Source organism: Bradyrhizobium sp. GCM10028915 (genome assembly GCF_042666195.1).
Lineage (GTDB): Bacteria > Pseudomonadota > Alphaproteobacteria > Rhizobiales > Xanthobacteraceae > Bradyrhizobium > Bradyrhizobium canariense_D.
On the sequence record NZ_JBHTFN010000006.1, the window covers coordinates 1 to 55,097 of the forward strand.

General features: G+C 59.0%; 48 protein-coding genes and 1 pseudogene. 19 read left to right on the plus strand and 30 right to left on the minus strand.

Annotation, left to right across the window (positions count from 1 at the left end):
- Positions 1-1,059: 1,059 nt before the first annotated feature.
- From ACFQX9_RS05065 to ACFQX9_RS05085, 5 genes are all read right to left on the minus strand, one after another.
- Positions 1,060-2,775, minus strand: coding sequence for an arylsulfatase (locus tag ACFQX9_RS05065; protein ID WP_377786904.1), 1,716 nt, complete (start codon positions 2,773-2,775; stop codon positions 1,060-1,062).
- Positions 2,776-3,232: 457 nt separating this feature from the next.
- Entirely contained in the window at positions 3,233-4,210 is a 978-nt protein-coding gene (locus ACFQX9_RS05070; RefSeq protein ID WP_377786908.1) for a formylglycine-generating enzyme family protein, read from the minus strand.
- Positions 4,211-4,317: 107 nt separating this feature from the next.
- Positions 4,318-4,851, minus strand: coding sequence for an HdeD family acid-resistance protein (locus tag ACFQX9_RS05075; protein ID WP_377786911.1), 534 nt, complete (start codon positions 4,849-4,851; stop codon positions 4,318-4,320).
- A 252-nt stretch (positions 4,852-5,103) separates the two neighbouring features.
- Positions 5,104-6,825: an arylsulfatase gene (locus tag ACFQX9_RS05080; protein WP_377786914.1), complete on the minus strand. Its 1,722-nt coding sequence runs from the start codon at positions 6,823-6,825 to the stop codon at positions 5,104-5,106.
- Positions 6,826-6,995: 170 nt separating this feature from the next.
- Complete coding sequence (locus ACFQX9_RS05085) at positions 6,996-7,949, minus strand: helix-turn-helix domain-containing protein (protein WP_377786918.1); 954 nt, start codon at positions 7,947-7,949, stop codon at positions 6,996-6,998.
- Between the two features lie 274 nt (positions 7,950-8,223).
- On the opposite strand from ACFQX9_RS05085, the gene ACFQX9_RS05090 reads away from it, so the two are divergent.
- Positions 8,224-9,279: a transporter gene (locus ACFQX9_RS05090; protein ID WP_377786922.1), complete on the plus strand. Its 1,056-nt coding sequence runs from the start codon at positions 8,224-8,226 to the stop codon at positions 9,277-9,279.
- Positions 9,280-9,945: 666 nt separating this feature from the next.
- Here ACFQX9_RS05090 and ACFQX9_RS05095 read toward each other — a convergent pair.
- Positions 9,946-10,173 (minus strand): hypothetical protein, encoded by a 228-nt coding sequence (locus tag ACFQX9_RS05095; RefSeq protein ID WP_377786925.1) that lies wholly within the window; start codon positions 10,171-10,173, stop codon positions 9,946-9,948.
- A 357-nt stretch (positions 10,174-10,530) separates the two neighbouring features.
- On the opposite strand from ACFQX9_RS05095, the gene ACFQX9_RS05100 reads away from it, so the two are divergent.
- The 6 genes from ACFQX9_RS05100 to ACFQX9_RS05125 all read left to right on the plus strand — a co-directional run bounded on the left by ACFQX9_RS05100 (position 10,531) and on the right by ACFQX9_RS05125 (position 17,349).
- A complete protein-coding gene (locus ACFQX9_RS05100; protein WP_377786929.1) occupies positions 10,531-11,541 on the plus strand; it encodes an HAD family hydrolase in 1,011 nt (336 codons plus the stop codon).
- Between the two features lie 296 nt (positions 11,542-11,837).
- The gene (locus ACFQX9_RS05105; RefSeq protein ID WP_377786932.1) at positions 11,838-12,527 is read left to right on the plus strand and encodes a hypothetical protein; all 690 of its coding nucleotides are present in this window, start codon (positions 11,838-11,840) and stop codon (positions 12,525-12,527) included.
- A 261-nt stretch (positions 12,528-12,788) separates the two neighbouring features.
- On the plus strand, positions 12,789-13,400 hold the full coding sequence (locus ACFQX9_RS05110; protein WP_377786935.1) for an outer membrane protein: 612 nt from the start codon (positions 12,789-12,791) through the stop codon (positions 13,398-13,400).
- 56 nt (positions 13,401-13,456) lie between these two features.
- On the plus strand, positions 13,457-13,942 hold the full coding sequence (locus ACFQX9_RS05115) for a DUF992 domain-containing protein (protein WP_377786938.1): 486 nt from the start codon (positions 13,457-13,459) through the stop codon (positions 13,940-13,942).
- A gap of 94 nt (positions 13,943-14,036) precedes the next feature.
- Positions 14,037-14,369, plus strand: coding sequence for a cysteine rich repeat-containing protein (locus ACFQX9_RS05120; protein ID WP_377786941.1), 333 nt, complete (start codon positions 14,037-14,039; stop codon positions 14,367-14,369).
- Positions 14,370-15,561: 1,192 nt separating this feature from the next.
- Positions 15,562-17,349 carry an adenylate/guanylate cyclase domain-containing protein gene (locus ACFQX9_RS05125; protein WP_377786944.1) on the plus strand — a complete coding sequence of 596 codons (1,788 nt, stop codon included), beginning with the start codon at positions 15,562-15,564 and terminating at the stop codon, positions 17,347-17,349.
- 211 nt (positions 17,350-17,560) lie between these two features.
- On the opposite strand, the gene ACFQX9_RS05130 is transcribed toward ACFQX9_RS05125, so the two are convergent.
- Both ACFQX9_RS05130 and ACFQX9_RS05135 read right to left on the minus strand, forming a co-directional pair.
- Complete coding sequence (locus tag ACFQX9_RS05130) at positions 17,561-19,198, minus strand: arylsulfatase (protein WP_377787003.1); 1,638 nt, start codon at positions 19,196-19,198, stop codon at positions 17,561-17,563.
- Between the two features lie 106 nt (positions 19,199-19,304).
- Positions 19,305-20,219 (minus strand): formylglycine-generating enzyme family protein, encoded by a 915-nt coding sequence (locus ACFQX9_RS05135; protein WP_377787006.1) that lies wholly within the window; start codon positions 20,217-20,219, stop codon positions 19,305-19,307.
- Positions 20,220-20,559: 340 nt separating this feature from the next.
- Here ACFQX9_RS05135 and ACFQX9_RS05140 point away from each other — a divergent pair, with 340 nt between their 5' ends.
- On the plus strand, positions 20,560-20,733 hold the full coding sequence (locus ACFQX9_RS05140; RefSeq protein ID WP_377786947.1) for a hypothetical protein: 174 nt from the start codon (positions 20,560-20,562) through the stop codon (positions 20,731-20,733).
- Positions 20,734-21,824: 1,091 nt separating this feature from the next.
- On the opposite strand, the gene ACFQX9_RS05145 is transcribed toward ACFQX9_RS05140, so the two are convergent.
- Positions 21,825-22,934 carry an HlyD family secretion protein gene (locus ACFQX9_RS05145; RefSeq protein ID WP_377786950.1) on the minus strand — a complete coding sequence of 370 codons (1,110 nt, stop codon included), beginning with the start codon at positions 22,932-22,934 and terminating at the stop codon, positions 21,825-21,827.
- Between the two features lie 215 nt (positions 22,935-23,149).
- On the opposite strand from ACFQX9_RS05145, the gene ACFQX9_RS05150 reads away from it, so the two are divergent.
- Together ACFQX9_RS05150 and ACFQX9_RS05155 are read left to right on the plus strand one after the other, a co-directional pair.
- Entirely contained in the window at positions 23,150-23,698 is a 549-nt protein-coding gene (locus ACFQX9_RS05150) for a hypothetical protein (RefSeq protein WP_377786952.1), read from the plus strand.
- Positions 23,699-23,767: 69 nt separating this feature from the next.
- Positions 23,768-24,220: a hypothetical protein gene (locus tag ACFQX9_RS05155; protein ID WP_377786955.1), complete on the plus strand. Its 453-nt coding sequence runs from the start codon at positions 23,768-23,770 to the stop codon at positions 24,218-24,220.
- A gap of 166 nt (positions 24,221-24,386) precedes the next feature.
- Here ACFQX9_RS05155 and ACFQX9_RS05160 read toward each other — a convergent pair whose 3' ends face one another.
- Positions 24,387-25,562: a helix-turn-helix domain-containing protein gene (locus ACFQX9_RS05160; RefSeq protein WP_377786958.1), complete on the minus strand. Its 1,176-nt coding sequence runs from the start codon at positions 25,560-25,562 to the stop codon at positions 24,387-24,389.
- 1,434 nt (positions 25,563-26,996) lie between these two features.
- On the opposite strand from ACFQX9_RS05160, the gene ACFQX9_RS05165 reads away from it, so the two are divergent.
- On the plus strand, positions 26,997-27,515 hold the full coding sequence (locus ACFQX9_RS05165; protein WP_377786960.1) for a helix-turn-helix domain-containing protein: 519 nt from the start codon (positions 26,997-26,999) through the stop codon (positions 27,513-27,515).
- Between the two features lie 87 nt (positions 27,516-27,602).
- Here the strand turns inward: ACFQX9_RS05165 and urtA are convergent, their stop codons facing one another.
- The 7 genes and pseudogenes from urtA to ACFQX9_RS05200 form a co-directional block, all read right to left on the minus strand.
- Positions 27,603-28,844 carry an urea ABC transporter substrate-binding protein gene (urtA, locus tag ACFQX9_RS05170; protein ID WP_377787008.1) on the minus strand — a complete coding sequence of 414 codons (1,242 nt, stop codon included), beginning with the start codon at positions 28,842-28,844 and terminating at the stop codon, positions 27,603-27,605.
- A 35-nt stretch (positions 28,845-28,879) separates the two neighbouring features.
- Positions 28,880-30,778 (minus strand): cache domain-containing protein, encoded by a 1,899-nt coding sequence (locus ACFQX9_RS05175; protein ID WP_377786963.1) that lies wholly within the window; start codon positions 30,776-30,778, stop codon positions 28,880-28,882.
- Positions 30,779-31,778: 1,000 nt separating this feature from the next.
- Positions 31,779-32,389, minus strand: a pseudogene (locus tag ACFQX9_RS05180) (hypothetical protein); the annotation flags it as partial.
- Between the two features lie 543 nt (positions 32,390-32,932).
- The gene (locus ACFQX9_RS05185; RefSeq protein ID WP_377786966.1) at positions 32,933-33,310 is read right to left on the minus strand and encodes a response regulator transcription factor; all 378 of its coding nucleotides are present in this window, start codon (positions 33,308-33,310) and stop codon (positions 32,933-32,935) included.
- Between the two features lie 77 nt (positions 33,311-33,387).
- Positions 33,388-33,999, minus strand: a complete 612-nt coding sequence (locus ACFQX9_RS05190; protein WP_377786969.1) for a response regulator transcription factor — start codon at positions 33,997-33,999, stop codon at positions 33,388-33,390.
- Positions 34,000-36,210 (minus strand): ABC transporter substrate binding protein, encoded by a 2,211-nt coding sequence (locus ACFQX9_RS05195; RefSeq protein WP_377786972.1) that lies wholly within the window; start codon positions 36,208-36,210, stop codon positions 34,000-34,002.
- Between the two features lie 342 nt (positions 36,211-36,552).
- Positions 36,553-36,744 (minus strand): hypothetical protein, encoded by a 192-nt coding sequence (locus ACFQX9_RS05200; protein ID WP_377786975.1) that lies wholly within the window; start codon positions 36,742-36,744, stop codon positions 36,553-36,555.
- A 161-nt stretch (positions 36,745-36,905) separates the two neighbouring features.
- Here ACFQX9_RS05200 and ACFQX9_RS05205 point away from each other — a divergent pair, with 161 nt between their 5' ends.
- Positions 36,906-37,886: a helix-turn-helix domain-containing protein gene (locus ACFQX9_RS05205; protein ID WP_377786978.1), complete on the plus strand. Its 981-nt coding sequence runs from the start codon at positions 36,906-36,908 to the stop codon at positions 37,884-37,886.
- A gap of 502 nt (positions 37,887-38,388) precedes the next feature.
- On the opposite strand, the gene ACFQX9_RS05210 is transcribed toward ACFQX9_RS05205, so the two are convergent.
- From ACFQX9_RS05210 to ACFQX9_RS05245, 8 genes are all read right to left on the minus strand, one after another.
- Positions 38,389-38,664: a hypothetical protein gene (locus ACFQX9_RS05210; protein WP_377786982.1), complete on the minus strand. Its 276-nt coding sequence runs from the start codon at positions 38,662-38,664 to the stop codon at positions 38,389-38,391.
- A 404-nt stretch (positions 38,665-39,068) separates the two neighbouring features.
- Complete coding sequence (locus ACFQX9_RS05215; RefSeq protein WP_377786985.1) at positions 39,069-39,296, minus strand: DUF6894 family protein; 228 nt, start codon at positions 39,294-39,296, stop codon at positions 39,069-39,071.
- A 3-nt stretch (positions 39,297-39,299) separates the two neighbouring features.
- Positions 39,300-40,031 (minus strand): Crp/Fnr family transcriptional regulator, encoded by a 732-nt coding sequence (locus ACFQX9_RS05220; protein WP_018455399.1) that lies wholly within the window; start codon positions 40,029-40,031, stop codon positions 39,300-39,302.
- A 176-nt stretch (positions 40,032-40,207) separates the two neighbouring features.
- Positions 40,208-40,621 carry a GFA family protein gene (locus ACFQX9_RS05225; RefSeq protein WP_085384991.1) on the minus strand — a complete coding sequence of 138 codons (414 nt, stop codon included), beginning with the start codon at positions 40,619-40,621 and terminating at the stop codon, positions 40,208-40,210.
- Between the two features lie 75 nt (positions 40,622-40,696).
- Entirely contained in the window at positions 40,697-42,535 is a 1,839-nt protein-coding gene (locus ACFQX9_RS05230; RefSeq protein ID WP_085385060.1) for a PQQ-binding-like beta-propeller repeat protein, read from the minus strand.
- Positions 42,536-42,637: 102 nt separating this feature from the next.
- Positions 42,638-43,351, minus strand: coding sequence for a class I SAM-dependent methyltransferase (locus tag ACFQX9_RS05235; protein ID WP_085384992.1), 714 nt, complete (start codon positions 43,349-43,351; stop codon positions 42,638-42,640).
- Positions 43,352-43,418: 67 nt separating this feature from the next.
- Positions 43,419-44,138 (minus strand): bifunctional 2-polyprenyl-6-hydroxyphenol methylase/3-demethylubiquinol 3-O-methyltransferase UbiG, encoded by a 720-nt coding sequence (locus ACFQX9_RS05240; RefSeq protein ID WP_085351158.1) that lies wholly within the window; start codon positions 44,136-44,138, stop codon positions 43,419-43,421.
- 826 nt (positions 44,139-44,964) lie between these two features.
- Positions 44,965-45,129 (minus strand): hypothetical protein, encoded by a 165-nt coding sequence (locus ACFQX9_RS05245; RefSeq protein WP_007602663.1) that lies wholly within the window; start codon positions 45,127-45,129, stop codon positions 44,965-44,967.
- Between the two features lie 101 nt (positions 45,130-45,230).
- Here ACFQX9_RS05245 and ACFQX9_RS05250 point away from each other — a divergent pair, with 101 nt between their 5' ends.
- Positions 45,231-45,605, plus strand: coding sequence for a hypothetical protein (locus ACFQX9_RS05250; RefSeq protein ID WP_018455392.1), 375 nt, complete (start codon positions 45,231-45,233; stop codon positions 45,603-45,605).
- A 304-nt stretch (positions 45,606-45,909) separates the two neighbouring features.
- Positions 45,910-46,164 (plus strand): hypothetical protein, encoded by a 255-nt coding sequence (locus ACFQX9_RS05255; protein ID WP_018455390.1) that lies wholly within the window; start codon positions 45,910-45,912, stop codon positions 46,162-46,164.
- Positions 46,165-46,203: 39 nt separating this feature from the next.
- On the opposite strand, the gene ACFQX9_RS05260 is transcribed toward ACFQX9_RS05255, so the two are convergent.
- The 4 genes from ACFQX9_RS05260 to ACFQX9_RS05275 all read right to left on the minus strand — a co-directional run bounded on the left by ACFQX9_RS05260 (position 46,204) and on the right by ACFQX9_RS05275 (position 48,853).
- Positions 46,204-46,446 (minus strand): hypothetical protein, encoded by a 243-nt coding sequence (locus tag ACFQX9_RS05260; RefSeq protein ID WP_018455389.1) that lies wholly within the window; start codon positions 46,444-46,446, stop codon positions 46,204-46,206.
- Between the two features lie 253 nt (positions 46,447-46,699).
- Positions 46,700-47,407: an outer membrane protein gene (locus ACFQX9_RS05265; protein ID WP_085384994.1), complete on the minus strand. Its 708-nt coding sequence runs from the start codon at positions 47,405-47,407 to the stop codon at positions 46,700-46,702.
- Between the two features lie 286 nt (positions 47,408-47,693).
- Positions 47,694-48,089, minus strand: a complete 396-nt coding sequence (locus ACFQX9_RS05270; protein WP_018455387.1) for a hypothetical protein — start codon at positions 48,087-48,089, stop codon at positions 47,694-47,696.
- Positions 48,090-48,478: 389 nt separating this feature from the next.
- On the minus strand, positions 48,479-48,853 hold the full coding sequence (locus tag ACFQX9_RS05275; protein WP_368507697.1) for a His-rich protein BRANT: 375 nt from the start codon (positions 48,851-48,853) through the stop codon (positions 48,479-48,481).
- Positions 48,854-49,095: 242 nt separating this feature from the next.
- Between ACFQX9_RS05275 and ACFQX9_RS05280 the strand changes: the two genes are divergently transcribed.
- Together ACFQX9_RS05280 and ACFQX9_RS05285 are read left to right on the plus strand one after the other, a co-directional pair.
- Complete coding sequence (locus ACFQX9_RS05280) at positions 49,096-49,638, plus strand: tetratricopeptide repeat protein (RefSeq protein WP_377786993.1); 543 nt, start codon at positions 49,096-49,098, stop codon at positions 49,636-49,638.
- A gap of 115 nt (positions 49,639-49,753) precedes the next feature.
- Positions 49,754-51,142, plus strand: coding sequence for a serine hydrolase domain-containing protein (locus ACFQX9_RS05285; protein ID WP_377786996.1), 1,389 nt, complete (start codon positions 49,754-49,756; stop codon positions 51,140-51,142).
- On the opposite strand, the gene ACFQX9_RS05290 is transcribed toward ACFQX9_RS05285, so the two are convergent.
- Entirely contained in the window at positions 51,129-52,694 is a 1,566-nt protein-coding gene (locus ACFQX9_RS05290) for a S10 family peptidase (RefSeq protein ID WP_377786999.1), read from the minus strand. The genes ACFQX9_RS05285 and ACFQX9_RS05290 overlap by 14 nt on opposite strands.
- 255 nt (positions 52,695-52,949) lie before the next feature.
- Between ACFQX9_RS05290 and ACFQX9_RS05295 the strand changes: the two genes are divergently transcribed.
- The 3 genes from ACFQX9_RS05295 to ACFQX9_RS05305 all read left to right on the plus strand — a co-directional run bounded on the left by ACFQX9_RS05295 (position 52,950) and on the right by ACFQX9_RS05305 (position 54,972).
- Complete coding sequence (locus tag ACFQX9_RS05295; protein ID WP_085351151.1) at positions 52,950-53,729, plus strand: NAD kinase; 780 nt, start codon at positions 52,950-52,952, stop codon at positions 53,727-53,729.
- 87 nt (positions 53,730-53,816) lie between these two features.
- Complete coding sequence (locus ACFQX9_RS05300; protein ID WP_007611745.1) at positions 53,817-54,362, plus strand: response regulator; 546 nt, start codon at positions 53,817-53,819, stop codon at positions 54,360-54,362.
- Between the two features lie 31 nt (positions 54,363-54,393).
- Positions 54,394-54,972: an Hpt domain-containing protein gene (locus tag ACFQX9_RS05305; protein WP_018455380.1), complete on the plus strand. Its 579-nt coding sequence runs from the start codon at positions 54,394-54,396 to the stop codon at positions 54,970-54,972.
- The last annotated feature ends 125 nt before the right edge of the window (positions 54,973-55,097 follow it).

The following is a 55,097-nucleotide window of genomic DNA, read 5'->3' on the forward strand; positions in this document are numbered from 1 at the left end:
TTCACCGCTTAGTCGCTTCGCGCCTTCGGACACACCCGCTGAACGCGAGGGACTTAAGCGAACCACCTAAGACGGGACGACCTCGGGATGCCCCCCTCCGTCGCACTCACGATATGAGGCAAAGACCTCCGATCAATCAATGACAGAGTGCCTCGGATGAGGTCGGAATGGCGCGTTTTTGGACGAATGTTGCACAAATATCACTTTTTGCTGAACGAACGCCGGTGCTTAGGTGATTGATTTTGCACCAAAAATCTGTCTAGTTCTCGAAAAATCGCTTTGGAACCATTTCCTGCGGATCCGGTCGCCCACAGCCTTGGTTCTTCGCCGCGAGGGATCACGTGGCAGAATCACTCATCCCAAGGCGTCGTCCACGCGTCGTAGCTGAGCGAACGAGAGCTTCGGCTCGATGCCGCGAGCAGATGCAGTGCGCAGCTTATGGATTAGCGCTCTTGAGGGATCGCGCGGACGAAGCGCCTTACAGTGCTTTTCGTATCCCGCGGACTGCTCGCCGTTATTCGATCTAGGGTCAGCTGCCGGGTTTTTCCCTTGGAGTGGCTAGGTATCCAGAGGAACGGACAGACCAAACTCGGACCTGCCTAAGACTACTGGCCAGGAGCTTTGTTCAGAGCTCGTTCCATCCCCTTCCCCTCTCTGGCTGACGACTGAGACGAGCAGACATCCTGTCGGAAGGCGCGTGTGTAGATATTAGCACCCATGAGTCTGCGGAGCAGGGTCGCTTCTCGGTTGCGTGTGATGAAATCGCCAGCCTACATCGTGCGCCATAGGACGAAACGGCGAAAACAAGTCATCGCTCAGAACTCGATCGTAGGCTCACGATGAATGTCGATCCTGCTTAGGCCCGTTGGATCGTTGAGCAAGTCGTGCGATGCCCGGATCAACGTCGCAACCAGACCTCCGCTCGAAAGGCCGAATACGCATGCTGTGGACACAACCCGTTCGCTGCCACAGGACGCCCGCAGGTGATTAGCTTAATCAAAAAACGACGGGTGCCTCGCTATCAGGGGCACCCGTACAAGTTAGTTAACGAAGCTCAATTTACTTGGCGATCGCTGCTTGGGCTGCGGCGATCTTCGCTTTCACAGCCTCAAGATTAAAACTCGCGCCCTTCTGCATCGGCGGAAACTCGATCGCAGTCATCGCCAGCTTTTCAACCTGTTGTTGGACAAATACGAAGCGCCAGAATTCGTATTTGAACCAATCGAAATATTGCTGCGCGCCTTCCTTGGTTCCATTGTTCGGCCAGCCCGTGCGCTCAAAGGGATCGAGGCGAAGGTTGGTTATGTAGGGTACATCCGGCTTGCTTTTGTCACCCAGCCAACCGCCAGGCTGGTCGATGAAGCGAAACTTGTAGTCATCGATGCGCACCGCGCCGAGCTCGCTTTCGCCGAAGTACCAGATCTCGTGCCTTTTCGACGGCCCCAGGCCGGTGATCATATCCATCTGGTTGTAACCATCGAGATGGCACTTGAACGTGGTATCGCCGATCTGTTTGCCCTTCTTCAATTCTTCAGCAATGTTGGGATTGCCCGCGGCAGCAAGAAGTGTCGGGAACCAGTCGAGGCCGGAGATCATGCCATTTTCCACCTTGCCCGCCGGCACTTTGCCGGGCCAGCGGATCATTGCTGGCGCGCGGAAGCCGCCTTCCATCACGGTGCCTTTGCTCTGCGCGAACGGCGTCTGTCCGCCGTCAGGCCAGGTGAACACTTCGGTGCCGTTGTCAGTCGTGAAGATGACGATGGTGTTGTCGTCGACCCCCATGTCCTTGAGCTTCTTCATGACGATACCGACGTCATCGTCGAGTTGCGCCATGCCGGCTTCATGGATCGTCCAGCCGTTCTTGGAGTTGCGCAACGCCTGATATTTCGGCGACAGATGGGTGACGATGTGCATGCGGGTGGGGTTGAGCCACAGGAAGAACGGCTTGTTCTCGGCCTTCGCCTTATCGATGAATGCCAGCGAGAAGTCGCGAATCTCGTCGTCCACCGTTTCCATTCGCTTCGGATACAGCGTTCCGGCGTCCTCGATCTTCTGCTTGCCTACCCTGCCCCAGCGTGGATCTACCGTCGCGTCGTCAACGCTGGTGGCATATGAATGAATCATGTTCCGCGGACCGACGGTGTTCAGCAGATCCTGCGGATAGGCGGGATGAGCTGGATCTTCCATCGCGTCCAGATGATAGAGGTAGCCAAAGAATTCGTCGAAGCCGTGAACGGTCGGCAAGAACTCGTTCTTATCACCGAGATGATTCTTGCCGAATTGGCCGGTCGCGTAGCCCATTCCTTTTAGCGCCTGAGCGATCGTTACCGCCTGAGCCGGCAGGCCAGTGGGAGCGCCGGCTTGGCCAACTGTAGTCATACCGGTGCGGATCGGCAGCTCGCCAGTGATGAAGTTGGCGCGGCCGGCCGTACAACTCGCCTCGGCGTAATAGTCGGTGAACAGCATGCCTTCGGCGGCGATCTTGTCCAAATTTGGTGTTCGGCCGGCCATCATGCCGCGGTGATAAGCTCCAAGATTCCAGATGCCGATGTCGTCGCCCATGATGACGACGATGTTGGGCTTTTGTCCGGCAGACGCAGCTGCGGGCGCTGTGGTTGCCTGCTGCGCCTGGGTAGGGTTCGTCAACCCGACGGCTGCGAGTGCGGAGGCCGCGACCAGAGAGCTGCCGCTCAACAGCAATTCGCGGCGTTTCAATCCTGTGCTGCTCGGCCCGCTAGAGAGCTCTGACTTCTCGGACGCCTTTTTATCGCTCATGACAGTCCTTTTTCCTGTTCGCCGTGGCTAACGGGCTTTAACTCAAGCCAACGAATATCACGCAGGGCACATCAGATCTTGTGATCCGACACGCTGATGCCGACGCCGCACTTTGACTGTATTTCCAGCGATCGACTATGCACAAACGGCAGCCGCTTCGAACGCACGCATATGCGTTTTGGACTCAACCTCGACAGTCGCGGCATGTCAGCTAAGAGCCAAGCACGAATGCGACACCGCACTGTTGGCGGCCGAGGGATCAACCTGAGCGCCGCCACACGCTAAAAACGTTAGCCTCCCTCTATAAGGGAGGCAGCTCACTGGAAAATACCTGGACAGAGAAACGTTTTGCTCGTCGAGAACGCTAAGATGAACCGACACGAGCGTTGCAATAGCGCTTACGTCGAGAAGCATCTGAGACATGGGCAGATGGCAAGCTAGGCAATGGCCTTTTTCATCAGGATTTCGTCCTGGAGATGCACCGAAATCCAACATGGCTCGCCGAAGTATCGATTGGTTCGGCATGACGGGCTGCCGGGCGATATCGTCGGCAGTAGTTCGGCGCGCACAGATGCGAGCCTCCCTTGAGCACTCTCCGGGAAATGCTGATGTTTGGGGTACGTGGGTCGTAGCTTTCGCCTTCGGCGCCGCCGCGGGGATTCTGCGGAATGCAACAAGCCTTCGGCGCATCGGCGTCGTGCTTCGGCGAATACCAGTCGGCCGTCCACTCCCAGACATTACCGATCATGTCATAGAGGCCGTAGCCGTTCGGCGGAAACGCGGTCACCGGCGAGGCCCGTTCAAAGCCATCGGCCGCAAGGTTCTCATGCGGGAAGTTACCTTGCCAGGTGTTTGCCATGTGTTTGCCAGCAGGGGTCAGTTCGTCTCCCCACGCGAACTCCGCCTCGCCCAATCCGCCTCGCGCGGCGAATTCCCACTCGGCTTCGGTTGGCAGATCCTTCCCGGCCCATTTTGCGTAGGCTTCTACGTCGCGCCATGCCACGTGGACGACGGGATGATCGTCGAGGCCACGGATATTGCTGTGGCGTCCGTAGGGCCGCCGCCAGTTGGCGCCGAAAGCGAATGTCCACCACTCTCCCCAGTAACGCAGATCCACGGCCTCTTTGGGCGGAGTGAAGACAAGGGAGCCGGCTTTGAGCATCTGCGGCAATGCGTTTGGATAATCCTTCGCCTCGGGAGTTATCTCGGCGAAGGTTACGTAGCCGGTCGCGTTGATAAAGTCGCGGAACTGGCGATTGGTTACGGGGGTACGGTCCATCCAAAAACCGTCCACGGTGACGCGGTGGGCGGGAGCTTCTTCCGGATAATGCTTGTCCGAGCCCATCCGAAACGTACCGCCTGGTACGTGCACCATGTCCGGATGCGGCGAACCTTCAACCGGGCGCCTTAGATCAGATTGGGGGGCGAAATTCATGTGACTTCCGTCTCGCCGGTCACTTCGGCAGCAGAGTGCCAAGCCTGCGCCGTCCGCACTATGCAGATTCGGCAGAATCCCTAATTCCCGGAAGAGAAGAGAAAGCCTTAGCTACGGACTCGAAAAGCCAAGATTACCAATCCCGCCCCCTGAATGAGGAGCAGCGCACCAAAAATCACCGGCACCGCCAATGCGGCTGCGATTGGAGACCCTAATAGCAGAAGACCAACCAGGCCGTTGATCGCTCCGAGGATTAGAGGCCCGATGCCGCCCCCCTTGAAGCCGGCAATGAGCTGCAACGCGCCCAAGACAAGTCCTTGAACGCCAAGAATGAGGACAAGCACCGTCGGCACAGTCAAGGCAGCAAAGAGCGGATGCCGTAGAACGAAGAGGCCTGCGATGACGCCGACCACACCGCTCAGCAATGACCATATCCATGGCGTTGAGCGATCGACGAAGACTTGGACGAATGCAAGCAAGCCGGTTATGAGCCAGTAAAACCCCAGAAACGTTGTGAGCGCGAGGATGGTCGCACCGGGCTGGGTAACAAGCATAAGGCCCAGGATGATGCCGGCAAAACCTTGCAGGAGGAAAACCCACCAGATACTGGACTGCTGGGGCAGGACGGCGATGTTGGTCATAACCTAACCTCCCGAGGTTTTGTTGAACCGATCGCACTTGTTGAACCGATCGCAGTCAGTGCAGTCATACTGAGTAGCGGCGGCCGGAGCTTGCCTGCCAAGTTCATGGTGTATTCCTGCGGATTCTGTCGTGCGGTCGGGATGCTCCATCGAGGAGCTACATTTTCGTCGAGCGCGGCTCGATGCCAGCTTGCAGTATCCAAAGTGACCGGCTTTGGGCCGGCCACCGTCGTGGATATTGGCAGGCGGCCGTTACTCGCTCTGATGACCGGATTTCTTCATCTCTGCGAGGATACCGTCGAGGTTGTAGGACTCCGGTGCCTGCATCGGAGGGAAGTCCTTGTACGAAAAGAGCTCCTTTTCCCAGAGCAGCTGGCCGAGCGGCAGGATATTCCAGTCATAGAGATAAGCCGTGCTCGGAGAGCCGATCGAACCGGCGTAGCCCAGTAGCGATTTTGCGTCGGAACCGACGGTCTGCTCGAATGGGTCACGCTTGATGTTCGCGACCTGCGTCCAATGGAAGCTCTGCGCCCCGAATAACCCACCGGTCCCTGTATCGGGGACCATCGTATAGTACATCTTCCAATTCTTGTAGCGTACCGCCGATGGCTGCGCGCCAGTGTAGTAGAAGAAGACGTCACGCGCCGACTTCTCCGTACCTTCGAGATAGCCGCGCTGATCAACACCGTCGAGCGTCGTCTTGACGATGCCTGGGTAGCTTCCCGTCTCGATCTGCTTCTTCAAAGCGTCACCCTTGGGGCCGCCCGCGATGTTGACCAGCGTGGGCAACCAATCAAGTGCCGACACCATTTCGTTCTTGACCGTGCCAGGCTTGATGTGGCCCGGCCAGCGAACGACCAGCGGAGCGCGCATGCCGCCTTCCCAGGTGGTCAGCTTGCCGCCCTTAAAGGGAGTGGTGCCGCCGTCCGGAAAGGTAATGTTCTCGGCGCCGTTGTCCGTGGTGAAGACGATGATGGTGTTGTCAAGCTGCCCCATGTCCTCGAGTTTCTTCAGAACATAGCCAATGTTGTCGTCCATCTGCTTCATGCCGGCCTCGTTGAGGCCCCAGTCCTTGCCACCTGGCTCGCCGATCATCGCCTCGTATTTCGGCGGTAGCACGGTCGTGATGTGCATGCGCGCCGGGTTGTACCAGACGAAGAACGGCTTGCTGGTCTTCTTGGGATCGTTGCGATCAAGATAATCGATGACCTTGGCCGAGATTTCTTCGTCCACGCCTCGTGATCGGTCGAGCGTCAAGGGACCCTCGTCCTTGCAGGTCTGGTTCGCCTGCGAGCCATCCGACGATTTGCACGCCAGCACCGGCCGCGGCGGCGTCAAGCACGTGGCCGTTCGAGGGTCCAGGGCGCCGGGGAGTTCGCTGAGCCCAGGGATCGGGCTGCTTTTGCAGGGCGGCGCGATGCCTTGCACAGTCGGGCTCTTGTTGATGTCCGGGAAACTCACCCCTTGCATCGCGTCGAGGTGATAGAGGTAGCCCCAGAATTCCTGGAAGCCGTGCGCGGTTGGCAGCGCCTCAGCATTGTCACCGAGATGGTTCTTGCCGAATTCGCCGGTGTTGTAGCCGAGGTCGAGCAAGAACTTCGCAACGGCGGGGGTGCCGGGCCGCAGCCAGGACGGGCTGCCGGGTAGCTGCGGTGGAATCATGCCGGTGCGAAGAGGATGCATGCCGGTGAAGAATGCGTTGCGGCCAGCGGTGCAGCTCTGCTCAGCATAGTACGTCAAGAAGAGCGCACCTTCATTTCCGATGCGGTCTATGTTCGGAGTCTCTCCCACCATCAAGCCGCGATGGTAGATGCTGGGCTGCATGATGCCGATGTCGTCGCCCATGATGAAAACGATGTTGGGCTTTCCGGCTGGCGCCTGTGCGAAGGCAGGCAGGGGGACTGCCGGCAAACTGACTGTCGCCAAGGCGGTTGCTGATACCAGCATACGTTTCAAGTTTCTAGTGATCTTCATAGCTCCGGCTCCTAGCTTTCACGATACGTGAACGACCGACTTGTCGAAGTCTGGGGCGGTTGCAGAAGCGAAGAGGAGCTGCTCAACTTGCACAACTCCGCTCTTCGTCAAGGTTAGCCTGACCGAAGTTTCTCCCATCGCGCTATGCGAATTCGGCACAGCACTTATAATTACTCCTCCTTGTTGGAAACGCGGCGCAACGTCGATGACGGCGTTTCTCCGAAGACGTCGCGGTAAGCTACCGCGAAGCGCCCGAGTTCGGTGAAGTGATGAATTCTAGCAATTTCTGAAACACTGGCAGATGCCGGATCGGCGTCACGCAATGCGGATCGCGCTCTATTCAACCGTCGCAGCAGGTAGTAGCGGCTTGGACTAACACCCAGAAATTCTGCGCAACAAAGCCGCAACGTACGCTCCGGCACCCCGATTGTGGTGCAGAGCTCCGACAGGTTCAAATGAGACTCTCTTTGTCGAGTCAAGCATTCCTCGAAACTGACCATGATCTCCGCGTGGCGCCGCCTTGAGTTGGACGGCCTGTCGGCATTCCGGGTCGACAAGCATATGACGAGCGCGTCGAGCAACTCGCGCTCGATCGAAGCGGCACCGGCTGTGAAGAAGAATTTTCCTGTCGCTTCAGCGAGGTCGCAGAGTTTCGAAATCAAGCTCAACAACACTGTGGAGGCTTCGTCAGCAGGCATCACGATGCAGTTGTCAGATGGCGCTCTGAGACTTTCCCCGGTCAAAGCTTTGCTGTATGCGGCAAGCTCTACTGACGGCAGAGATATCACTCCCCAGTCCGCTTCTCCGATTGTTCGCTGGTGCGTCCTCTGCCCGAGGGAATGGAAAACCAGATCGCCAAAATCCAAGCCCACCCCACAGCAGAACATACTCAGCGTCCTGTTAGTAGAGAACGAGATGTGCACATGAGCTGGCGGCAAGGCGAGGAAAGCGATGCGTGGAAGGTTCTCCTTTGCCCTCAGCACGTGCAGGCGACCAATATTCAGGTGGGTCAGTTGCCCCTTGAACTCTCCATCCGCTGTAACAAAGAACTCGACCTTTCCAATTCCAATCGCCGCACTGTAGGTGTCGGGACTAACGAAGATCGTTGTTCCGTTCTGGATCATCCGGATCGTCTCGTTCGAAGATGGCCGCGGCGTCGCAGGCCCCGTCGGGCTGCAGCTTGGTCGATTGACCACGATCCGCCTATGCAGCTTCGGAAGCCGATTGTACTCCTTCGCGACTTTTGACGCCCTGGCGACCTGCGCTACGCAGCTCCGCTTTGCTCCGAGTGTTGCGCCGCTGCATCAACCAGCCACAGTTTGTTGTTTTGGCCGATTTTGCATAGCTTAGGGCCAAACCGCAGATAGCATAGGATAAGGATGTATCGAGGAGCGGCAGATGCGGCGTGATTCGATCAGGGACTTTCAGCTCGGTGCCGGTGCGATCTGTGCGATGCTGATCCTCACCACCCAACAGTCCCGCGCCGATGAAAGCGGCATTTCGTTCTGGCTGCCAGGCCAGGTCAGCAGTCTGCCGGCGGTCCCGCAGGGCGCGCCGGGCTGGTCAATGGGAACCGTCTATTACCACACGAGTGTTGCAGCCTCCGGCTCTGTCGCCGCGGCAAGAGAGATTCAAGTTGGCAGATTCGCACCAACCGTCAATGTCAGCCTCAACGCGAGCCTGAATGCGCAGGCCGATCTCTTGCTTCTGAACCCAACCTATACTTTCGGCACGCCAGTCCTTGGTGGTCAGTTGGCGATGGGAGTAACCGGCATATTCGGCCGGTCAGCCGCGACCATTGATGGAACACTGACAGCTAACGTGGGAGGATTCGCGGCAACCCGGATGGGGAGTATCGGAGATTCGATTACGTCTGTCGGCGACCTCTATCCCATGATCACGCTCAAATGGAATTCAGGCGTCAACAATTACATGACGTATATAACGGGCGACATTCCGGTCGGCGCTTACGATCCAAGTCGCATCGCTAACCTTGGCATCGGCCACGGCGCGATCGATGCCGGCGGGGGCTACACTTACCTGAACCCGGCTTCCGGCGTGACGATTTCCGGCGTTGCGGGGTTAACCTACAATTTCAAGAACCCTGACACTCAGGTTCAAAGCGGGATCGATTTCCATTTTGACTGGAGCACAGCGCAATTTCTCACAAAACAGGCGTTTGTGGGTTTCGTTGGCTATGCCTATCAGCAAGTCTCAGATGATACTGGTGGAAATCCACTGCTTGGTGGCTTCAGATCTCGCGTTCTCGGCGTGGGCCCCCAGTTCGGATACATCTTTCCCGTGGGCGATATGCAGGGGTACTTAAACATCAAGGCGTATGGGGAATTCAATGCGGCCAACCGGCCATCTGGTTGGAATACTTGGCTGACGTTTGCAATTTCCCCAACTGCGGCAACAGATGCGAAAGCGACCCGGCATATCGTTACGAAGTAGTGCCGCAAAGCCGCCGTCGCCTCCCAGCGCCCCTTCTACCTTCCTAATTTCTCTGCCGACCAATTCTGACGCGGAATATGGGGATTAAGGCTCTCGCAAGACCACGTGCTCCACCTCGTGAATCTAAAAAGTTGCGGTTAAGAGCATTGTCATTTGAATCCGGTCGAGAGCCTCTCTTGCTTGAGCATGACGTCAATGGCCTCAATGATGCGTATTTGAGGATTTGCTTTGCAGTAGACGATCACCTCATGCTCGAACTCTTTTGATTTCGCTATATTGAAGTAATGCTTCTTGCCGAGGCCGTTGTACCAGCCGCTATACCAAGTGGTGAGCCGATCGTCCCCTGCCAGGTGCCCGCAAGCGCGGCGCAGGTCAATGTTTGGACGTCGATGTATCCGTTTGCGTCCGCGTATGCGGTAAGTTCCGTTTGTGCCTGGGCATGCGAGTTTTCAGCCAAAAGCATTGTTGTCGCGACAAGGAGCATCTTGCGCATTTTGGCCAAGTGTTAAGGCAGTCCGGTTGTCGGCATCGAGATCACAATAAAATGGCCTGTCTGCAACTCGCTTGGCTTCATGGCATCGACCTTCGCGGTCCAAGATCGCGTGCGACAGGACTGACTTGATTCACCCTCTCGGATGAGGAAGTTCATCAATAAATTCTGTTCCCTCAGAATTGGCCGGGTTGAGCAGGAGGGCTGGGCCAGTCTACGCGGAAGTTATTTGGGTTGCGTCGATCAAAGAGATCCTGTCGAGCGACCATGCTGGATCTCAGGCGCGGAGCGGACTGAGTATCGCGGATTGTCACGATGCGTTCGCGCCCGTCTTTGGCGATGGCCACGGACGGAAGCGCATGTTCAAGGATTAGAATGATAGCCAGCGAGCGGGCGGTGATCATGAGCAATCCTACAATCCTGCAGTCGGCCATGGAGTGGTTGCTGTCCTCGCCTCCAAAGCGATCGTGCCCAGAGGTGGTTTATCGCAGTGGCTTGCCGCAGTCTGAAGTTCAACACTCAGGCGCGCTATGCAATTCCGGAGAAAATTCAATTCGTTCGATTTTGCGACAGTTCCATGTGAACGGGCCGGTAAGGGGGAGACATATTTCGGAAAGGTTGGACAATGTCGAGCTTCCTCCTTCATTGCTCGTAAACCCGTATATTCCGAAGATTCGCCGAAATTGCATAGACGGTTAGCATCCAAGTCCATCAAGCTTTGACTAGACGGCCGCTGTCATCAATCGGTTTGGAGGTGAGCTATGAGGCGCAAACTTTGGCGCGCCGCTGCCGGCGCGATATTGGGCGTGGCACTGACTGTCAGCTGCCTGCCGCGCGCGTCTGCCCAAGATGATCCATTGCCGTCCTGGAACGATACTTCGACCAAACAAGCTATCGTCGATTTCGTGCGTCGGGTTACGACATCCGGAAGTTCCCAGTATGTGCCGCCCGCCGCACGTGTGGCGACCTTCGACAACGATGGCACGCTTTGGGTCGAGCAACCAATGTATGTTCAATTGGTATTCGCCCTCGAACGTGTGAAGGCTTTGGCGCCATTGCATCCGGAATGGCGATATACCGAGCCTTTCCAGTCGGTTCTTGAGGGGGACCTGAAAGCACTGGCGGGGTTCAGCCAGCGGAGCCTGCTCGATCTGATCATGCAGACCCATGCCGGGATGACCACTGACGAGTTCTCGAAAATAGTATTGGATTGGCTCGCCTCCGCTCGCGATCCGCGCTTCCAGCGGCCCTATACTGACCTGGTCTACCAGCCAATGCTTGAGTTGCTCTCTTATCTGCGGGCGAACGGCTTCAAGACCTTTATCGTCTCGGGCGGTGGAGTCGAGTTCATGCGTCCGTGGACAGATAAGGTTTACGGGGTTCCTCCCGACCAGGTCGTAGGCTCATCTATCAAGACCAGATTCGAGATGCGCGACGGAATTCCTACGCTATTTCGTTTGCCGGAGTTGAACTTCATCGACGATAAGGCGGGCAAGCCCGTCGGCATAAACGAAGCCGTAGGCCGCCGCCCGATTGCTGCATTCGGAAACTCAGACGGAGATCTCGAAATGCTTCAATGGACTACCATCAGCGACGGCTTGCGTTTTGGGGCCATCGTTCATCACACCGATGCAGTACGCGAGTACGCCTACGATCGGCAGTCGCATTTCGGGCATCTCGACGTTGCTTTGGAGGCGGCCGCTGCAAATAGGTGGACGGTGATCGATATGAAAAAAGACTGGAAAGTGATCTTTCCCTTCGATGCGCGCTGAAAACGCTACTGGTCTATTCTATCTGCACTGGATACTGTGCATTTCATTCGCCATCCCAGGCGCAGAACGTCAAAATGGGCGATGGTCTCAGCCGTTGGGTGTAATTCGCCGGCCCGTAATGCGTCCGGCATGGCGGGCAAGCTCGTCCGGTCGGGCGATTCGAAGGACCTTTCCAATCGCCGGAATTACATAGTCAACCGCTTAATGCTCTTCCATGGTCGCCCCGAGCGTCGGGACGCCTTGCCCAAATTCTGGAAGCGAGAACGTCCGAGAACGTTCACGAATAAGGGGGCGATATGACGAGCAAGACCAAGACTGCCGCGCTCGCAGGATTTTTGGGCGTTTCCATCGGGTTCACAGGGATCGCAGGCGCTTTTGGGCAGGCTGCTCCAACATCGTCCTCAATCAAAACCATCGGCCCCCCTAGCGCGCCTGCCAAGCCCGAAATCGTCCCGTCCCTCTTCGTGATGAACTCCCGCGGTGCGTCACTACAGGGAGATAACTTGGTTCTGACTGGCGTTACGCCGAGCTCGATTGTCTTCGCCGATCGCCCAATACGAGCCGCCGGTCACCAGGCCACCGCCGAAGTGATTGCAGAATGGGGCGCTGGAGAGGACAGCTTCGCCAAGAACCCGCCCAATGCGACAGTGTCGGTTTTAGCGAAGGACGGCTCAGTGAAGGATGCCGTCGTGGTGCTGAAGAACCCGAAGCTCGAGGGTGACAAGCTGACTTTCACCGTGCAGACGCTGGAAGGTGATCTCGCCGGCGCCGACGGAGCGGCAGCGATCTTCATCGATATTATCGGGCGACCGCTGACGCCGCTATCGTTTGCCGGAGTTGCTCGCCATTCAGCATTCCGCGGCGCAATGTACGCGGGCGCCGCAGGGGCTGCCGCATATGGGGCGGCCCCTTATGCCGCGGCCTACTATCGTTCGTATCCGCCCCCTCCGGCCTGCGGCTACTACCCGTACCCGCCTTGTTATTGAAGACGCACCACCGAGAACAGACCCTCTTGCCTTCGGAGCTTGGCGTCCTGGTCGCAGACGATCAACGCTGTTTACCATTGGGCTTCCCCGAATGCTCCTCCAGAATTCCGTCCGTAGACCTGGCGGCTTCAACTCATAAGGACCAGTTCATGCGGCGTTTGGCACGCATCGCTCTCCTCGCCACCATGACCGGCGCCGTTAGCGCATCGGCATCTGCTGCCGACCTCCCGGGCCGAGTGGAGCCACTCGCGCCGGTCGCCTATGCGCCTGCGTTTTCATGGACAGGCTTCTACAGTTGGTGGAGAGCTCGGATGGATACAAACGAACCCCCAATACACGACCGGCGCACTATTGCTCGGGGCTCCATTCCTGCTCACATCCGGCTCGCGTAAGGATGGCCTGACATATGGAATTCTCACTGGCTATAACTACCAAGTGGGTCAGTTTGTGTTGGGCGTGGAAGGCGATTTTCAGGGATGGACGGTCGGCGCTATACGCTACACCGCCATCACCGCCGATTTCCTTACGGCGCATAGCAAATGGGGCGGCTCGATACGCGGCCGGCTCGGCTATGCTGCCGACCGCGCCCTGCTCTATGTGACAGGTGGCGCGGCGTTCGCATCTCTCGAGACCTCGATTCCCTTTACCGGCATTTCACTCGGCGGCGACGGCACGCGCGTGGGCTGGACGGTCGGTGCCGGCCTGGACTACGCCGTCACAAACAACTGGTTCACCGGGCTCGAGTATCGCTACTCACAGTATCAATCCAGATCCTTGGTGTATCCGATACCGGTTCTCAATCTTGGTATCATCGGGCTTAAGCAAGACTTGAGCAACAACCAGGTCACGGCTCGCCTTGGCTATAAGTTCTGAATCGTTTTCGAACCCGGCTAACCCATCGACTAATTACAGCAACGCGGGATTCCGTCATGCTAAAACATTTGGGTGCGCTGTTGCTCGTGGGGCTCGCCACGGTGTTCGTATCACCTGCGGTTGCCCAGCAGCCGCCTCCCGGAGTCAGCGTCGGTACCCTCACGTGCAAAATGGCACCCTCCATCGGTTTGATCTTTGGATCCCGCCAGCGAATGGTATGCCGCTTCGCACCCAATGGGCCTTATCCGCCAGAAGCATATCTTGGTGTAATGGGCACTATCGGTATCGATATCGGGATCACGGCAGGCGGGGCGATGGCGTGGGGCGTCTTCGCACCCACAGCAGGACCACGACGCGGAGCGCCATCCGGCACTTATGTGGGTGCGAGTGACGCCGTTGGCGTCGGCGTTGGGGTTGGCGCCAATCTGCTGTTCGGTGGAACGGCGCGTTCGATCGCCTTGCAGCCGCTCTCCCTCGAGGGCTCGGTCGGGATTGATTTGTCACTTGGAGTTTCAAGCCTCACGCTGTCCTTGGCGCAATGAATCACAGGCAAAGAACACCCCTCAACTTTCATCGCGAGCCTACTGCCAGTTCTATGAACGCGCGGTTCGGAGCCAGTCATCAGAGGACATATCGATGAGAATGACAGTCAGATCAATCGTCATCCTTGGGGCTCTCCTGTGCCTGGCCATTTCGTCGATTGGCAACGCCTCAGCGCAGACAGATGTCGGAAAGGCGCTTTTGGAGAAGCTGACCGCCAGAGTAGCGAAGCTTGAGAGCGCCTGCGCAAGCGATATCAAGAAGTACTGCAAAACAGTGACGCCTGGTGAAGGGCGTATGATTTATTGCATGCAAGCCCATGAAGACAAGATCAGCCCCAAATGCGCGTTTGAACTCGGGGAAGCCGCGACAAAGCGTGCAAACAACGGCAGACGTTCTGAAAGACGCTGTGGTTGCATGCAAAGCTGAGATAACCGGAACGTGCGGAAAAATAGTGCCGGGCCAAGGTCGTATTGCTGCTTGTCTGCTGTCGAATAAATCGACAGCGTCTGCAGCTTGCGTGGAAGCCATTCAGAAGGTCGAGACGATGTCCTCTCAATAGCACATCGTCGATCAAGGTCTTATGAACTTGCCAAGGGCTCTATCCGCATCACCGGCGAGCCTCACTAGGCCGGCCAACCCGAGCACCGCGGAACTATTTTTGTGCTGACACAGCCGGAAACTGGACTAATGGCGCTCAACGAAAGCGCTTATTATGTATCAGACAAGACACTCCCGGTGACAGGAAGAGCGCTGACCCTACTCCACATGATCAACTCACGTTTCCAAGAACCAGCTTCTTAAGGCCCGCCAAGGCCCCGTAACAGTCCGCCAATTCCAAAAGCTTCCGTCTTTGCGGTCCATCCTCCATACTTGCAGCGTCTTGACTCAGGATTTGCGAGAGTTCGTCGCACTCCTCCTCGGTCAAATGTTGATCGTCAATCGAGGATCTGACGTCTTTCGATTTGTTCACGCTGGCTACCCTTCTGGCGGCGCGCGCGATCAAGCCATCGAGGCAAAGCTTGCGCTATAACATGGGATAAACTTCGCTCATCTTTCTCGGTTGCTGTTCCCCGCAATGTGCACATCTGAGCTCGTTGCGGTGAAAATGGCGCGGCTGAACTCGTCGAAGCCCGGATGAGTGCGGCGACGCTCTCCTCCTCACCGCTTTCCAGCATCCTCGGTACACGCCTGAAGGGATTGGGTATCGGATAGTCGATGTCGCAGCCAAGTTGAGCTTGCAGCTTCTTGCCACGTCGAACACCGGCACACCGTCTGCTACCGCCACAATCAATTGCGTGGTCCAAACGCCGTCGCCAGGTCACGCCAGGGTGCCCCTGATCGGGTCCAAAAGATGCGACTTGATCGCAGTCCATTCATAGTCGGCGAGTTCGTAGCGCATGACTCGAGCGTCCAATTCGGAAGTTTGAATCGCGGCAGTCCGGCCAAACGCAACGCTCTTGGCCGAGCCTGGTACGGCGCTTCTGACAGGAGCGGACATCAACGATAGTGCCCCCTTGCGGACAACGGCGCTTTTGACGCCACCCGACATTGGCACTACCGCTGGATCGTCCATGAGTTTACAATCGAATCCTGAATTCTCCTAACTTGGGCGGTTCCTTTGACCGAAAATCGCGTGGAACGGAGACTAGCGGCTGTGTTGGCGGCCGATATTGCTGGCTACAGCCTTTTGATGGGTCGAGACGAAGAAGGCACACTCTCGCAACTCAAGGCGTTCCGGAAGACGCTCATCGATCCCACCATCGCAGCGCATCGGGGCCGCATCGTCAAGACAACAGGCGACGGCATGCTGGTCGAGTTCGTCAGTGCGGTGGATGCGGCTCGGTGCGCGGTAGAGGTACAGCGCGGAGTGGCCGCTCAAAACGCGGATGTGCCGCCAAACGCCAGGATCCAATTTCGTATCGGTGTTCACGTCGGGGACATTATCTTCGACGACAATGATATCTTCGGCGACGGAGTTAATATTGCAGCACGGCTCGAAGGGATTGCAAAGCCCGGCGGCATCTGCATCTCGGACGACGCACAACGTCAAATTCGTGGGAAGCTCGATAGTCTTTTTGAAGATATGGGGCCGCAAAACTTAAAAAACATTGTCGAGCCGATGCGCGCATGGCGGTTGAGTGTAGATGAGAGATCGTCTGTGTTATTGGGCCTCGAACGTCCAGCCGTCACAGGCCAGCCACTTGCGCTTCCAGATAAGCCTTCCATCGCAGTGTTGCCGTTCCAGAATATGAGCAGCGACTCCGAGCAAGATTACTTTGCTGACGGTATCGTCGAGGACATTATCACGGCGCTGTCGCGTTACCATTCGCTCTTTGTTATCGCACGCAATTCGAGCTTCACCTACAAGGGTGCTGCCGTCGACATTAAGCAGGTAGGGCGCGAACTCGGGGTACGCTACGTGCTTGAGGGAAGTGTACGAAAATCGGCGGATCGTGTGCGAGTAACGGGTCAGCTTATCGATGCCTCGACGGGTGCGCATTTGTGGGCTGACCGTTTTGATGGTGCGCTGAAAGATATCTTCGATCTGCAGGATGACATTACTTTTCGGGTTGTGGGCGCAATCGCACCCAAGCTCGAACACGCCGAGATCGACCGCGCGATGCGCAAGCCGACTGAAAGTCTCGACGGCTACGATTATTTCCTGAAAGGCATGTGGAGCTTTCACAAGGCTGGCAGGGAAGACATCAGCGAGGCCCTTCGCCTGTTTCTCAAGGCAATCGAACTCGACGACAATTTTTCCTCTGCCTACGGAATGGCCGCATGGTGTTATGTTCGGCGCAAGATGAATGGTTGGGCTGACGAGGGACCATCTGAGTCCTCCCAATCGGCCCAAATCGCGGAGCGCGCTGTGCAATGCGGCGAGGACGATGCCGTCGCCCTAGCCTGTAGCGGTCTTGCAATCGGCTATATATCTGGCAATTTCGAACGTGCCATAAGTTTGTTTGATCGCGCTCAGGCGCTAAATCCGAACTTGGCGATTGCTTGGCATCTGAGCAGCTGGATTAGATCATTTACCGGTCAGCCAGATCGCGCAGTGGAGCACTTGGAGCGGGCCATTCGTCTAAGCCCGGTTGACCCGCAACGCCCCGGGATGCAGGCCTCGATCGCGTGCGCCCATTTTGCAGCAGGCCGTTTTGATATCGCTTCAGCTACCGCGGAGACAGCTATGCTGGAGCAGCCGAAAAACTTTATGGCAACAATCGCGGCTGCTGCCACCCACGCAATGACCGGAAACCTCGATATTGCAAGAAGCGCAATGGATCACGCACGCGCCCTCGATCCCAATTTGAACCTCCAAAAGATCAAGGATCGTCTCCCCTATAAGCAACCCGAGGTGCTCGCCCAATGGGAGGAGGCCCTACGCAGAGCAGGACTACCGGAATGATCAACTCAGTTTAGCATTTTTGCTCTGCGGTGCATTAGTCCGGAGATGGCGCATAGCTGACCTGGCAAGCGCAGCCGGTGAAGCCGCTTGTGACCCGGACATCGATCCCAGGACAACCGTTCTTTCTCTACCTGACTGCCGGCTCCTGCTTGGGAGAGCCGGCGCCATGTGGGGACGGCGCGATAAGGCGCCGCCCCTTCTGTCCTAGCCCTCAGTTGCCATTTGGCATCGGCAACCTGATGCCTTCCTTGGCCAGCGACTCGCGAACGCTCTGGAACCTCTCATACTCGGACAGCGTGAGCGGGCCGGCGTAGCTTTCACTTTGCAGCTTGCGCGGAGGATACTGGACATAGGTTTTCATCAGGTTTTTGATGGCTTCGCTGATGGTGACCAGGGTCCAGGTGCGTTCCGTATAGTTGTTCATGAAGATATCGTAGCGTTCCTGGGGATCCTGCCAAAGGTCAAACACCTGCGGGACGGTGGCGACGTACTTCTCCGCACCCTTCCAGCCGAGGTTGGTATCGACCGCCAAACCACCGGTTGTTGCGCCGTCGTCGCCGCGGAGATTGAAGACGGCCTTGTAGTTGCCGACGCGCGCGGCACCGGGCGACAACTCATTCTCGGTGAAGTAGAACCACTCGTTGCGCGGCGACTTGCCGGTACCGAACAGGACCGGCGACATGTCGTAGCTGTCGAACATGATCGGCGCTCCGGCGCGATCTTGCGTCGGCATCTTGGCTCCGCCCACCGCCGCGAAAGTGGCCATCAGGTCCAGGCCGCCCAGGATCTCATGGTTCTTCGTGTTGGGCTTGATCTTGCCCGGCATCCATGCAAGAGCCGGGACACGGTTTCCACCCTCACGCACGGTGCCCTTGGTGCCGCGGAACGGGGTGTAGCCGGCGTCAGGATAGACATCCTGCCAAGCACCGTTGTCGGTCGTATAGACCACCAACGTGTTGTTCGCATTCGGGAGCGAGCGGATCTTGTCCATGATGCGCCCAATACGTGCGTCGAGTTCGACCACGGAATCGGCGTATTTGCTTTTTGATAGCGACTTATGAATGTAGTCGGGGTGCGGCATGTTCGGTTGATGCACCTTCATGAAGTTGATGCTCATGAAGATCGGTTCGCGTGAGTTAGCGTTTCGATCGAGATATTCGATCGCCGCCTTTTCGACGTAGCCGTCAAAGAAGGGAATTCCGACCACGCCTTCCTTACCGTCGACCACGGGCGTATCGACATACTGCCCGTTTATCTTGAACTCCTCGCGCGCCTGCTGACCGGCATTGCCTGACATCGCGCCCTTGGTCACGCGCGCAAACATCGCACGCAATTCGGGGGCCATGTCCGGAAACCAGGTCGGGTCCGCGTAGGTGTAGGCGTTGAGATGGTACAGACCACAGTACTTCATCTCATCGTAGCCCTGCGCATTCGGAAGCGCGTAATCAGCCTCGCCCAAATGCCACTTGCCGGTGAAGAAGGTTTTGTAGCCGCTAGTCTTGAGCACCGATGCCAGGGTCCACTCGGCCGCCGGGAGGCCGCCCCCTTGCCCTTGGAAAGACACGGTCGTCATGCCGCTGCGGTTTGGAATACGGCCGGTCTGCATGGCCGCGCGTCCCGGCGTGCAGCTTGGCTGCGCGTAGAAGGAAAGGAACTGCATGCCCTCGCCGGCCAGACGGTCGATGTTGGGCGTCGGCATGCCGCGGCCCTCGCCGCCACCATACGGCCCGAGGTCACCGAAGCCGGTATCGTCGGATATGATCATTATGATGTTGGGCTTGCTCTGCTGTTGTTGAGCCTGCGCTTGACTGAACCGTAGTCCGTCGAGGGCAAAGGTGGCGACGAGCATGGTGCCCGCGAGCAATGCATTGCGTCGGCTGAGGCTGCGGCGCGTGGTGTCTTCTTTACTACTTTTCAATTTCTCTCTCCCGTTTGAAGATCCGTGCTTCTCAGGCTCACAAGGTTCTTCGGATGCAACGAAATCCCAAATGACTTGTTGACGTATCGACAGGCTCCGCGTGCCGCGCTGCGGGCCGGTAGCGCCGGCAATAGTTGGGTGCGCAAAGATGCGAGCCGCCCTTGATTACTTTGCGCGGAATTTTGCTCACCGCATGGTGAGGATCGAAACTTTCGTCCTCCCGGTCACCGCGCGGATTTTGCGGAATGCAGCAGGCCTTCTTGGCATCCGCTTTGTGTTTGGGTGTGTACCAGTCGGTCGTCCACTCCCAGGTGTTCCCGATCATGTCGTGGACACCAAAACCATTCGCCGGAAATGCATTCACGGGCGAAGTTCGAGCAAAACCATCGCTGAGGGAATTTTCGGCAGGAAAGTTTCCTTGCCAGGTATTGGCCATGTGGCGTCCTCCAGGCACGAAGTCATCGCCCCATGCATATTCGGCGGAATCCAGTCCTCCGCGGGCGGCAAACTCCCATTCGGCCTCGGTCGGTAGAGCCTTGCCGGCCCAGTTCGCATAAGCCAAGGCGTCATCGAAATTGATGTGAACGACCGGATGATCGTCGAGACCGTCGATATTGCTTGCGGGGCCATAAGGATGCCGCCAATCGGCTCCCGGCATGAGCGTCCACCACTGACTCCAGTCCTGAGGATTCGACAGGTGTTCGGGCGGAACGAAAACGAGTGAACCCGCGAAGATCAATTCCGGAAGAGCGTCCGGATAGTTCGCTGGATCCGGGGTTACTTCCGCAAAAGTGGTATGGCCTGTCGCTCTGACGAACTCGCCAAACTGACGATTCGTTACGGGATGACGGTCTATCCAGAAACCGTCCACCGCCACGCGGTGCGCAGGGGCTTCTTCCGCATAGTGTCTATCCGAACCCATCCGAAATGTGCCGCCGGAAATCCTGATCATCCCGTCGCGCGCCGGTGGGACACTATCGACGGAAGCATCGACCTTGAACGGAGTTGCAGGAAAGGGCGTCGTCATTTGATTAAAACGCCTTTCATCTGCAGCGCCGTTAAGACGACGTAAGCCCGCGCGTACTCGCGCAGCGCGCGCGATGAAATTGATCCTGACGGGGCGGCGGGGGCAGCGCTATGCAGAAACGGCAAAAAAAAGAACTTCAAGACGTGCCGACATCGCATAGGCCGTATGACGCGCGTGTGACAAATTCTCACCGAGCGCACCAACGAGCATCCGGAGCGCCCCGGCCCGAACTGTACCAGATCAAATCCAGTCGGAGGGGACGCCCATGAGCGAAGAGCCATTGACCGCGGCTCAGTGCGATGAACTTGAGAGGGCGATGCGCGAAGATGCTGCGCCGCTGCCGCCGGAATCGCCCGTGAAGGAGGCGCTCTTGCGAATGGCGGACGGCTACCGGCTCTTGGGCGACCTCAAAAAATCAGTACTTCGACGCGTGTACTGATCAGGACGAGGTGCGCGGTTGACGTCCGTTGTTGGCCTATCAGCGGAGTCACGGAGCATCTCATTGAGGTCGCTTGGTGAGGCCATGGCGGACGCAGAGGTTGGGTTCTTCGCATTTGACCCAAAGCAGTCCCCATCTTCGCTGCGCAGATTCGCCGAACTAGCATAGTCGGGCTCGCAGCCTTTGATATGCTATGATGGCAAGTTCGGGCCACGTGCAGTCACTAGGAGCAAGCCATGATGAATCTAAGGGTTCTGGGCGCGACTTTGATTGTGGCATCAGCCCTGTCCGGCTCTGCTGCATCAGCACAATCGGCCCTCTCCAATCCAGACACATGCGAAGCTGAATTCGCAAGCTGCACGGGACTTGGGACGGGGGCTACCCCTACCGCCGGCTATCGACATCGGCAATCGGCGCGGCGCGCCTATAGCCAACCTGTCGCTGCGGCGGCGGGCGCTACGGTCGGTGGATGGGGCAACTCCTACGCCATGTCCGGCGAGATGGGCTGGCACGGCAATTGGAACACCTATGCCGCTCGCAATGGAATCGTTTGCCGGCCCGGCACCTATTTCAAGGGTGCTGATGGGCTCCGGCACCTCTGCCAATAGGTCGTCCGCTTTGAACACGGAAGCAGGCGGTCCCGACGGGCTGCCTGTTTTATGCCCGGTAGTCGCTCTCGTCCTAGGAAGGAAGCCGGAGAATTTGGCCGGTTGCGAAGTGCCCCCTGAGTACTTCTACTTTCCGTCATCCGTTGCGAAACAGGAACGTGTAACGGCAAAGCGACATGGTTCACTTAAGCCTGGCGTCGTATGCGCCGAAATCGTTCCAGCCGCTGTTGTCCGTCATCAGCATGACAATGTTCGGCTTCTTCTGCGCGAACGCTAGACTGGCCGCCACAGTGACCAGAGCGGCTGAGGTGAGCAACCCTCGCCATAGTGCCTTACTTGCTTTCACGCTGGGACTTCAGGGCGTTCTCGAACTTGCGGCATCAGGAGTGTGTCAGCTTAGGCTGTAGCTATCCAATTCCGGCAAATTTGGGAGTCGACCTCTAGAATGCGCAGCGCAAGAACTGGCGGGAGTCCCAGCATCCGCTAGAGGTATGCGGTGTAGGAACTGACCCACACGAGAATAGATGCAAGAAGTCCTATCACCCCGGCTTTTTCTGAGAAGGCTGTGGCGCTGCCGGACATTCCCAGGCGCAGCGACTCGCGCTTTATGTTCTCGGGTATAGACATGATCGCCGGAAATGCTGTGGCTCCGCCCAGCGCGCTGGTGCGAGCAAGCGTTCCCGATACGGCGATCTGGCCTTGGCCTATGCCTTTGGGAATTTCGATTATCTTCGCGTGATAGATGCGGCCCGGCAGGTTGTCCAAAACGATTTGAACCTCAGCACCTTCTTTGACAGTGTCAAAGCCGTTTTGCAGGAAGAGACCGACCAGCGTGATTTCCCTCTCGACAATGAATGACATCGCCGAACGGGCTTGTAGCGCTCGGTCGCCGACAGTCAAAGCTACGACTGTCACATAGCCGTCGGCCGGTGCGCGAATGGAGGTCTGCGACAATTCCCAAATGGCGCTATCGAGCTGCGCTTGGAGTTGGGCAACAGTGGTATTGACGCCGCCGATCTCTGAGTCGAGCGCAAGTTTAGCTGATTGCTGGGCAGCTTTAGCTGCGACCAGCTGCGCCGACACAGTCTCGTACTGGACCTGCTTGTCCTGTAGTTGAAACTGGGTGTTTGCCATGTCTGCTGCCAGCGTTCCGATGTCAGCAAGGCGCTTCTCGTTGTATGCGGCCTGAGCCGTCAACCCCGCCACAGTCGCGGTTGCTTGATTGTATGACGATTTTAGTATCTCGGTCTGTTGCTTCGCGCCCGCGAGCGAGGCCTGCAACTGCGATACCTTGTACTGGAATGGCGCAGGCTCAATCAGAAACAGTAGGTCACCCTTCTTCACCGGGACGTTCGGTTTGACCGGGATCGCAACAATCTCGCCCGTTACATTCGGCGTCACTTCCACCACGCGACCAGTCACCGTCACCCGCCCCGAAGGGGTAAGATAATTAAAAAGCGCCAAGAACGTCGCGATGATGAAGCCGCCAATGAGCAGCGAAACCATTCCAGACAACCATCCCCACTTTACAATTCTAAACTTCGAGAACACTAGCCAAAGAGCCAGGAAGTAGAGGCAAAGAATGATGAGCATGGTAGATGGCCCGTGTTCGTTGACGAGAATATGGCTCAGTACGCAGACTGCACGATGGTCATGTCCTGGCGTTCAACGATTGCTTCTGCTGATGTTGCCAAATTCGGGCCTGCATGGCGCTCGCTTTTTGACGTTGAACGGTAGCAGCCTTTTGATCGCAGTTGCACTCAGGGCGCACTCAGGGCGCCCATGCCGACGAGTTACACCCGCTTGTGATGGTCCACTATGCAGAAACGGCACAACAGATCGCCTACACGTCCAACTTCGATTGGGGATTGTGCAAGGAGACGTCTTTAGCTGAACAACTTGGAAGGGCGGTGGCGGACTTGCAATTTTGTTTTGCATCACACACTGCGCATTTGGACCTGAACCTGCCGGTTTTGCATAGACCAAAGCCACAACTGGATACAAACTGCGGAGCGGAGCGAACTCTAACCTGGGGTGCCATGATGCCGATCTCGATTTCGATGATGATCCTGGGTGCGCAACTGCTTGTCCCAGTAGCCGATAACGTGCCGAAGTTCGACATGGCCCGGAGCTGCAAGCTCGACCTTGCAGCTACAGCCGGGCTCTCGGTCGGTCAGTCTCTCAAGAGTTGCGTCAATGATGAGCAAAAGGCGCGACGCCAGCTTGGTGCGCTCTGGACGAAAATGTCAGTGGCGCAGAGAGAAAGCTGCGCTGGCCAGGAGGCCGTGGGTGGTACGCCGAGCTACGTCAGTTTGCTGACGTGCCTCCAAATGGATCAGTGGGTTCTCAAACCCTGATCTTCACATAGCGCTTCCCACGTATTGGTCCACAGAGGACCTGACAAGTCGGCTATCACTGCGGTTTGTTTGACCATCAGTACCAAAAGCGGTTCTCTGCTGGTTGAGATCGGACGCATCCGGCAAGACCGCGATAAGGGCTCAATTCTTCTTTCGAATTTCAAGGATGCCAAGATGCAAGCAACTCAATTGGCGGTTAGCGTAGCCATGCTGATGACAATGGTCGGGCCAAGCTATGCTGCAGAACAGCAATTCTTGTGCAAGGGTCAACTCGTTCAACAGATGCCCGATCCAGCAATTCAACCAAAATCAATCGACTTGAACGTCACTCTGGGCGGCAAGGACAAGTTGTCGCTGATCGTTGGGAACGACAAACTCGCTACTCGTGTCACCAGCAACAACAAGATCCAGCTCAAGTTTGTGACAAAGGAATTCGTTGGAGAATACTTCCACTATACGGGCGACATGTTTCTTATCTACAATTCCGCACCTCTCGCGCGGCTCAGTTGCGCGGCCTCCTAATTCCAAATTCATTTTCCCCGTTTGGAGAAGGTCAAGAAGGATGTCTCGATACCGAGGCACCTCAATGCAGTTTTCGGACCTGCATCCCATCATATCGATAAACCGATCGACAGCGCACCGCCAGCGCTTCCGCGCCCGCCGCTCTTCGAAGGAGCCTTTGACGAACTTACGACACTAGCTTCAAGGGACGGCTTACCTTTTCCCGTCGAGAGTCTGGTGTCTTCCGGAGGGTTGCAATTGGCGATTCGTCAAACATCTGCCGATAAGCTACTGCGAACCGCCCCAATTCACAGAACCCGTGCGCGGTCGCCACTTGGGTAACGGTCTTTGCATCGGGAGCGGCTTGCCGCAAGGCATGGCGGACGAGATGCATTCTCCGCAAAGTCAGGTATCGAATGGGTCCCATCCCGAGGTGCTCCTCGCATGCGGCGCGAAGCGTTCGTTCTGCCACCCCAATGGCTGCGCAAACTTCGCTCAAATGCAGCGGAGTATTTGGATTCGCTTCGAGATACCCCTCGAAACGTCCGAGGATGATTCCGTGGCGTAGCAAACCTGTTCCGAAGTTGGAGGCCTCACAATCAGCTAAACAGTTTATCAGCGCGCGCAGCAGATGCTGCTCTATCGCGTGAGCCACTTCTGGCTGTGTGAAAAGGTCGGGTGCGCTCTTCGCCAATCCTCCGGCTATCGCATGAAGGTTCAGGAATCGGCTCATTAAATCTGAATTCGGCCGTATGAAGCGCGCGCCCTTGTGCGGATTGAATTCGGATCCGACCAACGACCTCCAGCTCGTAGCCAGCGCCTCTGGTCTTAGGGAAACCCCCCCAAACCTGTATTCACCGGAGGTTTTGACATGTTGCACGTCATAATCGTGGACACACATTTCTCCCAGCGATAATAGTCGCCCCCGGCTGTGGACCTCGGGCTGTTCGCTGGTCAGAAACGTATAGACCTGACGGCCCGGGCTAATCGTCCCTCTGTGCACGCGTGGCAAGCACTCCGCAAAGCGCTGCATCCACAGTTCATTCAATGTAACTTGCGTCAACTCAGCCCGAAAATTCCCTTTGGTCGTCGGGAAGATCTGTATCTCCGCGGAACGTACGCTCGTCGCGTATTGAACCGGATCTTCGAATACGAGGACTTTGCTCCAAGGCATTTTGCCCTCCCACAAACGCCACACGCGAAGGCTGTAGAGCGGGCGATCCTCGTGGCAAACCGGCAGAATGTCTATGCAAATTCGGCAGAATCGGGAACTTGGAACAAACTGCCGCAGTTGCACAGTCCATGTGACTGAACCCTGACATAACGCTTCAAATCGGAATGACATGTCGATGAAACGCGCCATCGGAATCAACGAAATTGATCGCGAAGCTATGATGCACGAGCAAGAGCAACGCTTCAGTGCTGAGCAGTGCGACGACATGGCGCAGGCGCTCCTCTAGGAAGCTGCAGGCATGCTACTCGAGGAGCGCCTGTTAGAGCTCGCAGAAGCTTACGGTATCCTTGGCCAGATGAAGCGAATGGTTTTCCGCCGCTCAGGACTAGCTTTATTTAGGACGTAAGGCGCCATAGCATCCGATGGATCGCATCGCTGCTCCGTTCTTAAATTGCGCCTGACTTCTTGTTTCTGTCCACCAGCTTAGATGTTCGTTTGCAGGGTTGTTCCGTTTTTGCAGGAGCGGCAGATGCTTGCCAAGGCTCTTCCGAGGTCAGTAATTTTGTGCGATCGATTATGGCGTGGGTACGCAACGATCGTAAGGAGGGTAGTAGTAATAGCCGTATCCACAGCGCACCGGCGCGGCAGCGCCATAATAGCTGGGAGCGTAGTAACCTGGCCTGTAGTACGCACCTGCGGCGGCACCGAGTGCAGCGGCACCGACTGCAGCAGCGCCGATGCCTACTGCGGGGCGGTAAATACCTCCTCGGTAAACGCCGCCCCGGTAGACGCCGCCACGAACTCCAACGGCGCGCACGCCGCCTGCCCGAAATTCGCCTGCGTAAAAACCACTAGCTCGAAAACCGCCGGCGTGAAAACCACCAGCGCGAAATGCCGATGCTTCGCCTGAAAAGGCCAACAAAACGCCTATGCCGACAATGGCATATGCGGCGAGTGCTCCAACGGTTCGAGCCGACATTTTGCTCCTCCTCACGCTGATGAGATCCGGCCGCGGGCGCCTAAATCGGCCCTACTCGAGCAACCGTACGCCGTGACTGAGCGGCGCCTATGCAGAAACGGCGCTATATGATTTCGACGCGAAGGGCTTCTGACTGGACTGGAGCGACGCCCTAAGCCGGCGCCGCCGCCTTTCTCTGCCGTTTTTGCATAGTCAACGTCTTTCGCCAGCTTTAACGTGTTCGCAGGTTTTGCGTGCATGCAAAGATAGCTTTCCGAACTCTCGCTGGAGGCGAAGTCCCCTCTCGGCGGCGAGTAAGCTTTCGGATGCGGCATCAAATACTTCGCAGGGAGCACACATTAGATCTCCGGACGTATTTCGCAATGAATGGTGTTGAGCAGCCTATGGCCTGGAGCCGAGTTTTCAATTTTAACGATCCATTCCCTTTCCAGCAGTCTATCCGAGGGTCGGACAACAAGCCGCTGCTAACAAAAAACGGGGACTTCCGCGCCGAACTGACCCAGGTGACATTCAATCGGCTCATGATGCAGCGCTTCGACGTTACGCTGCCGACGAGTTGTCTGGAGTGGAGCTGGAATATTTGGTCCGGCCAAGTTCGATTCTTATGTGGCAATTGCAACAACAGCACGAATTAAATTGGCAAGATGGCCATCGCGACACCAGACCTTCTCGAGCTCCCAGAGGTGGCTCGGGCCTTAGAGCACAACATAACTTACACAATGATCAAGTGCCTCACTGACGGCTTAACGACGCAAGTAGAAGGCGCTAATCATCGCCACGGACGGATAGTTGCGCGTTTCGAGGCGTTTCTCGAGGCACATCCCGTGCAGCCCTTGTATTTAGCCGATATCTGCACTGCGATTGGTGTAGCCGAGCGAACACTTCGGATGGTCTGCGAAGAACATCTGGGGATGGGACCCATCCGCTATTTGACTCTGCGAAGATTGCATCTGGTTCGTCGCACGCTGCTCAGGGCTGATCCTTCATGCTCGACAGTCACAAAGATCGCCACCGATCATGGATTCTGGGAACTGGGGCGATTTGCGGCAGCTTACCGAACGATGTTCGGAGAACCGCCCTCGATCACGTTGCGCCGGTTCGCGGACGACAACTATGTCTTCGATCGTCCGACCTCTCCGGCAACCTTGTCCTTTAGCGACTAACGTCCGCTTAAGCGTCGCGCTGCTCCGCGGCGGAAGCGGAAAAGCACAGCACATTCGATTCCGACGATAAGTGCGAACGCGACCTTCTCACCAGTCCTTGAATGTGGGCTCGGCGCACCCCCCGCAAACCCAAGGAAAACTCCAGTCGGCTGTCAGTCTCGCGCTTGCGGGAATGTATCGGCTCCAAACCGAGGGTTTGATCGGTGAAATCGATCGCCAGACTACGTCGAACGTTCCTGCAGAATTTATCTTACCAACCATGGCAGGCTTGGACAGATGGTGATTGGTGTTCATCACAACTTCAAAGCCGCTCGGCGCTTTCACTCGCTGACCATACATCGCTTGACGGACGGCGTTCACATCAACAGTGCCGGCTTGGCTGACCGCCTGGGCCCACATTCGAAAACCGACGAAAGTGGCTTCCATCGGGTCATTTGTCATGCTGTCACGCTGCCCGTTGAAGTCAGTCCACATTTTGACAAAAGCGTCGTTTTCTGGCAGCTTGATGGACTGGAAATAATTCCATGCCGCCATTTGACCAGCCAGCTTGTCAGCGCCAATCTGATGCAATTCGCGGTCTCCGATCGAGAGCGCCATAACAGGAAGGGTCGTGGCGCTGATGTGTTGCGCAATCAGCTCACGGTAAAAATAGGTGTTGGCATCCCCATTAATGGTCGAGATAACAGCCGTCTCTTTCCCTTCCGAACCGAACGCTTTGATCCTTCCGACAATCTCGCGCCACTCTGATTGCCCAAAGGGCGTGTAGATCGTTGTGATATCCTCGGGAGCTACGCCCTCGCTGTAAAGATATGCGGTTAGGATCTTGTTGGTGGTGTGCGGATAGACATAGTCGGTGCCGAGCAATACCCACCTTCTAACTTGGCCGCCCTCCTTGCTCATTAAATACCGAACGGCCGGAATTGCCTGCTGGCTCGGCGCGGCGCCACTGTAGAAGATGTTACGCGAACTCTCCTCGCCCTCATACTGAACGGGATAGAAGAGCAGGCCATTCAACTGTTCGAAAACGGGGGTTGCCGCTTTTCGGGACACGGAGGTCCAGCAGCCGAATACGACTGCAACTTTCTCCACCGTGAGCAACTCGCGAGCTTTCTCGGCGAAAGCTTCCCAATTGGAAGCAGGGTCCACGGCTACCGGCTCCAATCTTTTCCCCAGCAAGCCACCCTTTTTGTTCTGGTCCGCAATCATCATGAGAACCGTGTCCTTGAGAACGGACTCACTGATCGCCATGGTTCCGGACAACGAATGCAGAATGCCCACCTTGATGGTCTCTTCGGAAGCATGACCCAACGGACCAGAAAGAGCGAGCATCGCCCACAGCAAGCCGCGCCAGATCGAAGCGAATTTCATGCGAACCCTCCGTCGAGCCCATAGATGCGCGTCTCAGTGGACATCCCCTTCGCCATGACCGCATCGAAGGCCCTGAATTTAAATTGATCGCGAACGCGCGAGTAGACGGCTTCGCTCACTAAGATTGTCGTACCGACCTGCTTGTTCAGTCCTTCGAGCCGAGCAGCAAGGTTCACCGTGTTGCCGAGAGCGGTGTAGTTCATTCGCTCAGTTGATCCGACATTTCCAACGACGGCCTCTCCAACATGAATACCGAACCGCGTGATGAAGGGCTTCCACCCTTCCGCCGCGAACTCAGCGTTGAGTCGTTCACCGGCGGCTCTGGCTGCGAGTGCCGCACGGCAGGCACGCGCGACATGATCTGCTTGTGGCGCGGGCGCATTCCAGAACACCATCACCGCGTCACCGATAAATTTGTCGATTGTGCCGCCTTCCGCGAGGAAGGCTTGGCTTAGGGCCGAGAAGTAGCGCGAGGTCTGCTGCATCAACAAGTCGGGGTCGACCGATTCCGCGATCGTCGTGAAGCCCTGAACATCCGTAAAGATCAACGTGATCTCCTGTTTGATCCCTCCGAGCCTAGTGGAGATGGAGTTGTCCAGCACGCCGCGCACGATCTCTTTTGGAACGAAATGCGCAAAAGACCATATCGCACGCTGCGCCAAATTCACGGTACTGCCTAGATCGTGTATCTCCGCAATGTAGGATGTTACTGGCACTGGATCAGGCTGAGCCAGATTCTGAAGTTTTCCGGCCTGCGCAGCAATAGCGTTTAAGGAACGGGCCATGCGATTGCCGAAAATCCAGACCATCGGGATGAAGGCCGCGCCGACGACGATCGCCAAGATCAAGCCCGTGAACTGTACTTTCCTGACATTCTGTACAAAATCATCCTGCGCCGCCACCAGCAATATGCTGGCGCTGTAGCCATCACTCAAGGTGAAACTCGTCAATCTAAAAAGATAACCATGGCCCCGGTTATCTTCGACCGAACCTTCGTCCACGCCGAGATTGCGTGATATCCGCAGCACAGAGGCAACGAGTCCATCTTTGATTTCGCCGATGTTCGGTAGCTGCGATCGTGTGGGATCGATCATCGCATTTGCGAGTAATTCCACAAAGTCAGGATGGGCAATCAGGGAGCCAGTTTGGTCGAAGATCGTTGCGGTGCCATGCGGTCCTGGGCGCTGGGCCTGGACGAAGGCGCTGAAGCTATCGAGCTTAAGATCGGCCGCGAGCACGCCGGTCACTTTGCCCTGCAAGGGCGCAGCCACAGTAATTACTGGTGCGCCAAGATTGAAGGAAAGATACGGCTCGGTGACAAAGGCCCGGCCCGTTTTCATGGTTTGGGTGTACCAAGGCCGCGTCCGAGCATCGTAGCCGTATTTCCAGAAATCGATTTCGTCGACTTCGCTGCCCTGCCGATCTTGGAACACCCGGCGCATCGGCAGCTCGCCTGCGGCCGTGGGCCGTACGAGATTAATCACGATGTCAGCATTGGCCGGTGCTCGCAGCTTTGCGCGCTGGTCCTCAGTTAGATCGCTGGTGCGCCGCACTTGTAACCAGGCGCCATTCGCAAAGCCGACGTAGATACTGTCCATCTGCGGCATTTCGTGCAGAGCGGCCTTGAACAGGGGGATCGCCCTGCCCGTTTCAGATCGGTCATCCGAATCCGCTACGCTCGAACTAGTAGCAAGCACGTTCACAATTGAAGAGATGGAGCTCAACTCACTATGCAAGCGGCCCAAAGCCTTGGCGCTTGCTGCGTCCATATAGGCTGAAGCCGCTTCGTGCGTTGCCGAGCGCAGAGATCGAACCTGAATTGCAATCAATAAACCTGCAAGCGCAACCACAAAGGTAGCTACAGCAAGCGTTATCGACGTTCGGAACGTGAACATGCAGGCGCACCACTACTTTGAGACTAGACTACGGGAGCTTGCCTCTCGCCACTATGCTAGTTCGGCAACAACGTTGGCTTGATCTGAACACTTTCAGCTTTGCAGTTCCTCGCGCCCCGGGCGTCTCGTTCGACCTAAGGCGACGGCCGTGATCGCCGACGAGACGAGTGCACGAGCAGGATAAGAGGTGCGCTTGATGTGATTGTCCCCCGCTGCTGTCGTTCCCCAGCATGCGGAGAGAACCATTGCCCCACAAAGCAGACCCGACTTTTGCCGCGCAGATTGGCCGAAGTAGCATAGTCAGGCCCGCGTCTGTTGATACCCTCTTCACGTGGCGATTTCGGGCCACGTGCAATCACTAGGAGCAAGCGACGATGACTCTAAGGGTTCTGGGCGCGACCGTGATTGTGGTATCAGCCCTTTCCGGCTCTGCTGCATCGGCACAATCGGCCCTCTCTAATCCAGACATGTGCCAAGCTGAATTCGCAAGCTGCACGGGACTTGGGACCGGGGCGACCCCTACCACCGGCTATCGATACCGGCACTCAACGCGGCGCGCCAATATCCAGCCCGTCGCTGCGGCAGCAGGTGCTACGGTCGGCGGATGGGGCAACTCTTACGCCAACGCCGGCGAGATGGGCTGGCACGGCAACTGGAACACCTATGCCACTCGCAATGGCATCGTTTGCCGCCCCGGCACCTATTTCAAGGGTCCTGACGGCCTTCGACATGTCTGCCAATAGGTCGTCCACTGTGACCAGAACCAGGCGGTCCCTCAGGACCGCCTATTCCCTGCCCTGTAGTCGCGTTCGTCCTGAACAAGGAAATCGAACAATTGCAACCGCTTGTGTAGCGGCTGACGACTGCGCCCGAAGTTGCGAGGTGGGGACGTCTCTGGGTAAGCAGGCGCAATGGTTGCAATAGTTAAGCGGCTCAATTGACCTCAGGCCGCCGGTATCCGCCGCGCGGTGTCGTCAACAAGATGGCGCCATCCGGCGTCTCAGTTTCTGACGAAGTATAGCGGCGTTCTAATCGTCAGCTGATAGGCGGGCTTTGGTGTCCATGCAATCTGGGCTGTGACGCCAAACAGGCGTTATCGTCCATCCGGTCGAGGTCGAACCGTACAATTGGCTGAGTAAAGGATAGCACTGTCGCCAGGTTCAGCAGTTGCGCTCCGCCAAATGATTGGACGCCCGCGCGGCCCGTGAACTTCCAGTTGTTGGGCCACTGATAGTAGCCGCCGAGATAGCCAATGGTATTCGGGTTGATCGTTGCGAAAGGAGAATCGACATTGATCCTCGTGTATTGGACGCCGGCCAGCAACCCTTTAGTCTCGTCTTCGTTCAGGGCATAGTCGAACTCCACAATGTTGTTGAAGGACGTCGTCGCAAGCGTAGAATCCGGTACCGATCTCGTGATGGTGGTCTGCAGTGTAATCGTTGGCATGGATCCGCCATTCTGCTGATAAAGGTCAGCCTGGAAACCCACGTTCCAGCTAGAGATCGCAAGGGACGACCAGTCAGACGTCCCAATTTGCAAAGCGCTCGCCGTGAACCCGCCATACAACGAGACGGCGTCGCTAACATCGACCGTCAGGGGAACGTCAAGCGCGATGCTTTGGGTGGAAGGCGACGATGGTGCCGGGACGCTCAAAAGTCGCGGTGAACTCGACAGATCCGAGAGTGTGCGAAGCGCCGCGATGGTCGTTGACAGCGAAGGACCGCTGAAGCCGATCGAAAGTGTATTGGCGGGCACCGTGGCGTAATGCTGTCGCTAGGATCCTGAGCCAGGGCGGGACCGGATAGACAGAACAAAGCCGGCAAGAGCATCAGGCAACAGTACGATCGAACCACATCGGCAAAACGTTGCTCTTGCGCCGTCCCTTAGGCGCCAGCTCGGAAAATGAACATTGTCATCCCAACCGGCCGCTTTGACCGCTGCGGCAGTATGGAGCGGACGTAATAGGTTGTCCAATGTAGCTCTAATGTCTGGTTCCGGCCCATCGCTGCCGTTGATGCGACCCCGCTGAATGTCGGTTGATAGGGACGGACCGGAAGCTTGCGCGGGTGGGCGAACTAGCGCTCCTGAGCTAGACGTCCGGTAGCCCGTTCTTACCTTTGTCTACCAAGGTCGCCGGCGGTCTAGGGACGAAGCTTACACCTTCGTGTTCGTCGCAGTTTCTATAGCGACCAGCAGGGCTGCAGGTTGCAGGGGCTTGGTTAGGAAAGCCGCGCAGCCGGCGGCTTCGCAGCGTTCGCGGGCGCTGGTTTCGTTGTGAGCCGTGATGACGATGGTCGGAATCCGAATCCCTGAGCGAGTGAGTTGGTGCTGGAGCTCAAGGCCGCCCGTTTCGGGCATCTGCAGGTCGACGATCAGGCACACTGGCAGTCCGAGTGGCAGCCCGGCCAGAAAGTCCCGGGCCGAGGTGTATGTCCTGACCTCGAGGGCGCGTGCCCTTAACAAGCGCTCGAGAGCCCTCAGCACGAAAGGGTCGTCATCCACAATCGCGACCCAGCCGGAGTTGTCTCCCATGGCGCCACTATCGGCGTCAGGGTTGTGGCCTGTCGAGTTGGCCCTTGGACCAACATCGCTTCTCATACCCCTCCGCACTAGATCCGCGCTTTTTCCGTCAACCTTACGAGGTCCGCGACCGAGCGTACCCCGAGTTTCACCATCACTCGCCCGCGGTGCACCTTGATTGTCTTCTCCGCAGTACCTAGGTCCCCGGCGATCTGCTTGTTGAGGCGGCCGGCGACGACCTGGGTCAGAACTTCGCGCTCCCGCGGTGTCAGCATCGCGAGCCGTACCTTGATCTCGTCGATCTCAGCGATAGCAACACGGGTCGCCGCATCCTGTTTCTCGGCTCGTGCGATCGCAGTCAACAATTCTGTTTCTTTAACCGGCTTGGTCAGGAAGTCGATCGCACCCGCACGCATCGCGCGGACGCTGGTCGATATGTCGCCCTTGCCAGTCAGGAAGATGATTGGCCTTTGCGATCCTGCTGCAGTCAAGGTCTGCTGCAACTCTAGCCCATTTAATCCCGGCATCGACACATCTAGTATGGCACAACCGGGTACCGATCCATCGTGTTCGGTTAGAAACGCCGGCGCAGACGTGAATGTTTTGACGTCGAACTTTCGAGCCCGTAACAGCCGCGACAACGCATTCAGCACCCTTGCGTCATCATCAACAAGGAAAATTGTGAACGTCAGATCTTCCATTTAAGCCTCCACAAGAACTTCTTGCGTTGGCAGCAATATGGTTGCGACGACGCCACCACCAGTACGGTCATTGGCCACGGCAATCCTGCCTCCATGCCCTTCAATGATGGTGGAGCAGATCGTCAGTCCCAGTCCAAGGCCATGGTTCTTTGTCATGAAGAAAGGTTCGAACAGTCGGTCTTCCTGGGCAACCTCAATCCCTGGTCCTCGATCTCTGACACAAACCTCAATGCATCCCTGCCTTGCTCGGCTGGAGATCGTGATCATCCGTGTCCCCTCGGTCGAAGCCATCGCGTCCATCGCGTTCATAAGGAGGTTTAGCAGAACCTGTTGCAATTGGATGGGATCGCCTGAGAGCTCCGGCAAAGCTGCTGCAAGATCCGTGTTGACCACAATGCGGCGATCGATCATTTCGCTCCGAAGCAACGCGACCGTCTGATCGATCAGTGCGTTTATACTGACGGATTTCAGCTCCGTCTTGCCTTTCTTCAGCAGGCTTCGCAGCCGATGAATGACTTCGCCCGCCCGGTTAACATCTTGCACAATATCCTGCAGCGCGTCTCGAACCTCCGCGACGTTGGGGGGATCGTCAGCCAGGAGATAGAGCGCCGCCTGCGCGTTCGATAAGACCGCAGTGAGTGGCTGGTTGACTTCGTGCGCGATCGCGCCGGAGAGCTCACCCAGAACGGAAACCCTCATCAAGTGCGTGACTTCCTGTCGTTGCAACTCCGCTTCGGCCTCAAAGGCCTTCTGTTCGGTGACATCAACGAAGATTCCGCTAAATCGGTTCGGAACTCCATGATCGTCGGGGCGCACACGCGTCCGGATGCTTATCCACCGGACCCGCCCTTCTGATATGACACGAACTCGCGTTACGGCAGGTTCCCCGGGATGCCGAATTTGGCGGATCGCGGCGAGTGCGACATCGCGGTCGTTAGGGTGTACGACCTCCAAAAACGCATCGCGAGTAAGCGGCAGGTCACCCGCGAGTCCGAACATTGCTCGGCAATGCTCAGTCGTCCACATTTCGTTGGCAGTTTCATCAAACTGCCACAGGCCCACATTTACCGAAGCCGCTGTGAAGCTCATTCGCTCTTCGCTTTCCTTGAGCGAGATCTCAGCTTGATGGCGCCGGCGTCGTTGGAACAGCAATGCGACGACGAAGGATGCCTGCAATCCGACAATTAAGACCGTGCTCAGTACGAGGTGGCGGTGCTCACTCCAGAGAGTAGGCTCCTTGAAGAGCACGACGCTGCCGAGCGGAAGGTCGGTTTCTTTGAGGCCCCACTGCTTCATCGCCCGCGCGTCAGTACGGAAAGCGGGCTTGGGATTGGATTTGGGAGGTACCTTTGTCACCTCGGTACCCGAAAGTATCTCAAGGGCCATGTCAGCGGCAGTTATGCCCAGAGACTCGAATGTGTCTGTGTACCCTCCAACGATCCCAGCGCCGATATAGGTATCGAAGATCCCATAGACTGGAGCGGCGGAAGCTTTCGCCACAGCGGCAGCCACGTCTCTTGGGATGAAGCGTTTGTCTTCGCGATCCGCGAAAAAGGTAAGCATCATGACAATGCTGTCGCTTGGCAGCTGCGAAACATCGCGCAGCAACTCCGCATGAGTGAGGTCAGACCAGTAGACCACCTCAAGCCCGGCATTCTGGCTTTGAATCGCGGTGCGTGCAATTTCGCGCCAGCGGAGATCGACGGCGTCGTTCCCGCTAATCACAACTAAGCGACGTGCGTTGGGCTGAAGCCGTTCTGCAAGCTCAAGTGTTTTGCCAGGATAGGAGTTATTGATCACGCCGGTGATGTCCGGCGGCAGCTGCAGCGCTTCGTAAGTCGACCGTGTGACATCCGAAAATACGACGGGGACCGCCGGGCCGACCACGTCGCGATACTTCAGGATGAAAGGTATCGCCGAGACGCCGATTACGAAGAGAAGGTCAAAATGTACGCCGGCGTATTTCTCGCGAAGGAAATTGGCCATTCGTGATGCGTGCGCCTCATCCGGACGTCGGGCCAGATCCAAATATTCGGCGTCGATTTCAAGCCGCTCAGGAGATCGTTCCAGGAAGCGCTTTCTAACCGCGTCCGAAACCATTGCGGTAGCCGGAAACGTATAATTGTATGCGTGGAGAATTAAGACTCGCCGCGATGCAACTTCAGCCTGAGATCGCGCGATGAGAATCCAAGGCGCGAAAAGAATCAGCAAAAAAACGCCACGCCAAAAACGCGCGTACCTAGCAGCCGGCCAACCACCCCGATCCCAGGCTTTCACGGAGCTCGTCCATTGAAAACTCGGGCGAGGATAGAGCATTCATTCGGGAACTGTCGAGTGGTGAACTCGCCTCGGGGCGTGGCGGGACTAAGCCGCACCGGATCCGAGCCCAATTCATGCGCCTCATGTCCTGCGGCGTCGCCAATGTGGGACCTTGGTCCAATTCAGCGGGGCCGCCTCGGGGAATAACTTCCTCACGTTAGTACCTTTGCTGCGGAGCGTCTGCAGTGCCGTTCCGAAGCGGGCGCGAAGATCAGAACCCCACTTTTGAATGCATCAATTCACGTTTCGGGCGACCAACCGTTTCATTCGCGCGAGATTGCGATAGCAATGCCCCAAGTTCATCATCTCAAGTTGTTTTGGTCCGGTCGGCAGAGCGGCAGCTTCTTCGGTCAGTGCGTCGGCGAGTTCGTCGCACTCGTCCGCTGTCAGGTTGATCGGCTGCTCTGGCTCGCTGCCCATAATCATCCCCGACCCCTTCGGACCTTAAGCGAAAGGGCCTTGCAAGTCTATTGGTGGCTGCCAGCCAGATCGGTTGGGTTGGATCCCGCCGCCGAGCCGCTAAAGCCGACCGTCCAATAAGAAAATGCTGGCACACAACGCGTGTGCCGAAAACTGCGGAGGAGAAGATGGATCGGAGTGCGACGCTCAGTTTTGAAGATCCACTTTGTTACCAGGCGGCGATCACCACTGCGAATTTTGAGGTGCTACCCACGTCAGGCAGTTCGTTTAAAGCGGAACTGACCAAGGTCCACCTAGGTGAGCTATTGCTGCAACGCTTCTTCCACAATTTGCCCACGATCAACACCGGGTTCATCAAACCCGGACGCAGCGTACTTACCTTCCTGACGTCATCGTCGCCGGCTAGTATGCGGCACTGCGGGATGACCGTTTCGTCTGGGAACATAATCGTGAATGACAGCGACGAGATACACCAGCAGACCGAGGCCGAGTTTCGTCTGGGGTCGATATCTCTTGAGATGTCCAGACTTGATGCGGCTTCCCAAGTCATAGCCGGTTGCGACTTGTTTTCGAACTCTTCGCAAAGGCAACTTGTTCGGCCAGATGCTGCTATGATGTCACGGCTGTTGGACCTGCATGAGATAGTGGGCCAAATGGCAGCGAACGCGCCTGAGATTCTTCTAGTGAACGAGGCGGCGCGCTCTTTGGAGAACCAGTTCATTCATCTATTGGTCAGGTGTCTGACCGAGAGCGCCTCTAGTCGATCCATCAATTGCGGCCTGCGTCAGGCCCGGATAATCGCAAAATTCCACGAATATCTCGAAGCTAACCCGAACGTGCCGCTCTATTTAGGAGACATATGCGGAGCGATCGGAGCTGCGGAACGCAGCCTTCGCGCCGCCTGCGAAATACATCTCGGTATGGGTCCTATCCGCTACCTCGCGCTAAGGAGAATGCACCTTGTTCGCCGTGCACTCTTGCAAGCCGGTTCTTCCACGACAACAGTGACGGGAATTGCCATGGAGCACGGATTCTGGGAGCTGGGGCGCTTTTCCGTGAACTACCGCGCGATGTTCGGGGAAACGCCTTCCGCTACGTTGTTCCGAGCCACCGCGCGACCGACCCTACAGATGGCCGATGTGGCGTGAGCGGTCCCAGCAGAATTAATCTGGTAAGTGCCACATCCTTGAAGGAGGCAACTAGCGCCATCTCCAGCTTTCCCCTCCTGCCGCAGAGGATCTCGTACGCCGCTGCGCGAGGAGCGCGACCTCGAGGCACTGTTCGGCGATGTACCGTCACTACAGGGAAAATGTCGATGTTGATCCCGGGCCTGTTCTGACGCGCAGTCGGGCATCCGCAACGAGGCCGCATAGGTCAGACGGTTGGCGCAAGCATAGAAGCCTGAATGTTGATGCTGCTCAAATGCCTCCCATACATGGGCGGCTTCTGCACATATTCCCGGACATTGTCTTTGGTTATTAGCCGTCCGGGCCGCAAGGACCGGGGGCTATATTACAGCTACATCCCCAGACTATGGAAACAGGATGCCGACCGACGCGCTCCGCCGTGAAGAGAAGTTATCGGAAATGCGCAGCTTTTGTGTTGCTTCCACGGTGCGCACCATGCCCCCTCGCCGCCCGGCATCATGAGCTACCTTCGAAGCCTAAGCCGGGCAACCGTTCCCGCGGACCGTGTCTTGGATCTTCCTCTCGTCTTCTCATCCGGCAACCCATTCGCCAAAGCAGCTTTTCGCATTTCAACTGCCCTGGCCAAGCGCGGATCTTTCTTCGCAGCTTCGTAGGCCGGCAACACCGCCTCCATCCACATCAGCATACCTTCAGCCTTGAACACCACGCGGTCGGCGGCGCTGTAAACGCTCTGGGTGATGGCAGCGACCTCACGCGACATCTTGTCTGAGCCGCTCACGCGATGATCCAAGAGCGCGGATGCATATGCACCTTCGCCAAAATTCTCGAAGAAGCTGGTGACGGACCGACGCTCGTCATGAGGGCCAATCCGGTTGGGCAGTCCGACGCCGCTTGTTTGCCATTCGCGGCCATTTGGGGATACATTGGGATACACCCATATGGAGACGGAAGGCCCGCCCTGCAAGCGGTCGATTTAGATCGCCCGATAACCTATTATATTGTCAACAAAGTTTGCTTTTGATACCGCTCCAGGTGATATCCTGTTTACAGGCAAGTGGTTTTGTAAACCGAAGGTCGGGGGTTCAATCCCCTCAGCCGGCACCACCGATTTAGCCGACACCGCGGCCTGATAGATCGGGGCACTCCTCCGTCTAACGACAGCTAGAATCGATTTCCCACACATCACGTCAGAGCTTTCCGAGCGACCGTTACACTCAACTGGAGCAGCGGGTGCTTCTCGTTCCTGACTGTAATGAGGACCTGCGCCCCCTTTGCCGACGCGACGTCTCTGGCAATCGAGGTCGCCATTGCGATCGCCTCTCTTTCGGCGGCTTCCGGGCCGGGCAAATCCACCCCATCCTCGTCGACCGCAGCGAAAAAGTCGTCCTTGATATCGAAGTAGAACTTCATGGCTCAGAGCGACGGATTGAGATGAAGGTAAAGCACGTCGAAGTCTGCTATTTCGCGCAACCTGGCTTCATCAAGGATCGATATTCTTCCCCGCTCCAGGTCCAACACGCGCTGAGCACGTAGCTGCTGAACGACCCGATTCATGTGGACCACACTCGTGCCGACGGCGTCGGCGAGGAGTGCCTGAGAGGCTGGAAAGTCGAAGGACAGGCCGTCCGCTCGACCGATCGCCTTCAATCTGGTGTAAAGCTCAAGCACGAGATGCGCCACGCGGCTTGTGGCTTCGCGTTGACCAACGTTGCAAATCCACTCCCGGAAGATCGCGGCGTCGGTCAGTGTATCGCGCCAAAGCGCTTCGGCCACGTTAGGCCGCTTTCTTATCAGTGAGCGCACCGCTGCATGCGGAATGAAGCCGAGAACGCTATCGCCAAGCGTGCTGACGTCATGGTCCATCACATGTAGAAAGAGACCCTGCAGATCGGGAATGTCGCCGGGTTGGTGAAAGGCCATGATTTGGCGGTGGCCATTGCCGACGATCTTTGATCTCAGGATAAAGCCATCAACGACAAGGCAGCACGCCGAAGGTCGATCTCCGAGAGAAACGACCGGCTGACCGCCAGCCATCCGTTTCACCGTGATTGGCAGATGACGGATAGCGGCCTCGTCCTCTTCATCAATTTCGGTGCTGACCCGCAACCGCCTCAAGAAAGGTTCGAAAATTTCGGCGTTATTCATCGTTGGCTCCGGTCGGCAAACGATTTTTTGTCACGTTCGTTCCAAACCGGACCGCTAGCTATTGTCTCACGCGAAGCAAAGGGACTGCCGCAAATTCCAACCCTCGGCGGAACCCACGGGAACGGCGTCAATTCATCTTGCCGCGAAGCCTTGGAGCGAAATTTGACGCGCAACGCTCACTTCGAATGCTTCGGTGCGCTGCTTTGCTGGAAGTGCTCGGCGCCTGATATCTCCACCCAGGCATGTTTCGACTGTTCGAAAACCGAGCGGATGGGCGCCGGGTAGTTCGGAACCGCGATCGCGCCCACGGCAACGCCGATCATCGCAGGCAGATTGTCCGCCTTCCAATAGACCGTCGAACCGCACTCGGGGCAAAAATAGCTGCGGACCTTGCCGCCGCTTGCGGCTGTCCGGACGTACTCCTTCGACGTCCCTGAGATCCTGACGCCCTCCGCCGGATAGAACGCACCGACCCCGAACGGCGCGCCGGTTCGACGCTGGCAGTCAATGCAGTGGCAGGCGACGACGAGGCTGGAAGGTCCTGGAAGCGACAGCGCGAGAGCGCCGCACCTGCATTGGGCATCGATCATCGAAGCTCCTTCCTCCTCAATTGGCTGACAGGTTCTGTCGCTCGGCTGGAGCGCAGAGCAATCCAGGACGGACCCTCACTCCTTCGCAACCTCGAACGCCAGCAGTGCGTTGCCGGCGACGCCGCCCCACTGGCCGTAGCCGGAATTGGTGTAGAGCATTCCGCCGGCGATGATCGGCCCAGGGCCGTCGATCGCGCCGCCATGAGCAGGGGCGCCGTTCACCGTCGTATAGTCTCGCGCCGTGTCGTATTCCCACAACAGCTTTCCGTCGGCCGTCGCGTAGGCGCGCAGAAAGCCGCTGACGCCGCCGGAAAACACGACGCCGGGGATCAGGCTCACGGCAGCCGACAGCGCAGGGCTGCATTGGAGGCGATCGCCACAGGCGACAGGAGATACTTCCATCGCAATTTTCCCACTGGCGAGGTCGAGGCCGAACAGACCGCCGCCTTGGGTGGCATCGAGCCGCCGCGTACCATCGCGCAGGAACCGCACGTCGGAGTTCGCGACATAGATGCGATCCTGGTCGGCGGCCGAGCCCCACTCGCTGCCGCCGAGCGCACCGCCCTTCCCGATCCGCGTCTGCCACAGGATCTTGCCGCCATCATCAGGATCGAGCGCGTGCACGACGCCGGACTTCTGCGCGATGGCAAGAACGCGCCTGCCGTCACGCAAGGTCACGAGGATCGGCGACTGGCCAAAATCGTGGTCGGGCCCGTGATCTTCAGGACAATTGGTCTTGTCCGCGCCGAAGCACGCGACGATGAAGGCGTCGCTCGGCGTCGCCTGCTGCTTCCAGAGCAGCTTACCTGTCGCAAGCTCGAAAGCGAGGACCGCATCGGCGGTTGCGGCGGGTGGATTCGAATAGGAATTGCTGGTCGCGACGTAGACGGCGTTGCGTTTCGGATCAATCGTCGGTGCCGACCACACCGCCGCGCCGGACGGGCCGAACAGCTGCGTGCCTCTCGCATTCTTGCCGGTCGGATGCGCCACCTCGGGGATCGTGTAGGCCTGCCACACCGGCTTGCCGGTCACTGCCTCGAGCGCGACCACGCTGCCGCGGAAGGTACAGCATTCGTAACTGGCCTGCGAACCGGCGGCCTCCTCCAGCGAGGAGACCGGGATATAGAGCACGCCGGAATGCAGCGTCGGCGCGCCAGTGATGCGCGCTGCCGGATGCTCCTCGACCTTCGTCTTCCAGATCAGCGCGCCAGTCAGTGCGTTCACCGCATAGGCATTGGCGCGCAGGTCACCGAAGAAGATCGCGAACTGATCGGTGCCGGGAAGCGGCCCGAAGCTGATCGCCCCGCGCACCGCGGCATCGGTCGGCAGCGTCCACCTCGTGCAGCCGCTTCGCGCGTCGAGCGCGTGCACCTTGCGGTCAGTGCCGCCGATAAACAGCAGACCGCCCACGATGGTCGGCGGCGCAAACGACACCGAGGCGCCGGGAAACGCATAAGCCCATTTCAACCGCAGGCGCGGTACCTCTTCCGCGGTGAGGCCGGCCATTTCGGTCGACTGGAAGCGGCTGTTGGCAGCGTCGACGCCCCATCCATTCCAGCGCGGACCATCGAGCGGCTGCGGAAAGAAATTGACCTGCTGCGTGCAGCGTCCCTCCGCATCGACTGCATTGTCGCCCACCGCGGCCTTGCCGGTGACGAAGGCGGCAATCGCGCGCCGTTCCGAGTCGCTGCGGTCCCTCGCCATCGCCGCCATGCTTCCAGAAGTCAGCGTTCCCAGCACATGATCGAAAGACATCGCCTGCATGGCACCGCGGCCTGGCACACGGCTCTGGCCATCACCGCCATCGTGACATTGCGCGCAGTGGCTTGCGTAGAGCGCAGCGACGTCCTGCTGCGCCAACGCGGGCGCGCAGCACCAGACCAGCATGGCGACGGCGACAACACTCGGTCTCATGGCGTGCTCCAACATCGTCACCGCAATGCGAGACGGCATCATGCAACCCAAAGTATAGCGCGAGAGCAATCACTCACGCAACGGACGTGCCGCCCGCGTCCGTCATATCCCCCGGGCAGTGAGGACACGATCGGGCAGTTCATCGAGCCGCCACAGCCCGAGGCTCTTGTCGCGCCAGCCGCCACTGCCCTCTTCGCAACGCTCGTTGATCAGCTCGCGCGGCGCCGGCCAGTCGAACGGCGCCTTCTCCATGTTCAGCGCCCGCCAGTCGCCGTCCTCGCAATCGCGATTGTCGTCCCATTCGGGAAACGTCGTGACCAGCAGGAAACGTGCGCCGCTGGCGCGAAAGTTCGCGACGGCGCGGACGATGTTGTCGAAACTCAAATGCACCAGGCAGTCCCGGCACAGCACCACATCGGCGCGCGGCAGTGCATCGCGCGTGATGTCGGCAACGAGAAACCGGCCTGACAACTCACCGCCAGCCACGCGCTTGCGATTGGCCGCGATCAGCGACGGCACGATGTCGATGCCGGTGTAGTCGAGATGCAGCTTCAGGCGGCCGATCCACCCCGCGTCGCCGCAGGGCGCATCGAGCAGCGAGCGCGCGCCGAGCCGTTGCAGCAGTGCAGGAAGCATCTCGCGGACCGCGACGGTCGCGGGATCCTCCGAGCCGAGGCCCGACACCGAACTGGCCGCACCCCACAGGTTGGTCTTCTCGATGCGCTCGAACCGCGCGGCCAGATCGAGGCCGACAAAATTCTCGCGGTCGGCGGTGAACCGCTCATGGGCGAGCACGGGTGGGCGCTTGGAGATCATCGTCCGGACCTTAAGATTACGTTGTGAACACTGTGGTCATGCGTTCCATCCGAATCTCATCCCATCCTCAAACCGGTTTCTGCCACTCCATGATGTGGAAGTAAGGCACCCGGCGATGAAAGGCATTCCTGTCGGGGTCGCCGCCGCTGGGCTGCGGCTCGACGAAAAGGCGCAACAGGAGCCCCTGATCGAGTAGCAGCGTCATGTAGGTGCTGAGCGGACGATGCCAGTTCAGAATTCGGATGCCGCGCCAAGTCACCCAAGTCGGCCGCTCCTCCATGTAATGATCGATGTTGAAGCGCAAGGCGCCGTCGCCGTCACGCGTCCAGCCGTCGGGCGGACCCGCGGTGTTGAAGCTGGTCAGATTGGCAATCAGCAGCGTACCGCCCGGCCGCAGCGCTGCCACGATCTTCCCGATCGCCGCACCGAGATGGGGCATGTCGACCAGGCTGAGATAGCTGACGACCAGATCAAATGGCGCTTCGATCTCCATTGTTTCAGCTCGGCCAAGCCGGTAGTCGCCCTGCGGGTCCAATTTCATGGCACGCGCGAGCAGCGCTTCGGTCGGGTCGATGCCGGTGGTGCGGATGCCGGCGCGCTGCATGATGCGACAGAAGCGCCCCTCGCCGCAGCCAACGTCGAGCGCATTGCGGAAGCCGCGCCCTTCGATCCGCGCTCGCATCGGCGCGTCCAGCACGAAGCGGCGACCATAGTCGCCGTCTTCACCCTGCTCGACGATCCAAGCAGCCGCGGACGCGGTCCAGCCGTCGCTGATATCCTCGTTCATGGATCGACCTTCGGGAATGGACGTTGGCCGCACGCATTTCGGGCGCGGCTACTGACCACAGATTGGATCAGAGTTCAACATGAGGTAGCATGCGCATCCCATGCGTCCCTATACCAGCCGAGAGATCGCCAAGATCACCGCGGGTGCTGTCGCGGCGATCGTCGCAACGGGCTTCCTGTTCGCGATCGCGATGTCCCTCTTGCTGCCGCAATAAATCAGCTGCTTGCCGGGGCGCCGTGCCGCCGGAGTTTGTGCCACCCAGCCGGTTGCTGTCGCTCACCAGCATCTTGGCCGTGGAAAGCACTTGGCCAGCGTCGAGGACGACGCTTCAAGCTCGGTGGACGCCGCGCCCACCGTCTTGATCTCGCCGGCTGCGCGCTCAAAGCCGTCGGCAAGGTTGACCATATCGCGCTTGCGCTGATGGGCGGCTTGCTTCTCAACCTCGATCTGCGCTGCCGTGAGACGACCTCGATCCGTGGTTTTTGAAGATTTGTCTTTGAAGATTTGTCCTGGCCATGTCCCGATCGCGTCCCGCCGGCAGTTTGGGGAGCGATCCGGGCATGGTCAGGCGGAACCCGTCAAGGGCGTCGGCCGTTGTCGACCCATGCGGATCAGGGAAGAAAATCGAAACATGTTTCTGCTGGCCACGGTGACGCTGTGCTGTAGCGCCTTGGCCGGGGCTGTTGCGCTGTTCGAACAGGCTCCCTGGCCGGCTCCGGCAAAGCAGCGGGCTGAAACGGTAGCAATAGACGGGACCACGCCGACGCCGGTTCGGGTGGTCGGGGCGCCGTTCGAGCCCAACCTCAATCCGCGGGAGCGCTAGCGCTCACCCCGGCGAGACGTCGGCGCCCTCCTCCGGACGGCGTTTGGCGCGGGCCAACTCCTCAACGAACGCGATCACCTCCGCCCGTTTGTCGGGCGGCAGCGATAGGAACGCGCGGACGAGCCTCAAGCCCTCGGCTTCGGCTGAATGGTCTGCTTTGGCATCCATTCCCCACTGTCGGGCGGCCGGGAAAAATATGCAATCCCCACCCAACACCTTCTTGATTCGGCCGGCCAGCTTTGCTGGAATGGCGCCAACAGGGGTGCACCATGAAGTGGATCGCGGAACGCGACGCGCTGATCGCGCAGACAATGGCTTTCGTCCAATCGGTAACCGGCAAAAAGGATGACTTGCATCCACCGGAGATCCCGACGGCGACAGTGGCCGCGTCGGTGCAGATCGCCCCCGTCAACACCATCATCGGGACCGAGCCACTTAAGGCCGCTCCGCCGCAGCCGTTACCTCTCCCGTCGCCCCGGGTGGCGAGCCACGACGTCCGCACCGAAATACAGGCCCGCATCGCCAATTTCCGCAAGCATCAGGAGCGGTTCGAGCGGGAGCGCGAGGAATATTGCGCGGCCACCCTGACCAAATTGCGGGCCGCCATCCGCGAGCCCTCCTCCCGTCCACCGGCTGACAAGTAAAGCCGGATCTCCCGTCGCTGGCCTAAAGCCAGGACCACACTAGCCAGAGATTGGCCGCGCAGGCGCCGAACAGGGCCAGCGTGAGGGGCAGCAGCATGTGCCCGCAAGAGGTTTTCAGGTCCGTCGTCATGACCGAAAACATCCGCTGATTCCGCCAAATGAGTCCCGTGGATTCTTTTTTTCGGGATTCAGGACTCGTTAAGGACTCAGGACCCGGCGGCCCTGATCACGGCCGCGTGATCGACCGGCGAGCGGAACCCCTACCCCGTCAAATTCGTTAATGCGCTTTCCGGGAGCGGGAACAATGCCCTACGCCCTGTTCTGCAACGATGCCCAGATCAGCAAGGCCTATCCTGACGAGTCCGACGTCTGGAGGCTCGCGCAGCGAAGTGGCCTCGTCGTGGACGTAACTGCGGATGACAACCGTCCCGGGCCACGCCGGGTGCTCGACAACGATTACGAGATCAAGCCGTGCCGGGCCGCACAGGGCGAGGACCCGGCCCGGAACAAGGCCGAGGCTGATCGCCAAGCGAGGATGGAGCTTGAGCTGAATTCCTAAAGAGGAATCGAAGCTGGGAAGCCAGAGCTCAGGAAAAGCTTAGGGGGTCGCGGTGGCCAGTGACGCCTGCTCGCCCGCCAGAGCCACGCAGGCCTTCCGGCGATGCAGCCCACGGATCGCGCCGGTGACCTTCAGCACCTTACCGGAGGAGCACGAGGCGTCCTTGACGAAGGCCACCTCGTAGGGTGCCAGCATCAGAGGCTCGGATTTGAGGATTGTTTGGGCAGCGCACGGCAAACTGACGAAGCACGAGAGCACCACAGCCGACACCAAGATACGCATGTCCGTCGTCCCACCAGCCCGGTAATTGTCATATAACGCGTTCCGGCGCGCGAGTTCCGTAAGCTGCAAAAATTATTTTTGCTTTACCCGAGCTCCATGACGCGCGTGAGAAAGCGCCCGCCAGAACGTTTGCCTGCAAATGACGCGCCAGATGGTTGACGCGATGCAAACAAAGGACTTGCGAACGAGGGCTGGGCAAACGAAAGGCCGGCGAGAGCCGGCCTTTGTCAGGTCGTGGGTCGCTGGTGGCGCGTCAGTAGCGCGAGGCTGCCGGACCGCCCCAGCCGAAGCGGTAATTCACGCCGACCTTGACGGTATGCTCGTCCTCCCGGCCGCGGACGCCGACGACGTCAGCCGGACCGGAGGTGATCGTCGTGTTGCCGAAGTTGTAATATTGGTACTCGGCCTTGGCCGACCAGTTCGGCGCGAACATGTATTCGAGGCCAGCGCCAACGGTATAGCCGTCCTTGCTGTTGCCGGTGGCGGTGAAGGGCTGCGGGACGCCGGCGACATTGACGCCAAGACCGCCATTGCGCCAGGCATAACCGCCCTTCGCGTAAAGCAGCGCCGGTCCCCAAGTGTAGCCGATGCGACCGGTCACCGAGCCGAGCTGGTCGGTATTGGAGGTCACCTGCGTGCCCAGCGGGAACGTAGCGCCGCCGTTGTTGGTCGGCAGCCAGGAATACTGGGCCTCGACACCCATGACCCAATTGGGCGCGAACTGGTAGTCGAAGCCGCCCTGAACACCGCCGAGGAAGCGCGCGTCGCTCGACTGGAAGCTGCTGTCGCCGGCAAAGGCGCCGCCGACATGGCCACCGATGTAGAAGCCGGTCCAGTTGTATATCACCTGCGGCGGCGTGTAGGCCGGAGCCTTGGTGTAGGTGCGCGCCTGCATGTCGGCTGCGGCAGCCGGCGCAGCCAGCGCAAGCAGGGCAACCGCGCCCAGCAAAATCCTCTTCATGATTATCCCCGTTCTTTCAATTCGACACTCAGGAAACAACGTGGCGTGAATTGGGTTGCTTCGAGGCGATGCCGGAACGTTGATCGTTCGTTACTGTGACGGAGCGGCAACAGCGCGATTTTGTTCCGTCCGACAGGCGCGTGCCGACGGTTTTTTCCGTCGGAAACAAAACCTTCCGTAACGATTAGTCGCAACGCGAAACCACCCCGTTCAAAGCTCCCCGAAATGTGATCCGGCAGCTCCGGCGGGCTTTGTCTATCACCAAGCGATGAAGGTGGGCTTTGCGCTACCGCGTCATCTTTTCAAGTTCCGGAAAGGGTACGTAAACCGCGCCCGCGCACAGCTCGCTGGCGCGATCGACGACGCGGTCCGCCCGGCCGTTGACGAAGATCACGGCGCGCTCCCTCATGGCCTTGTAGGTGCCGTCGGTCTCGCGTGGGGTGAAGTGCAGGCAACTGACGTAGAACTGGCGGCCTCCGACCTCGCGCTGCGCCGGCTCGGCCATGCTGGCGTCACGCACGCCGACGGGATTGTTCAGATAGCTGCGCATCAAGGCCAGCGTGTCGCCACGGAAATTATCCGGGAACGGTTGTGGACCTCCGGCCTGGGTCCCCTCCATCAGGGTTGGACGGTCACCATCGCTGCCGAAACATCCCGTGAGCGCCAGCGGCAGTGCCAGCATCAACGCCAAGCTCACTGCGCGTTCCGCTAGTCGCCGCACCGCTTACGCTCTCCGCTCGATCAGTCTCGGAGACGTTCCAGCCCCAAGGTTGCAATGATGCATGTCTACAGGTGTTTTGCCCGACGAGTCAAACGGATTCGTAAAATCCGCAAATACGCCACCCCTTAAACCATTGATTTATCTACGACCCGCTACTGTGCATGGGGTTGTTTTCGAGGTTTTGTTTGCGGCCGCCAAATCTGGGACGTTGCTCGCGGGCTTCAGCATGGTCATACCGGCCCGCCGCCAGCACCTCGAGCTTTCGCGCAAGGCGTGACGAACGGGCCGGGCCTGAATTCCTCACGCGGCGGCCGGGGCAATGCTAGGACGCCGCCGCGCAGGCTCAGTCGTTAGCTGCGCTTCTCCATCGTCGCCGGCTTGGTGACGTCCGGCTGCGTCTTCAGCGACTTCTTCGCTGACAGATGCTTGTGGTGGTGGCGATGCTTGCGCACGGTCTTGTGCTCGTCCGGTGTGACGGCGGCGTTGGCGTTCATCGCCTTCGACTTGGTGTCCACCTTGGCATCGGCCTTGACGTCCGAAGCCTTGACATCCGAAGCCTTGGCGTTGGCCTTGAGGCCGGCATCGGCTTTCGCGGCGGTGGTCGACACCTTGGTCTGGCTCTGGTCTGCCTTGATCACCGGCGTGGTCGTGGTGGTCTCGGCTGCGAAGGCCGGGGCTGCGATCACGGAGGCTGCGAGCAAGGCTGCGGAAATGGTCTTCAACATGGTTGGTCTCCTCTTGGAAGGATCTTGAGGCGGGCGCCCTCTCGCCAACCCTTTGATCGTAGGTTGGAGCCTAGGAGGCTCGCACTGAACCCAATCTGAAGCCCACAGCAGGCTCCCGTTCATCTGGATGACAAGTTTGTCATCCGCCCTAGGCCAGGATGCCGGGAATGTTTCTGCCTGATGGGTGTTCCGGTCTTTGGGCAATCGTGTAGGATCGCCACGTTCCATACCGGAGAACTTATATGCGCAAACTCTCAATGCTTCTTGTGCCGGGACTTGTCGCCGTGTCGTTGGCAGCGGCTCCGGTGCTGACCAGCGCCTATGCCGCCGGCAGCGATGAGCCCTCCTCGCCACCGAAATCCGACACCTCGACCAAGAAGGGCAAGAAGAAGAGCTCCTCGGTCAGCGATCCGAAATTCCTTGCTGCCTATCGCACCGCCTACACCACGATCTTTGACAATCACGACTACACCGGCGCGATCGGCCAGCTGAAGTCGCTCAAGCGCGACGACGTCGCCGACGTCGCCAATCTGATCGGCTACTCCTATCGCAAGCTCGGCGACTACCAGTCGTCGAAGGTCTATTACGAGCTCGCGCTGAAGGACGATCCGAACCACGTCCGCACCTGGCAGTATTATGGCCTCTGGCAGCTCGAGCAGGGCAACCGCGAGCAGGCGCAGTATCACCTGAACAAGCTCGCCTCGCTCGCCGGCACCGACAGCTCCGAATATTGCTCGCTCGCCGCCGCGCTCGACAAGCCGACCGGAGCGACGCTGGTCTATTAAGAACAGAACATCGCATCTCCGAATGGGACGAACGGGCACAACCTCAGGGTTGTGCCCGTTCTGCGTTCTCGGTTAGCCTCTCGCATCAAACACTCTCCTGGTAAATCGGTGCGCAATGGACAAGTGGCTGCGATCCGCGATCGACTACATCGGCTCCTGGATCGAATTCCAGCACACCACAATCCACCAGCCGGGCGTCATGGTCGCCTTCGTCCATCGCGGCGAGGTGGTTGCCGAGCATGCGTTCGGCCTCGCCAATCTCGACACCGGCGAGAAGCTCACCCCGCGCCACCGCTTCCGCATCGCCTCGCACTCGAAGAGCTTCACCTCGGCCGGCGTCATGAAGCTGCGCGAGCAGCGCAAGCTCCGGCTCGACGATTCCATCGGCCAACATGTCGCCGGCCTGCATCCGCGCGTCGCCGAAACGACGATTGCGCAAGTGCTCTCGCACAGCGCGGGACTGACGCGCGACGGCGCCGATTCCGGCCAGTTCATCGACAGCCGTCCCTATCTCGACGCGAGCGAGCTGCTCGCGGAATTGAAGCGGCCGACCGCAATCGAGCCGGGCACACGCTTCAAATATTCCAATCACGGCTTTGGGCTGATCGGTCTCGTCATCGAGGCCGTGACGAAGGAGCCCTACCCGGTCTGGATCAAGCGCGAGATCATCGAACCTGCGGGCCTGCGCGAGACCGAGCCGGACGCGCCGCTTCCCAAGGGCGCGTCGTTCGCGCGCGGCCACACTCGCAAGCTGCCGTACGGAGAGCGATGCGTGATCCCCGGCGACAATCCCGCGCACGCGATGGCCTCCGCCGCCGGCTTCATCGCGACCGCCGCCGATACCGCCCGCTTCTACGCGCAGCTCGCGCCCAATGCGAAAAAGAGCGTGCTATCGGTCGCAAGCCGCCGCGAGATGACGCGAAACCATTGGCGCGTGCCGCAAAGCTTCGAGGCCTATTACGGCCTCGGCGTCAACGCCGGCAAAACCGACGGCTGGGATTGGTTGGGCCATGGCGGCGGCTTTCAAGGTTACATCTCCAGGACCTGCTCCATCCCCGCTTGCGAGCTCGCGATCAGCATCCTCAGCAACTCCATCGACGGCGCGGCCCCGTTCTGGATGGACGGCGCGATGCAGATCCTGCGCGTCTTCCAGTCCCGTGGTGCACCCGACCGCCGCGTGCGCGACTGGACCGGCCGTTGGTGGACGATCTGGGGCGCGAACGACCTCGTGCCGGTCGGCAACCGCGTGCTGGTCGCCAATCCCCAGTTCAACAACCCGTTCATGGACGCCGCCGAGATCGAGGTCACCGGCCGCGACACCGGCAAGCTCGCCTGGGCCGCCGGCTACTCCAGCCACGGCGAGCCGGTCCGCCGCGTCCGCGACAAGCGCGGCAAGGTCAGTGACGTCTGGATCGCGGGCGCCAATATCAAGCCTGCGGCCGTCGTAGCCCGCGAGATCGCGCGGCGATACAAGCCGCGCAAGCGGCGGGCTACTCCCGAATGAGCGTCTCGACCTCGCTTCGAAGGGCCTGCCGCGAGCCGTCGTGCGAATAGAACATGTGGCCGCCGGGATAGACCACGAACTTGACCCGCTGCGTTGCGAAGGCCGGCAACTGGTCGAGCACCCGCTTCGATCCGAAATAGGGGGTGGCGAGATCGAACAGGCCGTGCGCGACCAGCACGTTCAGCTTCGCATCCGTGGCAAGGATCTGTCGCAGCTCGGAGACTGATTGCGGCGGATTGATGCCGCGGCCGAAATCCCAATGACCCTCGACGGCGCCGTTCAACACCTCGTAGGAGCCATCGGGCCGCCAGTTGAGCTTGTGTGTCAGCAGGTCAACCGCCGCACTCGTCAGCGGCGCCTGCAGCGCATCGCCGGAGGGATCACCGAACCGCGAGCTGCTCGAATCCGGATAGGGATCAAGGCCGCGTACCGAGCCATCGTAGCGCCCCGTCACCTTGCCGTTCTTGCGGTCGAATTCGCGGCGGAATTCGCCGACGTCGAAGCGGCCGGCAAGCCGACGGCTCACCGCCTGGTCGATGCCGGTGAGCTCGGCGACCTTGTCGGCAAGACGATTGGTGGCCTCCTTGTCCGCCTCGCCCTTGACGAGGTCGGCCAGGAATTGGCCGCGCGCGTAAGCCTCGACGTCGGCGAGATCGGCGCGCTTGACCGGGCCTTTCGCCGCGCGCGCCACCGCCACATAGCTCGGCAGCGTCGCGACATATTGCAGGAGGCTGGTGCCGGTGAATTCGCGGAAGTCCAGGAGCGGCGACACCAGGATCAATCCCCTGACGCCGACGCCGTGCTGGAGCTGCAACTGGCGCACCACCTTCGGCCCGCGAATGCCGCCATAGCTTTCGCCGGCGACGTATTTCGGCGAGGTCAGCCGGTCGTGCTTCTCGAGCCAGCGGCGGATCACCAACGCGATCGAATTGACGTCGCCGTCGACGGAGTAGAGCGATTTGCGCGCGTCATCGCCGGTCGCGACGAAGCGGCTGTAGCCGGTGCTGACGGGGTCGATGAAGACGAGATCGGTGAAATCGAGCCAGGTCTCCGCGTTCGGCTTCACCTCGGGCGAGGCGGACGGCGACAGCGCTTCGCCATCGAGCGGCAGCCGCCACGGCCCGGCCGCGCCGAACTGGAGCCATGCCGACGACGCACCGGGCCCGCCGTTGAACAGGAAGGTCACCGGGCGCGTCGCACGGTCTGCGCCGTCGAGCTCATAGGATGTATAGGCGATGTCGGCCACCGGCTCACCCTTGCCGTCGAACACGCGGATCGAACCAGCGGTCGCTGCGAAATTGAGGCTGCGGCCGGGAAGATCGAGTGTCTGCTTCGTGGTCGAATCCGACGGAAGACGGTGCGGCTCGGCGGATGGCGATGCATTCTGTGACGCGCTTTGTGCGCCGCCGCGCCCGCCCTTCTGTCCGGCTGGCGCTGCCGCCTCGGCGCGCGGCTGCGGCGGATCGTCGGCGCGCGCCAATCCTGCGAGCGCGAATGCCGATACCGCCAGCACGAGGGTCGCACGGCGGAGCACCGGCATATTCATATTCATGGTCGTTCTCCCTGCCCGGCGACGACCACCGGTGCGGACCGCAAGGCTAGCGCGGAATTGCGACGGTTTGGGGGATCATGGCTCCGGCGGCGCCTGAAGAGCCCGGTGGGCCACAAATCGACCCGGTTTCATCCTCAAATCGGAATGGGCAGTTGCCGGACTGCTGTGAAGGGTGGTCATCCTCGACAATCGGGGTCGAGATCGTTAGACGAGCCCGGCGGAACTTTCTCGAGCCAGCGGCCCTGCCCGGAAACCATGACCAAGCCAGCGCGATACGACCGGATCGCCTTCGTCGCCAGCCCGAGCAGCGAGGCGCAAGCCGCCTTCGGCCAGCTCACCAGGGACTTCGGCAATTGCGATCCGAAGGACGCCGACATCGTGGTCGCACTCGGCGGCGACGGGCTCATGCTTCAGACGCTGCATCAGCACATGCATACGGGCAAGCCGATCTACGGCATGCACCGCGGCACCGTCGGCTTCCTGATGAACGAGTACTCGACCGTCGATCTTCGAGCCCGTCTCGAGGCCGCGCAGGAATCAGAAATCCACCCCCTCCTGATGCGCGCGACCGATGCCAACGACCGCGTCCACCTGCATCACGCCATCAACGAGGTCGCCCTGTTCCGGCAGACCTACCAGGCCGCGCGCCTGCGGATCCTGATCGACGAGCGCGAGCGCATGTCCGAGCTGATCGCCGACGGCATCATGGTGGCAACGCCAGCCGGCTCGACCGCCTACAATCTGTCCGCCCAAGGACCGATCCTGCCGATCAACGCCGCGCTGCTGGCGCTGACGCCGATCAGCGCCTTCCGCCCACGACGCTGGCGCGGCGCGCTGCTGCCGAACACGGCTTATGTCGTGATTGAGGTGCTGGAGGGCGACAAGCGCCCCGTGGCGGCGGTCGCCGACCACGACGAGGTGCGCGATGTTCGCCGCGTCGAGGTGCTGTCCGACAAGACCATCTCGATGCGCATGCTGTTCGACCCCGGTCACAGCCTGGAAGAGCGCATTCTGCGCGAACAGTTCGGCTCCTGAGCCGCCCGCCGGACTGCCGATCGCAACCCTTCATTAACCCCCGGCGAGATATGGTTAACGAAAGTTGACCACTTCGGCCCGGGCTCCATGTTCCGCATCGATTTCAACAAGCTGCGTTTCCTCGTCTGCGACGACAATCCGCACATGCGCCGCATCCTGCGGACGCTGCTGCATTCCTTTGGCGCGCGTGAAGTCTACGAGGCCGAGGACGGGGCCACGGCGCTGGAAATGTACAGCCATTACGTGCCCGACATCGTCATCACCGACTGGGCGATGCCGATCTTCGATGGGCTCGAGCTGGCGCAGATGATCCGGCAGCCGGAATCCAAGGGCAATCCCTACGCGCCGATCATCATGCTGACCGGCCATTCCGAGAAGCGCCGCGTCACGGTGGCGCGCGATGCCGGCGTCACCGAATTTCTGGCCAAGCCGATCTCGGCCAAGGGGCTCTACCAGCGCATCCTCAACGTGGTCGCCAGTCCCCGCCCCTTCATCAAGACCAAGACCTATTTCGGCCCGGACCGCCGCCGCAACATCAACTCAGCCTATATGGGCCCCGAGCGCCGCGTCGGCGAAAAGCACGAGGTGCTGCAGCAGCCCTCGCTGCTCGACAAGGCCCGCTCCTCCATCTAGCGCAACGTCTCTCACGATCGAGGCCGATATCATGGCGAAGAACAGCGCAAGAGACATCGAGATCACGGCCTTCGCCACGCATCAAATCATCACGCAGCCCAACCCGCTGCGGTCGGTCCTGCGCCGCGTCGAAGACAAAGACATGGACGATCCGATCGGCCGCGCCGAACAGGCGCTCGCGGGCCTTGCTGGCGAGTTCAAGGACTGGATGGCGACCGAGATCAACCGGCTGTCGGCCGCCTACGTCGCCATCCGGCACGACGGCTTCAGCAAGGACAGGCGCGACGAGTTGTTTCGCGCCGCGCACGACATCAAGGGCGATGCCGCGACTTTCGGCTATCCGGCGGCGGCGGGCGTAGCCGAGAGCCTGTGCCGCGTCATCGAGCACGCGCCCGATCTCGAAAAGGTACCGGCCGAGCTGTTCACGCACCACATCAACGCCATCCTTGCCATCGTGCACGAGAACACCAAGCTCGACAGCATCAGCGTCTCCGCCGAACTCAGCCGGCGCCTGCGCAAGGTCGCCGACGACTATCTCGCCGACGCCAACCGCGATCGCCCCGAGCATCTCGAGGTGATCCTGGCACCGAGTATCGCGCCGGCGGGGTAGCTTCGCCGTTCGCGAGGTGTTGTAGCAACCATTAAAGGCTAGGCGGCTTTTTCGATCCAGGGCGTGCCCCGTTGCACGACAGTATTGGCGTAGATCAGGAGCTTGCGGGCGCAGGCGATGAGCGC

Bases quoted from the DNA above. Each gene is read 5' to 3' on its own strand.
- ACFQX9_RS05065 (WP_377786904.1), bottom strand. From the start codon at position 2,775: ATGAGCGATAAAAAGGCGTCCGAGAAGTCAGAGCTCTCTAGCGGGCCG.
- ACFQX9_RS05070 (WP_377786908.1), bottom strand. From the start codon at position 4,210: ATGAATTTCGCCCCCCAATCTGATCTAAGGCGCCCGGTTGAAGGTTCG.
- ACFQX9_RS05075 (WP_377786911.1), bottom strand. From the start codon at position 4,851: ATGACCAACATCGCCGTCCTGCCCCAGCAGTCCAGTATCTGGTGGGTT.
- ACFQX9_RS05080 (WP_377786914.1), bottom strand. From the start codon at position 6,825: ATGAAGATCACTAGAAACTTGAAACGTATGCTGGTATCAGCAACCGCC.
- ACFQX9_RS05085 (WP_377786918.1), bottom strand. From the start codon at position 7,949: ATGATCCAGAACGGAACAACGATCTTCGTTAGTCCCGACACCTACAGT.
- ACFQX9_RS05090 (WP_377786922.1), top strand. From the start codon at position 8,224: ATGCGGCGTGATTCGATCAGGGACTTTCAGCTCGGTGCCGGTGCGATC.
- ACFQX9_RS05095 (WP_377786925.1), bottom strand. From the start codon at position 10,173: ATGATCACCGCCCGCTCGCTGGCTATCATTCTAATCCTTGAACATGCG.
- ACFQX9_RS05100 (WP_377786929.1), top strand. From the start codon at position 10,531: ATGAGGCGCAAACTTTGGCGCGCCGCTGCCGGCGCGATATTGGGCGTG.
- ACFQX9_RS05105 (WP_377786932.1), top strand. From the start codon at position 11,838: ATGACGAGCAAGACCAAGACTGCCGCGCTCGCAGGATTTTTGGGCGTT.
- ACFQX9_RS05110 (WP_377786935.1), top strand. From the start codon at position 12,789: ATGCGCCTGCGTTTTCATGGACAGGCTTCTACAGTTGGTGGAGAGCTC.
- ACFQX9_RS05115 (WP_377786938.1), top strand. From the start codon at position 13,457: ATGCTAAAACATTTGGGTGCGCTGTTGCTCGTGGGGCTCGCCACGGTG.
- ACFQX9_RS05120 (WP_377786941.1), top strand. From the start codon at position 14,037: ATGAGAATGACAGTCAGATCAATCGTCATCCTTGGGGCTCTCCTGTGC.
- ACFQX9_RS05130 (WP_377787003.1), bottom strand. From the start codon at position 19,198: ATGCTCGTCGCCACCTTTGCCCTCGACGGACTACGGTTCAGTCAAGCG.
- ACFQX9_RS05135 (WP_377787006.1), bottom strand. From the start codon at position 20,219: ATGATCAGGATTTCCGGCGGCACATTTCGGATGGGTTCGGATAGACAC.
- ACFQX9_RS05140 (WP_377786947.1), top strand. From the start codon at position 20,560: ATGAGCGAAGAGCCATTGACCGCGGCTCAGTGCGATGAACTTGAGAGG.
- ACFQX9_RS05145 (WP_377786950.1), bottom strand. From the start codon at position 22,934: ATGCTCATCATTCTTTGCCTCTACTTCCTGGCTCTTTGGCTAGTGTTC.
- ACFQX9_RS05150 (WP_377786952.1), top strand. From the start codon at position 23,150: ATGGTCCACTATGCAGAAACGGCACAACAGATCGCCTACACGTCCAAC.
- ACFQX9_RS05160 (WP_377786958.1), bottom strand. From the start codon at position 25,562: ATGGCGCGTTTCATCGACATGTCATTCCGATTTGAAGCGTTATGTCAG.
- ACFQX9_RS05165 (WP_377786960.1), top strand. From the start codon at position 26,997: ATGGCCATCGCGACACCAGACCTTCTCGAGCTCCCAGAGGTGGCTCGG.
- urtA (WP_377787008.1), bottom strand. From the start codon at position 28,844: ATGCTCGCTCTTTCTGGTCCGTTGGGTCATGCTTCCGAAGAGACCATC.
- ACFQX9_RS05175 (WP_377786963.1), bottom strand. From the start codon at position 30,778: ATGTTCACGTTCCGAACGTCGATAACGCTTGCTGTAGCTACCTTTGTG.
- ACFQX9_RS05185 (WP_377786966.1), bottom strand. From the start codon at position 33,310: ATGGGAGACAACTCCGGCTGGGTCGCGATTGTGGATGACGACCCTTTC.
- ACFQX9_RS05190 (WP_377786969.1), bottom strand. From the start codon at position 33,999: ATGGAAGATCTGACGTTCACAATTTTCCTTGTTGATGATGACGCAAGG.
- ACFQX9_RS05200 (WP_377786975.1), bottom strand. From the start codon at position 36,744: ATGATTATGGGCAGCGAGCCAGAGCAGCCGATCAACCTGACAGCGGAC.
- ACFQX9_RS05205 (WP_377786978.1), top strand. From the start codon at position 36,906: ATGGATCGGAGTGCGACGCTCAGTTTTGAAGATCCACTTTGTTACCAG.
- ACFQX9_RS05215 (WP_377786985.1), bottom strand. From the start codon at position 39,296: ATGAAGTTCTACTTCGATATCAAGGACGACTTTTTCGCTGCGGTCGAC.
- ACFQX9_RS05220 (WP_018455399.1), bottom strand. From the start codon at position 40,031: ATGAATAACGCCGAAATTTTCGAACCTTTCTTGAGGCGGTTGCGGGTC.
- ACFQX9_RS05225 (WP_085384991.1), bottom strand. From the start codon at position 40,621: ATGATCGATGCCCAATGCAGGTGCGGCGCTCTCGCGCTGTCGCTTCCA.
- ACFQX9_RS05230 (WP_085385060.1), bottom strand. From the start codon at position 42,535: ATGAGACCGAGTGTTGTCGCCGTCGCCATGCTGGTCTGGTGCTGCGCG.
- ACFQX9_RS05235 (WP_085384992.1), bottom strand. From the start codon at position 43,351: ATGATCTCCAAGCGCCCACCCGTGCTCGCCCATGAGCGGTTCACCGCC.
- ACFQX9_RS05240 (WP_085351158.1), bottom strand. From the start codon at position 44,138: ATGAACGAGGATATCAGCGACGGCTGGACCGCGTCCGCGGCTGCTTGG.
- ACFQX9_RS05245 (WP_007602663.1), bottom strand. From the start codon at position 45,129: ATGGATGCCAAAGCAGACCATTCAGCCGAAGCCGAGGGCTTGAGGCTC.
- ACFQX9_RS05250 (WP_018455392.1), top strand. From the start codon at position 45,231: ATGAAGTGGATCGCGGAACGCGACGCGCTGATCGCGCAGACAATGGCT.
- ACFQX9_RS05255 (WP_018455390.1), top strand. From the start codon at position 45,910: ATGCCCTACGCCCTGTTCTGCAACGATGCCCAGATCAGCAAGGCCTAT.
- ACFQX9_RS05260 (WP_018455389.1), bottom strand. From the start codon at position 46,446: ATGCGTATCTTGGTGTCGGCTGTGGTGCTCTCGTGCTTCGTCAGTTTG.
- ACFQX9_RS05265 (WP_085384994.1), bottom strand. From the start codon at position 47,407: ATGAAGAGGATTTTGCTGGGCGCGGTTGCCCTGCTTGCGCTGGCTGCG.
- ACFQX9_RS05270 (WP_018455387.1), bottom strand. From the start codon at position 48,089: ATGCTGGCACTGCCGCTGGCGCTCACGGGATGTTTCGGCAGCGATGGT.
- ACFQX9_RS05275 (WP_368507697.1), bottom strand. From the start codon at position 48,853: ATGTTGAAGACCATTTCCGCAGCCTTGCTCGCAGCCTCCGTGATCGCA.
- ACFQX9_RS05280 (WP_377786993.1), top strand. From the start codon at position 49,096: ATGCGCAAACTCTCAATGCTTCTTGTGCCGGGACTTGTCGCCGTGTCG.
- ACFQX9_RS05285 (WP_377786996.1), top strand. From the start codon at position 49,754: ATGGACAAGTGGCTGCGATCCGCGATCGACTACATCGGCTCCTGGATC.
- ACFQX9_RS05290 (WP_377786999.1), bottom strand. From the start codon at position 52,694: ATGAATATGAATATGCCGGTGCTCCGCCGTGCGACCCTCGTGCTGGCG.
- ACFQX9_RS05295 (WP_085351151.1), top strand. From the start codon at position 52,950: ATGACCAAGCCAGCGCGATACGACCGGATCGCCTTCGTCGCCAGCCCG.
- ACFQX9_RS05300 (WP_007611745.1), top strand. From the start codon at position 53,817: ATGTTCCGCATCGATTTCAACAAGCTGCGTTTCCTCGTCTGCGACGAC.
- ACFQX9_RS05305 (WP_018455380.1), top strand. From the start codon at position 54,394: ATGGCGAAGAACAGCGCAAGAGACATCGAGATCACGGCCTTCGCCACG.